The organism is Kitasatospora sp. NPDC056731 (genome assembly GCF_040687675.1).
Taxonomy (GTDB): Bacteria; Actinomycetota; Actinomycetes; order Streptomycetales; family Streptomycetaceae; genus Kitasatospora.
This window is the reverse complement of the sequence record NZ_JBFBNR010000049.1, coordinates 1-52,481: the sequence shown is the minus strand read 5'-3', so window position 1 is coordinate 52,481 and position 52,481 is coordinate 1. Positions and strand designations below refer to the sequence as shown.

General features: G+C 74.2%; 46 protein-coding genes. 24 read left to right on the top strand and 22 right to left on the bottom strand.

The window, feature by feature from the left end:
* Positions 1-502: 502 nt before the first annotated feature.
* Together AB0R04_RS33075 and ptsP are read left to right on the top strand one after the other, a co-directional pair.
* Positions 503-952: a PTS glucose transporter subunit IIA gene (locus tag AB0R04_RS33075; protein WP_363377294.1), complete on the top strand. Its 450-nt coding sequence runs from the start codon at positions 503-505 to the stop codon at positions 950-952.
* A gap of 99 nt (positions 953-1,051) precedes the next feature.
* Entirely contained in the window at positions 1,052-2,722 is a 1,671-nt protein-coding gene (ptsP, locus tag AB0R04_RS33070) for a phosphoenolpyruvate--protein phosphotransferase (protein ID WP_363377293.1), read from the top strand.
* Between the two features lie 66 nt (positions 2,723-2,788).
* On the opposite strand, the gene AB0R04_RS33065 is transcribed toward ptsP, so the two are convergent.
* From AB0R04_RS33065 to AB0R04_RS33055, 3 genes are all read right to left on the bottom strand, one after another.
* Positions 2,789-4,813: an acetoacetate--CoA ligase gene (locus AB0R04_RS33065; RefSeq protein ID WP_363377292.1), complete on the bottom strand. Its 2,025-nt coding sequence runs from the start codon at positions 4,811-4,813 to the stop codon at positions 2,789-2,791.
* A 130-nt stretch (positions 4,814-4,943) separates the two neighbouring features.
* Entirely contained in the window at positions 4,944-5,516 is a 573-nt protein-coding gene (locus AB0R04_RS33060; protein WP_363377291.1) for an NUDIX domain-containing protein, read from the bottom strand.
* A gap of 33 nt (positions 5,517-5,549) precedes the next feature.
* On the bottom strand, positions 5,550-6,461 hold the full coding sequence (locus AB0R04_RS33055) for an NUDIX domain-containing protein (RefSeq protein ID WP_363377290.1): 912 nt from the start codon (positions 6,459-6,461) through the stop codon (positions 5,550-5,552).
* A 161-nt stretch (positions 6,462-6,622) separates the two neighbouring features.
* Here AB0R04_RS33055 and mmuM point away from each other — a divergent pair, with 161 nt between their 5' ends.
* From mmuM to AB0R04_RS33025, 6 genes are all read left to right on the top strand, one after another.
* Positions 6,623-7,567, top strand: a complete 945-nt coding sequence (mmuM, locus tag AB0R04_RS33050) for a homocysteine S-methyltransferase (protein WP_363377289.1) — start codon at positions 6,623-6,625, stop codon at positions 7,565-7,567.
* Positions 7,568-7,732: 165 nt separating this feature from the next.
* Entirely contained in the window at positions 7,733-8,497 is a 765-nt protein-coding gene (locus tag AB0R04_RS33045) for an IclR family transcriptional regulator (RefSeq protein WP_063350192.1), read from the top strand.
* 298 nt (positions 8,498-8,795) lie between these two features.
* A complete protein-coding gene (locus tag AB0R04_RS33040; protein WP_347878553.1) occupies positions 8,796-9,515 on the top strand; it encodes an MIP/aquaporin family protein in 720 nt (239 codons plus the stop codon).
* 93 nt (positions 9,516-9,608) lie between these two features.
* Positions 9,609-11,129 (top strand): glycerol kinase GlpK, encoded by a 1,521-nt coding sequence (gene glpK, locus AB0R04_RS33035; protein ID WP_363377288.1) that lies wholly within the window; start codon positions 9,609-9,611, stop codon positions 11,127-11,129.
* A gap of 173 nt (positions 11,130-11,302) precedes the next feature.
* Positions 11,303-12,898, top strand: coding sequence for a glycerol-3-phosphate dehydrogenase/oxidase (locus AB0R04_RS33030; protein ID WP_363377287.1), 1,596 nt, complete (start codon positions 11,303-11,305; stop codon positions 12,896-12,898).
* Positions 12,899-12,966: 68 nt separating this feature from the next.
* A complete protein-coding gene (locus AB0R04_RS33025) occupies positions 12,967-13,440 on the top strand; it encodes a hypothetical protein (protein ID WP_363377286.1) in 474 nt (157 codons plus the stop codon).
* Positions 13,441-13,556: 116 nt separating this feature from the next.
* Here the strand turns inward: AB0R04_RS33025 and AB0R04_RS33020 are convergent, their stop codons facing one another.
* Positions 13,557-14,945 carry a gluconate:H+ symporter gene (locus AB0R04_RS33020; protein ID WP_363377298.1) on the bottom strand — a complete coding sequence of 463 codons (1,389 nt, stop codon included), beginning with the start codon at positions 14,943-14,945 and terminating at the stop codon, positions 13,557-13,559.
* 2 nt (positions 14,946-14,947) lie between these two features.
* Positions 14,948-15,514: a gluconokinase gene (locus tag AB0R04_RS33015; protein ID WP_363377285.1), complete on the bottom strand. Its 567-nt coding sequence runs from the start codon at positions 15,512-15,514 to the stop codon at positions 14,948-14,950.
* Positions 15,515-15,680: 166 nt separating this feature from the next.
* Here AB0R04_RS33015 and AB0R04_RS33010 point away from each other — a divergent pair, with 166 nt between their 5' ends.
* Together AB0R04_RS33010 and AB0R04_RS33005 are read left to right on the top strand one after the other, a co-directional pair.
* Positions 15,681-16,376, top strand: coding sequence for an FCD domain-containing protein (locus AB0R04_RS33010; protein ID WP_363377284.1), 696 nt, complete (start codon positions 15,681-15,683; stop codon positions 16,374-16,376).
* Positions 16,377-16,550: 174 nt separating this feature from the next.
* Entirely contained in the window at positions 16,551-16,901 is a 351-nt protein-coding gene (locus tag AB0R04_RS33005) for a hypothetical protein (protein ID WP_350884255.1), read from the top strand.
* A 24-nt stretch (positions 16,902-16,925) separates the two neighbouring features.
* On the opposite strand, the gene AB0R04_RS33000 is transcribed toward AB0R04_RS33005, so the two are convergent.
* From AB0R04_RS33000 to AB0R04_RS32985, 4 genes are all read right to left on the bottom strand, one after another.
* Entirely contained in the window at positions 16,926-17,690 is a 765-nt protein-coding gene (locus AB0R04_RS33000) for a metallophosphoesterase (RefSeq protein ID WP_363377283.1), read from the bottom strand.
* A 10-nt stretch (positions 17,691-17,700) separates the two neighbouring features.
* Positions 17,701-22,293: a hypothetical protein gene (locus AB0R04_RS32995; RefSeq protein ID WP_363377282.1), complete on the bottom strand. Its 4,593-nt coding sequence runs from the start codon at positions 22,291-22,293 to the stop codon at positions 17,701-17,703.
* Between the two features lie 37 nt (positions 22,294-22,330).
* Positions 22,331-23,206 carry a hypothetical protein gene (locus AB0R04_RS32990; protein ID WP_063350182.1) on the bottom strand — a complete coding sequence of 292 codons (876 nt, stop codon included), beginning with the start codon at positions 23,204-23,206 and terminating at the stop codon, positions 22,331-22,333.
* Between the two features lie 66 nt (positions 23,207-23,272).
* Positions 23,273-24,817, bottom strand: a complete 1,545-nt coding sequence (locus tag AB0R04_RS32985; protein WP_244293721.1) for a hypothetical protein — start codon at positions 24,815-24,817, stop codon at positions 23,273-23,275.
* A 194-nt stretch (positions 24,818-25,011) separates the two neighbouring features.
* Between AB0R04_RS32985 and AB0R04_RS32980 the strand changes: the two genes are divergently transcribed.
* The 5 genes from AB0R04_RS32980 (at position 25,012) to AB0R04_RS32960 (ending at position 29,348) form a co-directional block, all read left to right on the top strand.
* On the top strand, positions 25,012-26,052 hold the full coding sequence (locus tag AB0R04_RS32980) for an IPT/TIG domain-containing protein (protein ID WP_363377281.1): 1,041 nt from the start codon (positions 25,012-25,014) through the stop codon (positions 26,050-26,052).
* A gap of 261 nt (positions 26,053-26,313) precedes the next feature.
* The gene (locus tag AB0R04_RS32975) at positions 26,314-26,850 is read left to right on the top strand and encodes a hypothetical protein (RefSeq protein ID WP_063350180.1); all 537 of its coding nucleotides are present in this window, start codon (positions 26,314-26,316) and stop codon (positions 26,848-26,850) included.
* 140 nt (positions 26,851-26,990) lie between these two features.
* Positions 26,991-27,767, top strand: a complete 777-nt coding sequence (locus AB0R04_RS32970) for a 5-oxoprolinase subunit PxpA (RefSeq protein ID WP_244293516.1) — start codon at positions 26,991-26,993, stop codon at positions 27,765-27,767.
* Positions 27,764-28,390: a 5-oxoprolinase subunit PxpB gene (gene pxpB / locus AB0R04_RS32965; RefSeq protein ID WP_363377280.1), complete on the top strand. Its 627-nt coding sequence runs from the start codon at positions 27,764-27,766 to the stop codon at positions 28,388-28,390. The genes AB0R04_RS32970 and pxpB overlap by 4 nt, the downstream gene beginning before the upstream one ends.
* Before the next feature lie 94 nt (positions 28,391-28,484).
* The gene (locus AB0R04_RS32960; RefSeq protein WP_363377279.1) at positions 28,485-29,348 is read left to right on the top strand and encodes a biotin-dependent carboxyltransferase family protein; all 864 of its coding nucleotides are present in this window, start codon (positions 28,485-28,487) and stop codon (positions 29,346-29,348) included.
* Between the two features lie 71 nt (positions 29,349-29,419).
* On the opposite strand, the gene rox is transcribed toward AB0R04_RS32960, so the two are convergent.
* From rox to AB0R04_RS32945, 3 genes are all read right to left on the bottom strand, one after another.
* Positions 29,420-30,844, bottom strand: a complete 1,425-nt coding sequence (gene rox / locus AB0R04_RS32955) for a rifampin monooxygenase (RefSeq protein ID WP_363377278.1) — start codon at positions 30,842-30,844, stop codon at positions 29,420-29,422.
* A 217-nt stretch (positions 30,845-31,061) separates the two neighbouring features.
* Positions 31,062-31,988 carry an aminoglycoside phosphotransferase family protein gene (locus AB0R04_RS32950; RefSeq protein WP_363377277.1) on the bottom strand — a complete coding sequence of 309 codons (927 nt, stop codon included), beginning with the start codon at positions 31,986-31,988 and terminating at the stop codon, positions 31,062-31,064.
* Positions 31,989-32,016: 28 nt separating this feature from the next.
* Positions 32,017-32,781 (bottom strand): alpha/beta hydrolase, encoded by a 765-nt coding sequence (locus tag AB0R04_RS32945; protein WP_363377297.1) that lies wholly within the window; start codon positions 32,779-32,781, stop codon positions 32,017-32,019.
* 115 nt (positions 32,782-32,896) lie between these two features.
* Between AB0R04_RS32945 and AB0R04_RS32940 the strand changes: the two genes are divergently transcribed.
* The 3 genes from AB0R04_RS32940 (at position 32,897) to AB0R04_RS32930 (ending at position 35,343) form a co-directional block, all read left to right on the top strand.
* Positions 32,897-33,439, top strand: coding sequence for a PadR family transcriptional regulator (locus tag AB0R04_RS32940; RefSeq protein ID WP_363377276.1), 543 nt, complete (start codon positions 32,897-32,899; stop codon positions 33,437-33,439).
* A gap of 73 nt (positions 33,440-33,512) precedes the next feature.
* Positions 33,513-34,226, top strand: a complete 714-nt coding sequence (locus AB0R04_RS32935; protein WP_363377275.1) for a class I SAM-dependent methyltransferase — start codon at positions 33,513-33,515, stop codon at positions 34,224-34,226.
* A 271-nt stretch (positions 34,227-34,497) separates the two neighbouring features.
* The gene (locus AB0R04_RS32930) at positions 34,498-35,343 is read left to right on the top strand and encodes an undecaprenyl-diphosphate phosphatase (protein WP_363377274.1); all 846 of its coding nucleotides are present in this window, start codon (positions 34,498-34,500) and stop codon (positions 35,341-35,343) included.
* A 125-nt stretch (positions 35,344-35,468) separates the two neighbouring features.
* On the opposite strand, the gene AB0R04_RS32925 is transcribed toward AB0R04_RS32930, so the two are convergent.
* Positions 35,469-36,980 (bottom strand): HEAT repeat domain-containing protein, encoded by a 1,512-nt coding sequence (locus AB0R04_RS32925; protein WP_363377273.1) that lies wholly within the window; start codon positions 36,978-36,980, stop codon positions 35,469-35,471.
* Positions 36,981-37,266: 286 nt separating this feature from the next.
* Between AB0R04_RS32925 and AB0R04_RS32920 the strand changes: the two genes are divergently transcribed.
* Entirely contained in the window at positions 37,267-37,797 is a 531-nt protein-coding gene (locus AB0R04_RS32920) for a hypothetical protein (RefSeq protein WP_063350172.1), read from the top strand.
* Positions 37,798-37,894: 97 nt separating this feature from the next.
* Here AB0R04_RS32920 and AB0R04_RS32915 read toward each other — a convergent pair whose 3' ends face one another.
* Positions 37,895-39,376, bottom strand: a complete 1,482-nt coding sequence (locus tag AB0R04_RS32915) for a hypothetical protein (protein WP_363377272.1) — start codon at positions 39,374-39,376, stop codon at positions 37,895-37,897.
* A 473-nt stretch (positions 39,377-39,849) separates the two neighbouring features.
* Between AB0R04_RS32915 and AB0R04_RS32910 the strand changes: the two genes are divergently transcribed.
* Entirely contained in the window at positions 39,850-41,064 is a 1,215-nt protein-coding gene (locus AB0R04_RS32910) for an aminoglycoside phosphotransferase family protein (protein ID WP_107452966.1), read from the top strand.
* 35 nt (positions 41,065-41,099) lie between these two features.
* On the opposite strand, the gene AB0R04_RS32905 is transcribed toward AB0R04_RS32910, so the two are convergent.
* From AB0R04_RS32905 to AB0R04_RS32895, 3 genes are all read right to left on the bottom strand, one after another.
* Positions 41,100-42,371, bottom strand: coding sequence for an acyl-CoA dehydrogenase family protein (locus tag AB0R04_RS32905; protein ID WP_363377271.1), 1,272 nt, complete (start codon positions 42,369-42,371; stop codon positions 41,100-41,102).
* 317 nt (positions 42,372-42,688) lie between these two features.
* Complete coding sequence (locus AB0R04_RS32900; protein ID WP_063350170.1) at positions 42,689-43,183, bottom strand: hypothetical protein; 495 nt, start codon at positions 43,181-43,183, stop codon at positions 42,689-42,691.
* A 718-nt stretch (positions 43,184-43,901) separates the two neighbouring features.
* Complete coding sequence (locus tag AB0R04_RS32895; RefSeq protein ID WP_063351581.1) at positions 43,902-44,141, bottom strand: DUF397 domain-containing protein; 240 nt, start codon at positions 44,139-44,141, stop codon at positions 43,902-43,904.
* 446 nt (positions 44,142-44,587) lie between these two features.
* Between AB0R04_RS32895 and AB0R04_RS32890 the strand changes: the two genes are divergently transcribed.
* Positions 44,588-45,025 carry a PTS fructose transporter subunit IIA gene (locus AB0R04_RS32890; protein WP_363377296.1) on the top strand — a complete coding sequence of 146 codons (438 nt, stop codon included), beginning with the start codon at positions 44,588-44,590 and terminating at the stop codon, positions 45,023-45,025.
* A gap of 119 nt (positions 45,026-45,144) precedes the next feature.
* Here the strand turns inward: AB0R04_RS32890 and AB0R04_RS32885 are convergent, their stop codons facing one another.
* The 3 genes from AB0R04_RS32885 to AB0R04_RS32875 all read right to left on the bottom strand — a co-directional run bounded on the left by AB0R04_RS32885 (position 45,145) and on the right by AB0R04_RS32875 (position 46,829).
* The gene (locus AB0R04_RS32885; RefSeq protein ID WP_063350169.1) at positions 45,145-45,633 is read right to left on the bottom strand and encodes an NUDIX domain-containing protein; all 489 of its coding nucleotides are present in this window, start codon (positions 45,631-45,633) and stop codon (positions 45,145-45,147) included.
* Between the two features lie 73 nt (positions 45,634-45,706).
* Positions 45,707-46,216 carry a sugar transferase gene (locus AB0R04_RS32880; protein ID WP_063350168.1) on the bottom strand — a complete coding sequence of 170 codons (510 nt, stop codon included), beginning with the start codon at positions 46,214-46,216 and terminating at the stop codon, positions 45,707-45,709.
* Between the two features lie 340 nt (positions 46,217-46,556).
* The gene (locus tag AB0R04_RS32875; RefSeq protein ID WP_363377270.1) at positions 46,557-46,829 is read right to left on the bottom strand and encodes a hypothetical protein; all 273 of its coding nucleotides are present in this window, start codon (positions 46,827-46,829) and stop codon (positions 46,557-46,559) included.
* A 372-nt stretch (positions 46,830-47,201) separates the two neighbouring features.
* Between AB0R04_RS32875 and AB0R04_RS32870 the strand changes: the two genes are divergently transcribed.
* Positions 47,202-48,227, top strand: a complete 1,026-nt coding sequence (locus AB0R04_RS32870) for a polysaccharide deacetylase family protein (RefSeq protein ID WP_363377268.1) — start codon at positions 47,202-47,204, stop codon at positions 48,225-48,227.
* A gap of 469 nt (positions 48,228-48,696) precedes the next feature.
* Here the strand turns inward: AB0R04_RS32870 and AB0R04_RS32865 are convergent, their stop codons facing one another.
* Positions 48,697-49,482 carry an aspartate/glutamate racemase family protein gene (locus AB0R04_RS32865; protein WP_363377267.1) on the bottom strand — a complete coding sequence of 262 codons (786 nt, stop codon included), beginning with the start codon at positions 49,480-49,482 and terminating at the stop codon, positions 48,697-48,699.
* 66 nt (positions 49,483-49,548) lie between these two features.
* On the opposite strand from AB0R04_RS32865, the gene AB0R04_RS32860 reads away from it, so the two are divergent.
* The gene (locus AB0R04_RS32860; RefSeq protein WP_363377295.1) at positions 49,549-50,688 is read left to right on the top strand and encodes a glycosyltransferase; all 1,140 of its coding nucleotides are present in this window, start codon (positions 49,549-49,551) and stop codon (positions 50,686-50,688) included.
* A gap of 57 nt (positions 50,689-50,745) precedes the next feature.
* The gene (locus tag AB0R04_RS32855; protein WP_363377266.1) at positions 50,746-51,492 is read left to right on the top strand and encodes a class I SAM-dependent methyltransferase; all 747 of its coding nucleotides are present in this window, start codon (positions 50,746-50,748) and stop codon (positions 51,490-51,492) included.
* A 55-nt stretch (positions 51,493-51,547) separates the two neighbouring features.
* Here AB0R04_RS32855 and AB0R04_RS32850 read toward each other — a convergent pair whose 3' ends face one another.
* A complete protein-coding gene (locus AB0R04_RS32850) occupies positions 51,548-52,222 on the bottom strand; it encodes a thiol:disulfide interchange protein DsbA/DsbL (protein WP_363377265.1) in 675 nt (224 codons plus the stop codon).
* Positions 52,223-52,481 lie beyond the last annotated feature (259 nt).

Genomic DNA, 52,481 nt, shown 5'->3' with positions numbered 1-52,481 from the left:
GTTGACTTTTGGCACGCTGTTGAGTTCTCAAGGAACGGACACTTCCTTCGGACCGCCTTCCAGCGGGCCCTCCGGGCGCTTCGTTCTTTCGTGTTCCCAGCTTACCAGATGTTTTCCGCTCCGTTTACCGGAGGTTTTCGCATCTGAAATCTGGTGTTAACCGCCAAGTCGCGGCGACTCGCCCAACCATAGCGGGTCGCCCACCGGAGTGCGAATCGAGGCGCTCCCGGTGTCACCCGGTCGGCGGCATGATTTGTTGCTCTCGCGAGCATATACAGCAATGGTCCCGATTCGCCAAGATGCCTGTAGAGTGCGGCGCATCGACTAAGAGGACTAGACCACTAAACGGTCGGTGAGCCGCCGGACGACGAGCCGGGCTGGGCGTGGGTCTTCGCTCGGGAATGTCGGCAGATGTCCGAAGTTGACATGATTTAGGCTTCAGTCGATCGTCCTGCCGCTGCTCGCGGCCGCTCGCTGTACCGCTCACTTGGGAGGCACAACCATGACCACTGTGACGTCGCCGCTGACCGGCAAGGTCGTCGGGCTCGCCGGCGTGCCCGACCCGGTGTTCTCCGGCGCGATGGTCGGCCCCGGCACCGCGATCGACCCGGAGCGCCGGCCGACCGAGGCGGTCGCTCCGGTGGACGGCGTCGTCGTCTCCATGCACCCGCACGCGTTCGTCGTGGTGGACGCCGAGGGCCACGGTGTACTGACCCACCTGGGGATCGACACCGTGCAGCTGAACGGCGAGGGCTTCGAGCTGCTGGTCAACAAGGGCGACACGGTGACCCGCGGTCAGGCCGTCATCAAGTGGGACCCGGCCGCCGTCGAGGCCGCGGGCAAGTCGCCCATCTCGCCGATCGTGGCGCTGGAGGCGAGCGCCGACTCGCTCGGCGGCCTGCGGGAGGACGGCGAGGCCGTCTCTGGCGAGCCCCTGTTCAGCTGGAACTGACCTCTTACTTTGCACACACCCGCCCCGCAGGAGTTGTCGGGGCGGCCCGGCACACAGCGGTTCCCGGCGGGGCCGCTCCTCTCAGCGGAGACAGGTGACATGAAGAAGACGCTGCGCGGCGTGGGTGTCAGCCACGGGGTCGCGATCGGCCAGGTGCGGCACATGGGGACGGCGGTGCTGGAGCCCCCGGCCACCCAGATCCCGACCGAGGACGCCCCGCGCGAGCAGGCCCGCGCCCAGGCCGCCGTCGAGGCGGTCGCCGCGGACCTGATCGCCCGCGGCAACCTGGCCGGTGGCGAGGCGCAGGCCGTCCTGGAGGCCCAGGCGCTGATGGCGCAGGACCCGGAGCTGATGGCCGACGTGTCCCGCCGGATCGCCGTCGGCAGCAGCGCCGAGCGCGGTGTGTACGACGCCTTCGCCGCCTACCGGGCGCTGCTCGCCTCCGCCGGCGACTACCTGGCCGGGCGGGTCGCCGACCTGGACGACGTCCGCAACCGCATCGTGGCCCGGCTGCTGGGCGTGCCGATGCCGGGCGTGCCGGACAGCGACGAGCCGTACGTGCTGTTCGCGCGGGACCTGGCGCCGGCCGACACCGCGCTGCTCGACCCGACGCTGGTGCTCGGCTTCGTGACCGAGGAGGGCGGGCCGACCAGCCACAGCGCCATCCTGGCGCGGGCGTTGGGCGTGCCGGCCGTGGTCGCGCTGCCCGCTGCGACGGACGTCGCCGAGGGCACCGTCGTCGCCGTGGACGGCAGCTCCGGTGACGTGCTGCTGGAGCCCTCGCAGGAGAAGCAGGACGAGCTGCGGGCGGTCGCCGCCCAGCGCAAGGCCGCGCTGGCCGCGTCCTCCGGCCCGGGGCAGACCTCGGACGGCCACCGCGTGCCGCTGCTGGCCAACGTGGGCGGCCCGGCGGACGTGCCGGCCGCGCTGGAGAACGGCGCCGAGGGCGTCGGCCTGTTCCGGACCGAGTTCCTCTTCCTGGACGACTCCGCGAAGGCGCCCACCGAGGAGAAGCAGGTCGAGGCGTACCGCAAGGTGCTGGAGGCGTTCCCGGAGGGCCGGGTCGTGGTCCGGGCGCTGGACGCGGGCGCGGACAAGCCGCTGGACTTCCTCACCCCGGCCGACGAGCCGAACCCGGCGCTCGGCGTGCGCGGTCTGCGCACCCTGCTGGAGCACCCGGAGGTGCTGCGGACGCAGCTGCGGGCGCTGGCCAGGGCCGCCGAGGGCCTGCCGGTGCACCTTGAGGTGATGGCCCCGATGGTGGCCGACCGCAAGGACGCCAAGGACTTCGCCCAGGCGTGTCGCGAGGCGGGGTTGGAGGCCAAGTTCGGCGCGATGGTGGAGATCCCGTCGGCCGCGCTGCGGGCCCGGTCGATCCTCCAGGAGGTCGAGTTCCTGTCGCTGGGGACCAACGACCTCGCGCAGTACACCTTCGCCGCCGACCGTCAGGTGGGCGCGCTGGCCCGGCTGCAGGACCCGTGGCAGCCGGCGCTGCTGGACCTGATCGCCGCGGCCGCCGAGGCGGCGCAGGCGACCGGCAAGAGCTGCGGCGTCTGCGGTGAGGCGGCCGCCGACCCGCTGCTGGCCGTGGTGCTGACCGGTCTGGGCGTCACCAGCCTCTCGATGGGCTCGGCCTCGATCCCCTACGTGCGGTCCACGCTGGCCAAGTACACGCTGGCGCAGTGCCGCCGGGCGGCCGAGGCGGCCCGGGCGACGGACAGCGCCGAGGAGGCGCGGGCCGCCGTGCAGCAGGTGCTGTCGGGCGAGTAGGACAGGCGAACAGCAGGAAGGGGTGCTCCCACCGGGCCGGTGGGAGCACCCCTTCGGCGTTTCCGGTCAGGCGGGGCTCTGCCGGTCGCGGCGGAGCTGCTCGAAGAAGCGCAGGTGGTCGATGTCGTCGACGGAGCCGGGGTTGACGGCCTGCTCCAGCGGGGTGCCGGAGAGGATCCGCTTGACCGGGACCTCGATGCGCTTGCCGGTGAGGGTGTGCGGGAGGCCGCGCACCGCGATGACCTCGTCGGGGACGTGGCGCGGGGAGAGTTCGGTGCGCAGCGAGGTGCGGATGCGACCGATCAGCCCCTCGTCGAGCTCGGCACCGGGGGCGAGGACGACGAACAGCGGCATCCAGTAGCCGCCGTCGGGCTCCTCCAGGCCGATGACCAGGGATTCGGCGATCTCGGGGAGGCGTTCGACGACCTCGTAGATGTCCGAGGAGCCCATCCGGACGCCCTGGCGGTTGAGCGTGGAGTCTGAGCGGCCGTGGATGACGACGGTGCCGCGGGAGGTGACGGTGATCCAGTCGCCGTGGCGCCAGACGCCGGGGTACATGTCGAAGTAGCTGTCGTGGTACCGGGTGCCCTCGGGGTCGTTCCAGAAGCCGGTGGGCATGGACGGGATGGGCTTGGTGACGACGAGTTCGCCGACGGTGTCGGTGTGCGGGTGGCCCTGGACGTCCCAGGACTCGACGGCGGCGCCGAGGCAGGGTGCCTGGATCTCGCCGAGGTGGACGGGCAGGGTGGGGACGCCGCCGACGAAGCAGGAGCAGACGTCGGTGCCGCCGCTGACGGAGGCGAGCCAGACGTCCTCCTTGACCTCCTCGTAGATCCAGCGGAAGCCGTCGGGCGGGAGCGGGGAGCCGGTGGTGCCGATGCAGCGGACGGCGGAGAGGTCGAGGTCGCGGCCGGGGTGCAGCTCGGCCTTGCGGCTGGCGATCACGTAGGCGGCGGAGGTGCCGAGGACGGTGGCGCGGGTGCGGGCAGCGACCGACCAGAGGGCGCCGGTGTCGGGGTGGCCGGGGCTGCCGTCGTAGGTGACGATCGTGGCCCCGACCAGGAGGCCGGCCAGCAGGAAGTTCCACATCATCCAGCCGGTGGAGGTGTACCAGAGGAAGCGGTCCCGGGGGCCGAGGTCGAGGTGGAGGCCGGCCTGCTTGAGGTGTTCGAGCAGGATGCCGCCCTGGCTCTGGACGATGGCCTTGGGCAGGCCGGTGGTGCCGGAGGAGTAGAGCACCCAGAGCGGGTGGTCGAAGGGGACGGCCTCGTAGACCGGCTCGACGTCGTCGGCGACCAGGTCGTCCCAGTGCAGGGCGCCCTCGGGGGCGGGGGCGCCGAGCAGCGGGACGTGGACGACGGTGCGCAGGGTGGGGAGTTCGCGGCGCAGTTCGGCGACGACCTCGGTGCGGTCGTGGTCCTTGCCGCCGTAGTGGTAGCCGTCGACGGCGAAGAGGACGGCGGGTTCGATCTGCTGGAGGCGGTCCAGGACGCTGCGGGCGCCGAAGTCGGGGGCGCAGCTGGTCCAGATCGCGCCGACGGCGGCGGTGGCGAGGAGGGCGACGGCGGCCTGCGGGATGTTGGGCAGGTAGGCGCTGACGCGGTCGCCGGGGCCGATGCCCCGGGCGCGCAGGGCGGCGGCCAACGAGCCGACCTGGCGGCGCAGTTCGGACCAGGTGAGGACGGCCGGCTGCTCGGTGGTCTCGTCGAGGTGCAGGACGGCCGGGCGGTCGGCGTTGGCCGGGTCCTCGGCGGCGCGCAGGGCGTGTTCGGCGTAGTTGAGGCGGGCGCCGGGGAACCAGCGGGCGCCGGGCATGGCGGGGTCGGCGAGGACGGCCTCGGGGGCCTGGGTGAAGCGGACGTCGAACCACTGGGTGATCGCGGTCCAGAAGCGGTCGAGGTCGGCGGTGGACCAGGCGTGCAGGTCGGCGTAGCGCTGGGCGGCCTGCTGGTCGTCGGCGGCCGGGGCGAGCGGGGCGGCCGGGGCGCCGTGGTGTTCGGCGGCCCAGGCCTGGAAGGCCACCAGGCTGGTGGCTGCGGCGCGAGCGGGGTTGGGGCGCCAGAGCGGCTGATCCTGGGGTGGGGTGCTCACGGTGGTGGTCTCCCGGCCGGTGGTGGGGACGGGAGTGCTTGTGGCAGGCCCGTCCGGTTGGGCTGTCGGTGCAGACCATGCCATGCGAGCGGCCGCTGCGCCAGGGTCCGCCCAGTGGGTGCCGGGCCGGTCAGCGGCCGGAGATCCCGCCGCTGGACTCACCACTGAACTCGCCGCCGAACCAGGAGCGGGAGACCCGGGTGTGGAAGGGGAAGGCGAGCGGGGTGTCGGGGGCGGCGAGCTGCCAGCCGTCGGTCTCGTCGGTGGGGCGCGAGGGCGGGAGTTCGGCGAGCGGGCGGGCCGGGAGCAGGCCGAAGAGGCAGAGGAAGCCGCCCCTGGCGTCGGAGTCGGTGGCGACCAGGGTGATGTCGGCGGAGTCGGCCATGATGCCGGTCTCCTCGCACAGTTCGCGCACGCACGCCTGCTGCCAGCTCTCGCCGTAGTCCACGTAGCCGCCGGGGAAGGCGAGTTCGCCGTAGCCGGGCTCGATGGTGCGGCGGATGACGACGAGGGTGGGGTCGGCGTCGGGGCGGGTGACCGGGAGGAGGGTGACCACGACGGGCAGCGGGTTGCGGTAGCTGATCTCGGCGCAGCCGGGGCAGGTGCGGGGCCAGCGGTCGGTGCCGGCCGGGTAGGAGGTGCCGCAGAAGTGGCAGTGGGAGAACGGCTGGTTGACCGCGCGTGTCGGGTCGTCAGTGGTCATGGCCGGATGGTAGCCGGGTGCGCGCCGCGGCCGTCAGCGGAGCTCGCCGTCGCGGGTGGGGCGGAGCAGGGCGGGGTGCAGGAGGCTGGCGTCTCCGGCGTGGTAGGTGCGGGCCCGGGGGCCGCCGCGGGCGCCGCCGCGGGCGGTGGTGGCGCCGGTGCTCTCGACGAAGCCGGGGACGGAGAGGACCTTGCGGTGGAAGTTGCCGGGGTGGAGCTTCTCGTCCCAGACGGCCTCGTAGACGGCGCGCAGGTCGGGGATGGTGAAGTCGTAGGGCAGGAAGGCGGTGGCGAGCGGGCTGTACTCGAGTTTGGCCCGGACGCGGTCGAGGCCGTCGGCGAGAATGCGCGCGTGGTCGAAGGCGAGCGTGCGGGAGGACTGGCCGGTGGGCCCGCCGACACCACCCCCGTGGGTGTCGGCGGGCGCACCGGCGGCTCGGGGTCGGCCGCCGGGCCGGGTGCCCAGGTCGAGGTCGGCGACAGGGTGCCAGGTGGCGGCTGCGGCGTCCGTGCCGGCCTGCGGGTCGGGCAGGTCGGGGGCGAAGGCGAGGTAGGCGACGGAGACGACGTGCATGCGCGGGTCGCGCTCGGGGGCGCCATAGGTGCCGAGCTGTTCGAGGTGGACGCGGCAGAGCGCGGCCTCGACTTCGGAGCCGCCGAGCAGGCCGGTCTCCTCGGCGAGTTCGCGGGCGGCGGCCTCGTCCAGGCTCTCCTCGCCGGCACGCAGGAAGCCGCCGGGCAGGGCCCAGCAGCCCTGGTAGGGCGGGGCGCCGCGCTGGACGAGCAGGACGTGCAGGCCGCCGTGGCGCAAGGTCAGGGCGACCACGTCGACGGTGACGGCGATCGGGGCATAGGCGCGCGGGTCGTAGGCGGCGAGCCACTCCTGCTCGTCCTGCTCGCTCGCGGGCGTGGTCGGGGGAGGGGTGGACGGGTCGTCCGCTTCCATCACCGGCTCCTCTCCGCGCTCGCCGCCGTACGGGGTGTTGTCGTTCTCTGGCTGAGCACAACGTAGCGATTCCGTTCCCCAGCGGCAAATGGTTTTCCGGGTCCGCGGGGATGCCCGGCTTCTAGGCTGTGACCAGGAACGACCGCGCCCGAGGAGGCCCCATGCCCACTGCTCCCCCGCCGGACTTCGCCGCGACGCTGGCGGCCGGTCCGCTGGTGCTGGACGGCGGGATGTCGAACCAGCTGGCGGCGGCCGGGCACGACCTCCTCGACGAGCTGTGGTCGGCGCGGCTGCTGGCGGACGCGCCGGAGGCGGTGGTGGCGGCGCACCGGGCGTACTTCGCGGCCGGGGCGGACGTCGCCATCACGGCGAGCTACCAGGCGAGCTTCGAGGGCTTCGCCCGGCGCGGAGTGGGCCGGGCCCAGGCCGCACGGCTGCTGGCGCGCAGCGTGGAGCTGGCCCGGGAGGCGGCGCGGGCCGAGCCGGGCGGGCGGCGGCGCTGGGTCGCGGCGTCGGTGGGGCCGTACGGGGCGGTGCTGGCGGACGGTTCGGAGTACCGGGGCCGGTACGGGCTGAGCACCGCGGAGCTGGTGGCCTTCCACCGGCCGCGGCTGGAGGCGCTGGCGGCGGCCGGGCCGGACGTGCTGGCGCTGGAGACGGTGCCGGACGCGGACGAGGCGCGGGCACTGCTGGAGCTGGTGCGCGGGCTGGGCGTGCCGGCCTGGCTGTCGTTCAGCGTGGCGGGCGGCCGGACCAGGGCGGGCCAGCCGCTGGCGGAGGCGTTCGCGCTGGCGGCCGGGGTGGACGAGGTGCTGGCGGTGGGCGTGAACTGCTGCACCCCGCAGGACGCGGACCGGGCGGTGGCGCTGGCGGCCGAGGTGACCGGCAAGCCGGTAGTGGTGTACCCGAACAGCGGGGAGGAGTGGGACGCCGCGCGCCGGGACTGGCGCGGCGAGCCGACGTTCCGCTCGGCCCGGGTGGGCGGCTGGCTGGCGGGCGGCGCACGGCTGGTGGGCGGCTGCTGCCGGGTGGGGCCGGACGGGATCGCCGCGCTGGCGGCGGAGGTCGCGGTGCGACGGGGGCGCTCGAGCGACGTCGGGGGGTGAGCGGCGCGGCGGGTCGGCGGGTCGGCGGGCGGCGGAGGTTAGTTAACGGACGGCCGAGCGCGGGTTACCGAGGGGGAAGGTGCACGGACCGCCGACGGCCTGGCAGACTCGTCCCGTTACCACTGCGGTCGACAATGTCGACCGCCTGTCAGCGCGGAGGTCCCCATGCCCGGCCCGATCCAGTCGCTCTCCCGGGCCGCCGCGATCTTGCGCCTGCTGGCCGGCGGTGAGCGCCGCCTGGGCCTGTCCGAGGTCGCGACGGCGCTGGAACTCGCCAAGGGCACCGCGCACGGCATCCTGCGCACGCTCCAGCAGGAGGGGTTCGTCGAGCAGGACCCGGAGAGCGGCAAGTACCAGCTGGGCGCCGAACTGCTGCGGCTGGGGCAGAGCTACCTGGACGTGCACGAGCTGCGGGCACGGGCGCTGGTCTGGGCGGACGACCTGGCCCGGGCGGCCGGCGAGACCGTCTACCTGGGGGTGCTGCACCAGCAGGGCGTACTGGTCGTGCACCACGTCTTCCGGCCGGACGACACCCGGCAGGTGCTGGAGGTCGGCTCGATGCAGCCGCTGCACAGCACCGCGCTGGGCAAGGTGCTGCTGGCCTACGACCCGGTCGCGCGCGGCGAGTTGGGCGACGGGCCGTACGAGTCGTACACCCTGCGGACACTGACCGAGGCGGCCGACGTGGACGCCGAGTGCGCGCTGATCCGTGAGCGCGGCTGGACGGACTCGATCGAGGAGACCTGGGAGGGCGTGGCCTCGATCGGCGCGCTGATCCAGGACCGGCGGCGCAACCCGGTGGGCGCGGTGTGCATCAGCGGCCCGGTGGAGCGGGTCTGCGAGGACGGCTTCGTGAAGCCGTCGCTGGTGGCCTCGGTGCGCAGCGCGGCACGGGCGATCTCCCGCGATCTGGGCGCCGGGCGCTTCTGAAACCCGAGGCCGCACCGGCGGCCACATCGTCACGCTGAGGCGCGGACGGGCATCGGCCTGTCCGCGCCTTGGCGTTTTGCCCCGGTTTGGCCCGCTCCGCTGGGTAACTTCGGGGGAAGGGTCACAGCTCCGTAACCCTGCCTTGACGTGAGGGCAACCAGGGGAGGAAGCTTCCGCATAACGGTCGACATTGTCGAACGATGGCCGGGAAGATCAATCCCCCGATGCGCTCACCCGCACAACGATCGGCCGACCGCCCCCACCCACACCTCCGGGCCATATGGACAAGGGAGTCTTTGTGTCCGCGTTCTCCAACGGCGACGTCTTCGTCGGCGAAACCCTCGGCACCGCCGCCCTGATACTTCTCGGTGGCGGCGTCTGCGCCGCCGTGACCCTCAAGAAGTCGAAGGCCCTCAATGCCGGCTGGCTGGCGATCACCTTCGGCTGGGGCTTCGCGGTCCTGATCGCCGCCTACATCTCGGCTCCGAAGTCCGGCGCCCACCTCAACCCGGCCGTCACCATCGCGCTCGCCATCAAGAGCGGCGACTGGAACCAGGTGCCGCTCTACCTCGGCTCCCAGTTCCTCGGCGCGATGATCGGCGCCGTGCTGGTCTGGCTCACCTACCTCGGCCAGTTCCAGGCCAACGAGGAGCCCACCCTCGGCATCTTCTCGACCGGGCCCGAGATCCGGAACCCGATCCAGAACGTCGTCACCGAGGTCATCGGCACCTTCATCCTCTGCATGGCGATCCTCACCCTCGGCAAGAACGACGGTCTGGCCGCCGGCGGCCTCAGCACCCTGATCGTGGCCCTCACGGTCGTCGGCATCGGCCTCTCGCTGGGCGGCCCCACCGGCTACGCGATCAACCCGGTCCGCGACCTCGGCCCGCGCATCGTGCACTCGCTGCTGCCCATCCCGAACAAGGGCGGCTCCGACTGGTCGTACGCCTGGGTTCCGGTCGTCGGCCCGCTGATCGGCGGCGCGCTGGCCGGCGGTCTGTACAACGCGATGTTCTAAAGGGCCGGGTTCGAACCCGCCGAGCACGGGGACCGACCACTACGTCGGGCCCACCCACCCCGAACCCCCGAATCCTGAGCCGAGGACCCTCTGATGACCTCCACTGGCAACTACATCGCCGCGATCGACCAGGGCACCACCTCCAGCCGCTGCATCATCTTCGGCGCCGACGGCCGGATCGTCGCCGTCGACCAGCAGGAGCACCGGCAGATCTTCCCCCAGCCCGGCTACGTCGAGCACGACGCCGCCGAGATCTGGACCCGGGTGCAGTCGGTCGTCCGCGGCGCGCTGGAGAAGGCCGGCCTGACCAAGGACGACATCCGCGCGATCGGCATCACCAACCAGCGCGAGACCACCGTCCTGTGGGACAAGAACACCGGCGAGCCGGTCCACAACGCGCTGGTGTGGCAGGACACCCGCACCGAGGGCCTCTGCCGCGAGCTCGGCCGCAACGTCGGCCAGGACCGCTTCCGCCGCGAGACCGGCCTCCCGCTCGCCAGCTACTTCGCCGGCCCGAAGATCCGCTGGCTGCTGGACAACGTCGAGGGCCTGCGCGAGCGCGCCGAGGCCGGCGACATCCTGTTCGGCACCATGGACACCTGGGTGATCTGGAACCTCACCGGTGGTGTCAACGGCGGCAAGCACGTCACCGACGTCACCAACGCCAGCCGCACCATGCTGATGAACCTGCACACCCTGCAGTGGGACGACAAGATCGCCGAGTCGATCGGCGTGCCGATGGCCGTCCTGCCGGAGATCCGCTCCTCCGCCGAGGTCTACGGCGAGGCCGTCGGCGACCTGGCCGGCGTCCCGGTCGCCTCCGCGCTCGGCGACCAGCAGGCCGCGCTGTTCGGCCAGACCTGCTTCGACGAGGGCGAGGCCAAGTCCACCTACGGCACCGGCACCTTCCTGCTGCTCAACACCGGCGAGAAGATCGTCAACTCGTACCACGGCCTGCTGACCACCGTCGGCTACCGGATCGGCGACCAGGCCCCGGTCTACGCCCTGGAAGGCTCGATCGCCGTCACCGGCTCGCTCGTCCAGTGGCTGCGCGACCAGCTCGGCATCATCTCCACCGCCGCCGAGATCGAGACCCTCGCCAACACCGTCGAGGACAACGGCGGCGCCTACTTCGTCCCGGCCTTCTCCGGCCTGTTCGCCCCGTACTGGCGCTCCGACGCCCGCGGTGTGATCGCCGGCCTGACCCGGTACGTCACCAAGGGCCACCTGGCCCGGGCCGTCCTGGAGGCCACCGCCTGGCAGACCCGCGAGGTCGTCGACGCCATGCAGAAGGACTCCGGCGTCGAGCTCACCGCCCTCAAGGTCGACGGCGGCATGACCAGCAACAACCTGCTCATGCAGAACATCGCCGACGTCCTGGACGTCCCGGTCGAGCGCCCGTACGTGGCCGAGACCACCGCCCTCGGCGCCGCCTACGCGGCCGGGCTCGCCGTCGGCTTCTGGACCGACCTCGACACCCTGCGGGCCAACTGGCACCGCGCCGCCGAATGGACCCCGCGCATGGACGAGGCCACTCGGGAGCGCGAGTACAAGAAGTGGCTCAAGGCCGTGGAGCGCACCATGGGCTGGGTGGAGGAAGAAGAGACCGACTGACCGACAAGCCGGTCGGGGCCCCGAGCCCCGACCGGCCGCCCGCCGTTCCGGCAGCGGGTGTCACCGCGTTTCACCGGCCCGCCGCACCGGGCCGACCGGCCTCTCAGCAGAGGCCGCACCGCACACGAGAGGAGTAACGGCGCCGCCTGACCCGCGCGCCGTACACAACCACCATGGCAACCATCCCGACCCTGGGCGCCGAGCGCACCGCCGGCCGCACCGCCTCCCGCGCCGAGACCCGTGAGCTGCTCGGCAAGGCCACCTACGACCTGCTGGTGATCGGGGGCGGCATCCTCGGCACGGCCGTCGCCTGGACCGCCTCCCAGGCCGGACTCAAGGTCGCCATGGTCGACGGCGGCGACTTCGCCGGCGCCACCTCCAGTGCCTCCTCCAAGCTCGTCCACGGCGGTCTGCGCTACCTGCAGACCGGCGCGGTCAAGCTCGTCGCCGAGAACCACAAGGAGCGCCGCGCGCTCGCCACCGACGTCGCGCCGCACCTGGTCAACCCGCTGACCTTCTTCGTACCGGTCTACAAGGGCGGCCCGCACAGCGCGCCCAAGCTCGGCGCCGGCGTCTTCCTGTACTCCGCGCTGTCCGCCTTCCGCGACGGCATGGGCCGGGTCTCCACCGCCGCGCACGCCGCCCAGCAGGTGCCCGCGCTGCGCACCGAGGGCCTGCGCTCGGTGGCCGTCTACGGCGACCACCAGATGAACGACTCGCGCGTCGCCGTGATGACCGTGCGCGCCGCCGTCGACGCCGGCGCCGTGGTGCTCAACCACGCCGAGGTCACCGGCCTGCGCTTCACCGGCGGCCGGGTCACCGGCGCCGAGCTGCGCGACCGCCTGGACGGCACCGAGTTCGGCATCGACGCCCGCCTGGTGCTCAACGCCACCGGCCCGTGGGTGGACCACCTGCGCAAGATGGAGGACGCCGGCGCCGCGCCGTCGATCCGCCTCTCCAAGGGCGCCCACGTCGTCGTCAAGCGCCGCTCGCCGTGGCGCGCCGCGCTGACCATCCCGATCGACAAGTACCGCGTCTCCTTCGCCATCCCGTGGGAGGACCACGTCCTGCTCGGCACCACCGACGAGGAGTACACCGGCGACCCGAAGGACGTCCGGGCCACCGAGGCGGACATCGACCAGATCATGGGCGAGGCCGCGCACGCCATCCGCGACGAGCACCTCGACCGCGACCTGATCACCTACTCCTTCGCCGGCCTGCGAGTGCTGCCCGGCGGCCCGGGCGACACCGCCGCCGCCAAGCGCGAGACGGTCGTCACCGAGGGCAAGGGCGGCATGCTGTCGGTCGCCGGCGGCAAGTGGACCACCTACCGCCACATCGGCCGCACCGTGCTGGAGAAGCTGGCGCACGTGCCCGGCACCAGCCTCGGCGAGGACATGTCCCCGATCGCGGCGACCGTGCCGCTGCCGGGTGTCGGCGCGCCGAACGCCGTCGCGCACCGGCTGCTGATCGACCGCGACCCGGGCTCCCGGATGGAGCCGCTGGTGGCCAAGCACCTGGCCAGCCACTACGGCACGCTGTCCTTCGAGATCGCCCGCATGATCGACGAGAACCCGGAGCTGGGCCGGCCGATCCACGAGGACGGCCCGGACGTCTGGGCGCAGGTCGCCTACGCGGCCGACAGCGAGTGGGCGTACACGGCGGACGACGTGCTGCGGCGCCGCACCACGATGACCGTGCGCGGGCTGGACACGCCGGAGATCCGGGACGAGGTCGAGGCCTTCCTCGCGAAGCGCGGAACCAAGTAGGCGCAGCCTCGCGAAGGGCGGGCACCCGGGTTTTCCGGGTGCCCGCCCTTCGCGCATGATTCTCCCTGATGATGATCTTGTCTGGATTTCGGACCGCCCGCCGCGCCGCAGGTCTGCCTGCGGCGGGCCTCGCGGTCGCGCTGCTCACCGGGTGCTCCGGCGGGGCCTCGGAGGCCGAGCTGGCGTACAAGGCCGACTACGCCGCCCATCCGCACCTGCGGGTGACGGGGTACCCGTCCACCGGCACGCTCGGCGTGGTCCAGCAGCTGGTGTGGCGGCTCGCCGAAGGGGCCGAGGGGCGGCTGGCGGAGCTCGGCGCCTCGGACGGCGGGGACAGCGGGGACAGCGGGGACGCTTCGGCGGCCTGGGTCCGCGAGTACGGACGGGGGGCCCAGGGGGCCGTCACGGCTGACTTCCAGGACGACCCGGCCGAGCGGCAGACCGTGGTGCTGACCTTCCACGACACCGGACAGGTGAAGGAGCTGGTGCTCCGGCCCGGCGGCCGCGCCGGCGGCGACGGTTGGCGGGTCGTGCTGCGTTAGCTGTCGGGGCCGCTGGGCTGAGCCCCGGCCGTCGGGCACGCCCGAGGGGCGGCACCCGTGCGGTACGGGTGCCGCCCCTCGGCGGATGTCGGCGGCGGCGCCGGGCGCTGTCCGGCCTAGATGATCAGGCTGAGCGGCATGATCAGGGCGATGGCGACGACCGAGATCACCGTCTCCATCACCGACCAGGACTTCAGCGTCTGCCCGACGCTCATCCCGAAGTACTCCTTCACCAGCCAGAAGCCGGCGTCGTTGACGTGCGACAGGAAGAGCGAGCCGGCGCCGATCGCCAGGACCAGCAGGGCCGCGTGGGTGGGGGACATGTCGGCGGCGAGCGGGGCGACGATGCCGGCGGCGGTGATGGTGGCGACCGTCGCCGAGCCGGTGGCCAGGCGGATCAGCACCGCGATCAGCCAGCCGAGCAGCAGCGCCGAGATGTGCCACTTGCCGGACAACTCGCTCACCGCGTTGCCGACGCCCACGTCGATCAGGGTCTGCTTGAAGCCACCGCCGGCGCCGACGATGAACACGATGCCGGCGATCGGGCCGAGCGACTTGCCGACGGTGTCGGAGATCCGCGCCTTGTCGAAGCCGGCCGCCTTGCCGAGGGTCAGCATGCCGAGCAGGGTGGCGGCGAGCAACGCGATCAGCGGCGAGCCGATGAAGTCGAACACCCGCTGGCCCAACGCCTTCGGGTTGTCGATCACCACGTCGGTCAGGGCCTTGCCGAGCATCAGCACGACCGGCAGCAGGATGGTCGCCAGCACCGCGCCGAAGGACGGGGTGTGCTCGGGCTTGGCGCTCTCCTCGGGGGCGGTGGCCTTCGGGATCTCCAGCGGGCCGACCCAGCGCTCGGCCAGGCGGGAGAACAGCGGGCCGGCCACGATCAGGGTGGGCACGGCGATCAGCAGGCCGAGCGCCAGGGTGATGCCGAGGTCCGCCTTCAGGGCGTCGACGGCGACCAGCGGGCCGGGGTGCGGGGGCACCAGGCCGTGCAGCACGGACAGGCCGGCCAGCGCGGGGATGCCGATCCGCATCAGCGGCACGTTGCCGCGGCGGGCGACCAGCAGCACGATCGGGATCAGCAGGACGACGCCGACCTCGAAGAACAGCGGCAGGCCGAGGACGGCGGCGATCAGCGCCATCGCCCAGGGCAGCGCCTTGTTGCCCGACCGGGCCAGCACGGTGTCCGCGATGATGTTGGCGCCGCCGGAGTCGGCGAGCAGCTTGCCGAGCATCGCGCCCAGCCCGATCAGCAGGCCGACGCCGGCCACGGTGGAGCCGAAGCCCGTGGAGAAGCTGTTGAGCAGCTTGTCGAACGGGGCGCCCGCGACGGCGGCCAGCAGGCCGGAGCCGAGCGTGAGGGCGAGGAAGGGGTGCAGCTTCAGCTTGGTGATCAGTAGGACGATCACACCGATGCTGAGCAGGACCGCGATCAGCAGCTGGGAGTCGCTGCTGGTGTGCGGCAGGGCCGGTGGGGCGGCCGCGAGCAGAGTGGGGGACATACTCACGCGAGGTCTCCATTGACCGGCCGCAGCAGCGCCACGGCCATCTCGACGAGTTCTTCGGGGGACGGACCGACGTCCAGGACGGCGCCGCGCTCGTGCGCGCCCAGGGGTTCCAGGGCGGCGTACTGGGAGTCGAGCAGCGACGGCGGCATGAAATGGCCGGTGCGGTGGGCGAGCCGGTCCTCGACCAGCTCGTGACCGCCGCTGAGGTGCAGGAAGTAGGCACCCGGGCAGGCCGCGCGCAGGGTGTCGCGGTAGCGGTGCTTCAGCGCCGAACAGGTGACCACGCCGCCGGTGCCGTCCTCGGCCCGCTCCTTGAGCCAGGCGCCGAGGGCGCGCAGCCAGGGCGCGCGGTCCTCGTCGTCCAGCGGGATGCCGGCCGACATCTTGGCGATGTTGGCCGCCGGGTGGAAGTCGTCCGCCTCCGCGTAGGGGAGGCCGAGTCGTTCGGCCAGCAGGCGGGCCAGGGTGGTCTTGCCGACACCGGAGACGCCCATCACCACGATGGTGAGAGGGCCCGCCGGTGTCACTGCCGGGAGGTCGTGGTTCTCGACGCTGAGAGCCATGGGTGGTGCTCCTTCGTTGCCTGGCCGCCACTATCGCCTCAAAGATATGACGTATTCAAGTGGTGGAAACCAAATCGTCATACTTTTGAGCTGTGGGGTAGATCGCAGGGCGCGGGACCCGGTACGCGCCGGTGGTGGCGGCGGGGTGGGCGTCTACGCTGGGCGGATGGAGATCCAGGGGCTGCCCGGTCGGCTGCTTGACGAGCTCGGGCCCGCGATCGCGTCGGGGGAGATTCCCGAGGGTGCGGTGCTGCGCGGCGAGGAACTGGAGGAGCGGTTCGGGGTGTCCCGGACGGTCGTCCGGGAGGCGGTGCGGATCCTGGAGGGGATGCGCCTGGTGGCGTCCCGGCGGCGGGTCGGGATCACCGTGCAGCCCAGGTCGCTCTGGGACGTCTTCGACCCGCTGGTGATCCGCTGGCGGCTGGCCGGCGCGGACCGCTCGGCCCAGCTGCGCTCGCTCGGCTCGCTGCGGGTGGCCGTCGAACCGGCCGCGGCCGCGCTCGCCGCGGTACACGCGAGCGACGACGACCGGCGCCAACTCGGCGCGCTGGCCGTGGAGTTGACCGTCTCGGCGCGGGCCGCCGACCTCACCACCTTCCTCCGGCACGACATCGACTTCCACGCCACCGTGCTGCGCGCCTCCGGCAACGAGATGTTCGCCCACCTCGGCGACACCGTGGGGGCGGTGCTCACCGGGCGGACCGAGTACCATCTGATGCCCCATCAGCCGGAGCCGTATGCGATCCGGTTGCACCGCGAAGTCGCCGACGCGATCTGCGCGGGGGACGCCGTCCAGGCCGAGCAGGCCATGCGGACGATCGTGGCGGGCGCCCTGGAGGAGCTCAACCAGCAGTTGGGCTGACCTCCCCCGGCGGCGGGCCGCCCGCTGCCGGCTGCCCGGATCACGCGCTTTGACGGCAGTTCGGTGGATTCGGACGCATAGTCCTGGTTCGGCGGGGCAGAGTGAGGCAAGGGGGCGCGTATCGCGTGCGCCCGTCCCGTGTCCGCCGCCGAGTCCGCGCCTGGGGGTCGATCGATGTCCGTGCCACGCCGCCGTCGCCGCCTGCCCGACGAGGTGCGCGCCGCCGCCGTGCGGGCGGTGCTCTGCCTGTCCTTCACCCTGGTCGGCGTGGTCGTCGCCACGCTCGCCTCGTACGCGGACAGTTGGCTGATGACGCCGGCGCTGATGGCGATGGGGCTCGGGGTGTTCGGCACGATGTGGTGCCTGCTGGAGATCCTGATCTCGCGCCAGGTCGCCGCCCAGCGGCAGCGCGCGCCCGGCTCCGCGCACCCGATGGCGGGCAGCCGGGCGCCCGACCCGCTGGCCGCCCGGCCGCTCCCCCGCCCCGGCGGGCCGCAGCGCCAGCCGCGACTGCCGGCCGCGTAGGACACCCGCGGCCGGCAGTCGCGGTCAGTCCTTCGGGACGGCCCGGTAGTGGGTGGTGAGCCGGCCCGTGTCGTCCAGGACGTGGAAGGCGAGCATCGGCGGCTGGGTGAAGGAGATGCCGGGCCCGCCCTCGCAGGGCAGCGTGACGGTGGAGACCACACCCGGGGCGACCAGCAGGGGCAGTCCGGCGAAGGTGGTGGCGGCGCCGGTGTGGGAGTGGCCGCAGAGCAGGCCGGCCACCCGGGGGTGCCGGGCCAGCACCGCGCCCAGCGCCTCCTCGCCGAACTGGCGGATCGGGTCGACGTTCGGCAGGTGCAGGACGGCCGGCGGGTGGTGGAAGGCCACCAGCGCCGGCAAGTCGGCGCGGCCGGCCGCCAGTTCGGCGTCCAGCCAGGCCAGCGTCTCCTCGTCCAGCAGGCCGTCGTCGCGGCCGGGGATCGAGGAGTCCAGCATCAGCACGTCGGCGCCGGGCAGTCGGTGCAGCCGGTTGACCGGGCCGTCCGCGGGGGCCTCGCCGAGCAGCACCTCCCGGTAGGGCGCCCGGCGGTCGTGGTTGCCGGGGCAAATGAGCACCGGGTACCGGGAGTCCAGCACCTTGGCCACCTGCTCGTACTCGGCGGGCAGGCCGTGATCGGCGAGGTCCCCGGTGACGAGCACGGCGTCCAGCGGGCCGGGCAGGGCGTCGAGGTACGCCATCACCTGCCCGGCCCGCCGCCGGGCGCGCCTGCCGCCGTCCCGGCGGTGCTCCTGCCCGAGGTGGATGTCACTGAAGTGCGCGATCGTCAGCATGCACGCCACGCTAGTCAGTTGAGGACTGCGCCGGAACCTCGGCCGGGCGCTTGAACATCCGGGTGGCGGTGATCTCGCCGTGGATGGCCGGGCCGTCCGGGTCCTGCGGGGCGGGCAGACCGGGGCGCAGGTGCTCCTCGACCGAGATGTACTTGAGGCCCGCCCGCAGGTCGGCATCGTTGCGCAGCCGGATGACCAGCGGGAACTCGGCGAGCGCGGTGGTGTCGAACAGGCCGGTGGTGTAGATCAGTTGGACGCCGAGCGCATCGGCCACGGCCCGCTGGAGCTCCAGCAGGTAGGTGGCGTTCGCGCGGCCGATCGGGTTGTCCAGGAACAGCGTGCCGGCGTGCCGCAGCTGGGACTGGCCGCGGTCGTTGGCGCGCAGCGCGGCCATCGTGCAGTACAGCGCGATGGCGGCGGTGAGCAGCTGTCCGCCGGAGAAGACGTCGGACATCTGGCCGACGCCGACCCGCTCGGCGCGCAGCACCGCGTCCGGCTTGAGGATCTCGACGCTGACGCCCTTCGGGCCCATCGCGGCGGCGACCCCGCGCAGCAGCAGGGACATGCCGTCGCGGCGCAGGTCGCTGTTCTTGCGGACGGCGGCGCGGGTGGCCTCGTCGATGACCTCGCCGAGGCGCTCGACCAGGGTGGCGTGGTCCGGGTCCTCGAAGCGGATCCGCAGGAACTCCTGGCCGGACCACTCCCCCAGGCCCTCGGGCAGCCGGGAGAGCCGCTGGGCGGCGCGCAGGGTGGTGAGCGAGGACTCGACCAGGCCGCGCAGGCGGTCGACGATCGAGCCGCGGTTGCGCTCCAGCTGGGCGAGTTCGTCGGTCAGCACGCGCAGCCGGGGCGCGAAGGCGGCGGCCCAGGCGGCGGCGTGCTCGGGCAGCGCGGCGGCGGGCAGTTCGCGGATCTGCTGGCGGGCGGGGGTGCGGACGGCCTCGTAGCGGGCGGCGTTGGCGTGCCGGACGAGGGCGTCGGAGGCGTCGCGGACGGCGAGTTCGGCGGAGGACAGCTCGCCGGCGGCGGTGCGCAGGGTGCGGCGGGCCTCGGCGGCGGTGCCGCGCGCCTCCGGCAGCGAGCCGAGGTAGGGCTCGGCGGACTGGCCGTCGTCCTCCTGCTGCTCGCGCAGGCCGTCGCGCAGCTGGCCGGCGAGTTCGTCGAAGTCGGCGGCGGCCGACTGGGCGGCGTCGAAGGTGCGTAGCAGGTCGGCGTGCGCGGTGCGGGCGGCGTCCAGGGCCTCCCGGCGTTCGGCGAGCCGGCTGGTGGCGGTGCGCAGCAGGACCTGGGCGTGCTCGGGGTCGGCGGGGACGAGGTCCTCGGGCAGTTCGGTGTGCGCCTCGCCGTCGGCGGGGGCGGAGCGCTCGGCCTCGCCGCGCAGGCGCCCGAGCTGCTCGCTGGCGGCGGCGGAGCGGGCCTCGATGGCGGCGACCAGGTCCTCGGCGCGGGCGGCCGCGGCCTGGCGGGCCGGGCCGTCGGCGCCGTCGGGGCTGCCGAGGAGTTCCTCGGCGCGGGTGCGGACCTTGTTGGTGAGGCGGTCGAGTTCGGTCGCGGCGGCGGCCTCGTCGCCCTCGGCGCGGGCCTGCTCGGCGCGCAGGTCGGCGCCGACGCCGACCTTCTCGTACAGCTGGGAGGCGGCGCGGTAGGCCTCGCGCAGGGCGGGCAGTGCGGCGGGGGCCGTCTCGGAGGGCTCGTCGGCCTGCTCGGCGGCGGGGATCTCGGCGCGTTCGGCGCGCACGGTACGGGCGGTGCGGCGGGCGTCGTCGGCGGCGCGCTGGGCGGCGCGGCGGTCCTCGTCGCAGGTGCGGGCGCGTTCGGCGCAGACGGCCTGGCGGCGGTCGCACTCGGCGGCGTCCTCGGCGAGTTCGCGCTGGCGGCGGGCCCAGTTGGCGCGCTCGCGCAGCCGGAAGGCGAGGCCGGAGAGGGCGTCGGCGCGGCGGCGGGCGCGCTGGGCGGCCTCGCGGTGCTCCTCGTGGGCGGCGGCCGCGGCGGCGTGGTCGGTCTCGGCCTCGTCGTGGTCGGCGCGCAGGGTGGCCAGGGCGGCGGCGGCCTGCTCGGCGTGCTCGCGGGCGGCCTCGGCGGCGGCGGCGAGTTCGGCGAGGGTGCCGGGCGGGCAGCTGGCGTGCCAGGAGGCGAGGCGGGCGGCGAGGGCGCGGTCGGCACCGAGGCGGGCGGCGAGTTCGCGGATGTGCTCCTCGCGGGCGCTCGCCCGGGCGCGCAGTTCGCGGCGCTCGTCGTCGGCGGCGGACTCGTCGTGCATGGCCGGGTTCGGCGGCACCAGGAAGAACGCGGGCTGGTCGGTGATCGGGGCGATCAGGGAGGCGGCGGCGCCGACGGCGACGGTGGAGCGGGGCAGCAGGGCGGCGGCCTGCAGGGCCTCGCGGGCCCGCTCCAGCGAGGCCGGGTCGGTGACGACGACGCCGTCGACGAGTTCGGGGCGGGCGGCGAGGATCGCCTCGTGGTCGGCCGGGTCGACGGACTGGGCGAGGTAGCGCCAGCCCGGCAGGGCGGGGATGCCGTGCTCAGCGAGGTACTCGACGGTGGCCAGGACGTCCGGGCCGGGCGGCAGCAGTCCGCCGTCACCGAGGGCGGCGAGGATGCGGGAGTCGTCGGCGGCGGCGGTGCGCAGGTCGAACAGGGTGCGTTCGGCGGTGGCGATGGACTCGTCGAGGAGTTCGCGCAGGTACTCGGCGTTGCGGTCGAGGACGGCGGGGGTGAGGAAGCCGGCGTCCTCCTCGGCCCCTGACCCGTCTTCGCTCCAGTCGGTGGGTGCGGGGGTCAGGGAGAGCAGGTCGGAGAGGCGCGGCTCGGTGGCGAGCAGGGCGGCGGTGCGCTGCTCGGCGGCGAGCGCCCGGGCGGCGGCCGTGCGGGCGTCGCCGGCGCGTTCGGCGGCGAGTTCGGCGCGGCCGGTGGCGGCGGCGGCCTCGCGCAGCCGGGCGGCGCAGGCCTCGGCGGCCGTACGGGCCTGGGCGAGGGCGGCGCCGGCCGCCTGCTCGACGTCGGCGGCGTGCAGGGCGGCGCGGGCCGGATCGACGTCGCCGTCGGCGTCGATGAAGCCGGCCTCGACGGCGGCGGCGGTCTCCTGCTCGACCTCGGCGAGGCGCTGGCGCAGGTGGTCGACCTCGCTGCGGGCCTTCTGGGCGGCGGTGGCGGCCTCGGTGGCGTCGGACTGGGCCTTGGCGCCGTCGTCCTGGAGCTCGCCGGCGCGCTGCTCCTCGGTGTCGGCACGGGCCTCGGCGGCCGCGGCGGCGCCTTCCAGGGCGCGGGCCAGGGCGGTGGCGGCGCGGGCTCGGGCGGCGAGCGCGGGGGCGGCGTCGAGTTCGGCCTCGCGGATGGCGGCGGCGACCCGGGTGATCCGGTCGGCGGCGGCGCGCTGGCGCAGGACGGCCTCGGCGGCCTGCCAGGCGGAGTGCAGGGTGCGGGCGTCGATGAGTTCGCGGCGCAGTGCGGCGGCCTCGGCGGTGGCCGCGGCGAGGCCCAGGGTGGCGTGCCGGTGGGTGAGTTCGGCGGTGATGAGGGTGTGCCGGGTGCGGTCGGCCTCGGCGGCGGTGACGGCGCCCGCGGCGGCGGCGACCTCGATGGCGAGGTCCTGGGCGCGGTCGCGTTCGGCGGCGGCGCGGGAGGTGAGGGCGTGGGCGAGGCGGCGGGTGCGGCGTTCGGCGGTGCGGTGGGCCTCGCGGACGCTCTCGCGGGCGCCGGTGGCCTCGACGATGCGTTCCAGCAGGTCGAGGGAGCCGGCGGTGAAGTCGCGTTCGGCGGTGAGTTCGGCGCGGCGGCCGAGCTTGGCGGCGAAGCCGTGGACGAGGTCGGCGAGGCCGTCGGTGTCCCGGGTGTCGGTGACGGCGCGCAGCAGCAGGTCGGTGAAGTCGCTGTCGTGCTTGACCGCGAAGAGGCCGGCGGCCTCGCCCTCGTCGGCGTTCATCTCGCGCTGGTAGCGGAAGAGTTCGGGGTCGAGGCCGAGTTCGCCGAGGTGCTCGGTCCAGCGGTCGTGGCCGTCCTCGAAGACCAGGTCGAGGTGCGGGTGGGCCTTGCCGGCCTCGGTGAGGGCGTCGCGGAAGCCCTTCATGGTGCGGCGGCGGCCGCGGGCCTTCTGGTCGCCGGCCAGGCCGATGCGTTCGGCGACCGGCAGCGAGTCCAGGGTGAGGCCGGGGCCGGGGCGGAAGGAGTACCAGGTCTCGGCGAACTTGCGCGGGTCGGAGGAGACCTGGCGGCCGCGCCACTCGCTGACCTTGCCGACCACGATCAGCTCGCCGGTGACGGTGTGCTGCCACTCCAGCGCGACGTGGCCGCAGTCGTCGGCGAGCAGGAACTTGCGCAGCACGCCGGAGCTGGCGCCGCCGAGGGTGTTGCGGTGGCCGGGGAGCATCACCGAGAAGATCAGCTTGAGCAGGACGGACTTGCCGCCGCCGTTCTCCAGGAAGAGCACGCCGGCCGGGGCGGGGCGGCGGACCGGGCCCTCGGTGTCCTCGCCGAACAGGCCGATCTGCTGCGGGGCCGGGTCGGCGACGGGCTCGCCGACGCCGCGCAGGTCGAGCATCGTGTCGGCGTAGCGGGCGCCGGCCGGTCCGATCGAGTAGAGGCGGACCCGGTTGAGCTCGTACATGTGCGGCGGTTCTCCGTGGGCGAGTCGGGTAGGGGTGTCAGAGCGAGTGGAACGGCAGGCCTGCGTCGGCCACCAGTTCGTCGCCGGTGTCCGGCGGCAGCAGGCTGGCAGTGCCGTCGGAGACCGGGACGATGCCGAGGTCGAGCAGTTCGGCCATGGCCGCGCTGCCGGCCAGGTCGCGGACCTGGAGCTGGTAGCGGGCGGTGGTGCGGTAGGTGCCGCCGGAGTCGTCGGAGACCTTCTGCAGGAAGCCGGAGTCGACCAGGAACAGCACGGCCTTGGCGACGATGCCGATGGTGGAACCGGAGAGCCGGCGGGCGTCCTTGGTGGCGCCGGTGGCGGTGCGCCGGGCCCAGACCCGCCAGGCGGCCTCCAGGCCGGGGGCGTCGGACTGCGGGTCGGTGTTGTCGCCCTCGGTCGCGGCCTGCTCCTCCAGGCGGCGGCAGGCCTGGCGGACGAAGGCGTCGACGCCGTTGACGGTGATCCGGCCGAGGTAGCCGTCGTCGGCGAGGTCCTCGGGCCGGGGGAAGGCCATCGCGGCGACGGCGAGGTGGGCCAGGCCGTGCAGGAAGCGGTCGGTGGACTCGGTGGCGGCGCGGCGCGAGTAGTCGCCCATCCGGACGGCGAACAGCGAGTCCTCGGCGGCGGCGACGGCCATGCCGGCGCGCGGCGAGACCTCCAGGACGACCAGCCCCATGCCGGTGGCGACGGCGTCGGCGAGCCGGGCGAACGGCGGGTCCTCGCGGTGGCGGCGGACGAGTTCGGCGTACTCGGCGTCGCGGGCGGGGAGCAGCTTGGCCTGGAGGCCGAAGGAGACCAGCCGGGCGGCGTCGGCGACGTCGCCCGGGGTGATCGGGGCGGGGGCCGCGGGTTCGGTCTCGGCCGCCCAGGACGTGTCGTGGTGGGTCGTCACGGGCGGTGCTCCTCGGGGCTGTTGCTAGTACGGGTGATCTGGTGGTGCGTCGAGACGGCGGCTTCGTCAGCCGGCGTCCTTGCGGTCGGCGGCCATGCCGGCCGCGTCGAGCAGGGCGCTGCCGACGATCAGGTCGGCGCCGCCGAACTGCGGGTCGCGCAGCGGGGTGCCGTCGTCCACGGCGAACAGCAGCCGCTCCTCGCCCTGCCGGTAGGCGGTGCCGACCGGCGGGCTGGCCGCGTGGACGGCCAGCAGGGCGACCAGGTACGGCAGCTCCGGGTCCTGCCCGCGGGCCTCGGCGAGCAGGCCGGAGAGCCGGCGGGGGGCGTCGGCGGGCAGGTCGAGCAGGAGCAGTGCGGCCTCCAGCTGGGCTTCGGAGAAGCGGCTGTCGTCCGGGGTGGCGACCAGGTCCGGGTCGGGCAGTTCGGCGCCGAGGTGCTCGCGCTCGACCGGCGGGGTGAGCAGCAGGTCGACCAGGTCGGCGACCCGGACGGAGACGGGGGTGCGCAGGCCGGCGCCGCGGGCGAAGAAGGCACCGGTGGGGCGGACGGCCTGCTCGACCGGCAGCCGCAGCACGGGGGCGAGCAGCTGGCCGTAGAGGTCGATGCCGCTGCGGGCGCCGGGGGTGGCGAAGGCCTGCCGGTCCTGCTCGGCGCGGAACAGCGGGCCGGCCTCCAGCAGGCGGGTCTGCAGCTTGGTGTGGCGGCGGATGCAGTCCTTGACGATGTCGAGCAGCTCGGCGGCGCGGCGCTTGTTCTCGGCCCCTTCGGGAGTGTTCGGCTCGGCCTCGTCGCGGGCCTTGCGGATGTTGGTGAGAATCGCGTTCTCGTGCCGGTAGCGGTCGGCGATGTGGTCCAGCGCCTCGTCGATGAGGTCCGGGATGGCGCGCATCCAGTCGACGGCGCGGACGTTGCGCCGGGTCGCGTCGAGGGCGCGGCGCAGCGTCTCGGCGTACTGCACGGTGCGGTAGCGGGCCTGCTCGGCGGCGAGCTGGGCGTCGGCCAGGCGGCCGCGACGGATCAGCACCTCCAGCTTGACCTCGGCGGCGATCTGGGCCGAGGTGACGTCGGTGTCGAGCGCGCCGACCAGGACGTTGACCGCCTCGTCGGTGGTGCGCAGGTAGACGCCGCCGTCGGGGCCGGGGACCTCCTCGATCAGCTTGAAGTCGTAGTCGCGCCGGACGTACGCGCCGTCCGCGCCGAAGGTGCCGTAGACGGCGCGGAAGCCCCGGTCGACGCTGCCGACGTTGATCAGCGACTCCAGCACCCAGCGGGCGACCCGCTCGTGCTCGGCGGCGGGGCGGCCGGCGGCCTGGGCGGCGACCCGGGGCAGCAGGCGGGCGAGCACTATGTCGCGGTCGGCGCCGGTGTCGAAGTCCATGTGCAGGGTGACCAGGTCGATCGCGGCGAGACCGACCTCGGCCATCGCGTAGCCGCCGTACTCGCCCGCCAGGTTGACCTTGCGGTTGTCCAGGTCGTGCAGGGGGGCGGTGCAGGCCAGCGCCTTGAGCCGGCGGGCCAGGCCCTCGTCGGCGGCGGGGCCGGGCGCGGGCCTCGCCGCGACGGACCCGGCGGGCGGCCGGGGGCCGGGCAGGGTGGGCGGGTCAGCGATGGCGGTCACGGTGCACAAGATTAGAGGTTCGCACCGACATCGACCGAAACGGGCCTTGTGGGCGGGCTGCGCGGCAGGCCGGAGGGCGTGTCGGGGGTGAATTCAGAACGGGATTTCGACGGGATTCCGCCAATTCCGAACCGATATTCGGCAAACCCGTGAAGACTGCGCGTCGCTACCGTGATGATCAGCCTATGATCACTCGACTGGTCAAAGCAGGCTTCGCCGCCGCGCTGTCCGTGACCACCCTCGCCACCGGTGCCGCCGCCTCGTCAGCCGCCCCCGCCGACGCCCCCGCCGTTCAGGGGCAGCACGTGACCGCAGCCCTGAACGGCTTCCTGCCGGGCACCACCCCTCCCGGACCGGGCAAGCTCTCGGTCGGCTGGACCTCCGCCGGCACCCAGGACCTCACCGGGCCGACCCACATCACCGTCGACCTGCCGCCCGGGCTCACCACCGAGCTCGGCATGTTCTACTCCACCCCGTACGACTACACCTTCACCGAGTCCGTCTCGCCCGACGGGCGCCACCTGGACGCCGTCCTCATCGGCACCCGCAGGCCCGGGCGCTACGAGTTCATGAAGCTGAACGTGGGCCGCGACTACACCCAGCAGCTGACCGGCCAGATCGTCGTGACCGTGTCCAATCCGAACGACACCGACCCGACCGGCCACGTGACGGCCCTGTCGGTCGACGGGACCACCCCGGCGCCGGTCGTCCAGGCGCCGCCCACGGTCGACGGCCTCGACACCACCACCGGCCCCGGCGCGGGCGGCACCGCGGTGACCGTCAGCGGCAGCAACCTGGCGCACGGCATGGTGCTGGTCGGCGGCGTCCCGGCGACCGGCACCTGCACCGACACCGCCTGCACGGTGACCACGCCCGGCGGCACGGGCAGCGCACCCGTCTCCGTGGTGACGCCCGGCGGCACGGTCGCGGCGCCGGCCGCCTTCGACTACACGGGCGCCCCGCCCCCGCCCCCGCCCGCGCCGACGGTCGGCAACCTGACCTACCCCAGCGGCCCGGCCGCCGGCGGCACCCAGGTGTACCTCCAGGGCACCAACCTGACGTACGGGACGGTCGCGTTCGGCGGGGTGCCGGCCGCGCACGTCTCCTGCGGCCCGTCCTTCTGCTCGGCCACCTCCCCGGCGGCGGCGGGCCCCGGCCCGGTGGGCGTCACGGTGACCACGGCGGGCGGCACCAGCGCCCCGGTGACCTTCACGTACACCGCGTAGTCCCGACGTACACCGCGTAGTCCCGGCGGTTCCGATGCCCGGGTGCTCCGGCACCCGGGCATCGGCGTGTCCGGGGGCGCGTACCGGCCCGGCGTCCGGGGGTGCGCGCCCGCACGGCGCCCGGGGGCGCGTACCGGCCCGGCGTCCGGGGCGTGCCCGCACGTCAGGGGCTAGTTGAACACGTTCAAATCAAGGGTCTAGAGTCGGTTCCGCACAGACGGGACAAGGCCCCGCCTGCTCTTCGGCATGGAGGTTCGCACCATGGACACCAATCCGGGCACCGATCCCGCGGCGGTACTGCGCAGAGTCCGGCGCTGGCTCTGGATCTTCGTGGTCTGCCTGGTGCTGAGCGGCCTGACGGCCTTCCCGCTGGAGACCGAGACCCGCTGGCTGGCCGATCTCGCGACCGGGCCGGCCGCGCCGCTGGCCGACCGCTTCCCGGCCGCACTGGACTGGATCGAACGCGTCCGCACCGGCGTCGCGGAGACCAATGACCGCTACCCCTTCCTGGCCTACGGCACCGACTGGCTCGCCTTCGCCCACCTGGTGATCGCCGCCGCCTTCTGGGGCCCGATCAAGGACCCGGTCCGCAACATCTGGGTGATCCGCTGGGCGGTGCTCGCCTGCGGCGCCGTCATCCCCCTGGCCCTGGTCTGCGGGCCGCTGCGGGGGATCCCCCTGGGCTGGCGATTCATCGACATGTCGTTCGGAATCGTCGGCGTCGTCCCGCTGCTGATCGTGCTGCGGGCGCTGCGCCCGCTGGAACGTTCCTTCCAGGGGCCGGTGGCCGCGAGCTGAGTCGGAGCCGCCCAGCGCCGCCCCAGGGCGTGTGACCAGGGGTCGCACGCCGGTGGGCCCCCTGGGCCCGGGTCACGGGCAACGGCCTTCATCCGCAGGCCCTACCATCTGGCTCAACAGCTGCTGGAAGGCGGACGGGCGTGGCCGATGCGGTGATCGATCTCAATGCGGACCTCGGTGAGGGGTTCGGACGCTGGACGCTGACCGACGACGAGGCCCTGCTGTCCGTGGTGACCAGTGCCAACGTCGCCTGCGGCTTCCACGCGGGAGATCCGTCGACGATGCGCCGGGTCTGCGCGCTGGCCGCCGAACGCGGCGTCCGGATCGGCGCCCAGGTCTCCTACCGCGACCTGGCCGGCTTCGGCCGCCGGGCCATGGACGTCCCCCCGGAGGAGCTCGCCGACGAGATCGCCTACCAGATCGGCGCCCTCCAGGTCTTCGCCCGCGCGGCCGGCTCCCGGGTCTCCTACGTCAAACCACACGGCGCCCTCTACAACCGGGTGGTCACCGACTCCGAACAGGCCGAGGCCGTGGTGGCCGGCGTGCTGCGGGCCGGGGCGGTCTGCGACGGACCGCTGCCGGTGCTCGGACTGCCCGGCTCCCGGCTGCTCGCCGTCGCCGAGGGCGTCGGCCTCGCGGTCGTCGCCGAGGCCTTCGCCGACCGCGCGTACACCTGGGCCGGCACCCTCGTCCCGCGCCGCGACCCGGACGCCGTGGTGCACGACCCCGAATCGGTGATCACCCGAGCCGTCGGCATCGCCCGGGACGCCTCGGTGGAGGCCGTCGGCGGCGAACGGATCGCCGTCGAGGCCCGCTCCCTCTGCGTCCACGGCGACACCCCCGGCGCCGCCCAGCTCGCCTGGCGGATCCGCGGCGCCCTCGCCTCCGCCGGGGTCCGGGTGGAGGCGTTCACGTGACGCCCGCCGCCGTCCGGCGCGTCGGCGAGCGGGCGCTGCTGGTCGAACTCGACGACACGGCGCAGGTCGCCGCGCTGTACGGATGGCTGCGCGAGCGGCAGGAGAGCCGGGCGCTCGGCGCGGTCGAGGAGATCGTGCCGGCCGCGCGCACGGTGCTGCTGGACGGCGTCGCGGACGTCGACGCGCTGGCGGCCCTGCTGCGCACGGCCCGTCCGTCGGCGGCCGCGGCGGCGACCGGGCCGCTGGTGGAGGTGCCGACGGTGTACGACGGCGCCGACCTCGCCGAGGTCGCCGCGCTGTGGGGGGTGTCCGAGGAGGCCGCCGTACGGATCCACACCGGGCCCGAGTACGTGGTCGCCTTCTGCGGGTTCGCGCCCGGCTTCGGCTACCTGACCGGACTGCCGCCCCGGTACGAGGTCCCGCGCCGGGCCACCCCGCGCAGCAGCGTCCCGGTCGGATCGGTCGCCCTGGCCGGCCCGTACACCGGCGTCTACCCGGGCTCCTCCCCCGGCGGCTGGCAGCTGATCGGGTGCACCGGGCTCGCGCTCTGGGACACCGGGCGCGAGCCGGCGGCGCTGCTGGCGCCCGGGGTGCGGGTGCGGTTCACGGCGGAACGGGCGTAGCGGGGGTGCGGGCCGACGGCGGGCGGCGCGCGGGCCCCGGACGACGGCGGACGGGGCGGCCGGGGGCGGGACGGCGGCGGACGGGGTGGGGGCGTTGAGCGGTTTGCTGGTGGTGCGGCCCGGGCCGTTGACCACCGTCCAGGACCTCGGACGGCGCGGCGTCGCCCACCTCGGGGTGCCCAGGGCCGGGGCGCTGGACGAGCCCGCGCTGCGGGCGGCGAACCGGCTGGTCGGCAACGAGCCGGGCGCCGCCGGGCTGGAGACCACGCTCGGCGGGGTCGCCCTGCGCGCCCTCGGGCCGGTGGTCGTGGCCGTCACCGGCGCACCCTCGCCCGTCCGGGTGGACGGGCGGGCGGCCGCGTGGGGTGCGCCGGTCGCGGTGCCGGCCGGGGCGGTGCTGGAGGTGGGGGCGGCGACCGCCGGGGTGCGCGGCTACCTGGCGGTCGCGGGCGCGATCGCCGTCCCGCCGGTCCTGGGCAGCCGCTCGACGGACCTGCTCTCCGGCCTCGGACCGGCCCCGCTCGCCGCCGGCGACCGGCTGCCGGTCGGCCCGCCTCCGCCCGACCGCCCCCGGCCCGACCTGGTGCCGCTGCCCGCTCCCCCGGCCGAACTGGTGCTGCGGCTGCGGCTCGGCCCGCGCGCGGACTGGTTCGAGCCTGCGGCGCTGACCCGGCTGGCCCGCGACGGGTACCTGGTCTCCCCGGCCGGCAACCGGATCGGGCTGCGCACCGAGGGCCCGCCGGTCACCCGCGCCCGGGCGGGTGAACTACCCAGTGAGGGCATGGTGTTGGGCGCGGTGCAGATCCCGCCGGACGGGCGGCCGGTGGTCTTCCTGGCCGACCACCCGACCACCGGCGGCTACCCGGTGATCGGCGTCGTCCCCGCCGCCGACCTCGCGGCGGCCGCCCAGGCACGCCCGGGCACGCCGGTGCGCTTCGTACTGCTGCGGGAGCGCTGAGCGGCCGCGACAGCACGCCTCCCGGCGCGATCGCGGTTCCTGCACCACCGAAGCCAGCCGCGGCGGTGCATTCAGGCGGGGGCGCCGAACCACCTGGACAGGTGGCCGCGCAGGCCCTGCTGGTCCTCGCCGACCCAGGCCACGTGGCCGTCCGGGCGCAGCAGCACCGCGGGCACGTCCAACTCGTCGCTGACGTCGACGACATGGTCGACCCGGTCCGCCCAGCCCGCCACCGAGAGCCCGCCGGTCTGGTCGAGCAGCAGCCCGCGGCCGCCGTGCATCAGCCCGTAGAGACGGCCGCGCTTCAGCTGCACGTCGCGCAGCCGGCGGCCGAGCAGTTCATGCCCTTCGCCGAGGTCGTAGCGGACCCCGATCGCGATGATCTTCTCGATCAGGTACCGGTTCACCTCCTCGAACTCCATCAGCTCCGCCAGCAGCCGGCGCACCGCCTGGGCGCCGGGCTCCAGGGACATCAACTGGATCTGCGCGCGGGTGTTGTCCAGCACGTCGGCGGCCACCGGGTGCCGTTCGGCGTGGTAGCTGTCCAGCAGCCCCTCCGGCGCCCAGCCGTCGACCTCGGCGGCCAGCTTCCAGCCCAGGTTGAACGCGTCCTGGACGCCGAGGTTGAGCCCCTGCCCGCCGGTCGGCGGGTGGATGTGCGCCGCGTCGCCGGCCAGCAGCACCCGGCCGACCCGGTAGCGCTCGGCCAGCCGGGTGGCGTCGCCGAAGCGCGAGAGCCAGCGTGGCGAGTGCGCCCCGAAGTCGGTGCCCGCGACGGCCCGCAGCTGACGCTTGAACTCCTCGAAGGTCGGAGCAGCCGTACGATCCTCGGCCACCCCCTCGGCTGGCACCACGACGCGGTACACCCCGTCCCCCTCGGGGATGGCGCCGAACCGCAGCTGGGTCTTGCGGACCTCCGCGATGACGGCGGCGATCGTCTCCGGCTCCTCCGCCAGCCCCATGTCGCCCAGCAGCGTCTCCACCCTGGAGGGCTCGCCGGGGAAGCCGACGCCGAGCAGCTTGCGCACCGCACTGCGGCCTCCGTCGCAGCCGACGAGGTAGCGCGAGCGCAGCCGCGTGCCGTCGGCCAGTTCGACACTCACCCCGCCCTCGTCCTGGCTCAGCCCCACCAGTTCGCAGCCGCGCCGGAGCTCGGCGCCGAGTTCGGTCGCGTGCTCGGTCAACAGCCGCTCGGTGACCGCCTGCGGGATGGCCAGGACGTACGCCTGGGTGGTGTCCAGCCGCTCCGGCCACTCCTTGCCGATGCCGGCGAAGAAGCCGCCGACCTCGAACTTCCGGCCGAGCGGGAGGAACCGCTCCAGCAGCCCGCGCTGGTCCATCACCTCAAGACTGCGCGCGTGCAGACCGCGCGCCCGGGCCGGCAGGGGCCGCTCCGCCTCCTTCTCCAGCACGAGTACCTGCACGCCGTGCAACCGCAACTCGCCGGCCAGCATCAAACCGGTCGGCCCGGCACCGACCACGATCACGTCAATCATCACAAACCCCCAGATATGCCCGCAGATCCCGGCTTCGGCCGGTCATTCTGCGGCACGACCGGGGCCTTGCCGCAAGCCCCCCGGCGCGCTATACCTTGAGAGTGGCAAGGAGAGTCGGTGACCTCCTTGCCTTCGTTGTTTCCGCTCGCTATTTCCGCCCGCTGTTTCCGCTCGCGGTTTGCAGGCCGCTGTTTTCCGCCCGCTGCGCGCGCTCCGCTCAACGCCCCGACAGCAGCTCCGCCACCACCCGCTGCGCCGGGTCGAGCGCCGAATCCCCGTCCTCCACCGCCCATACGGCGTTCTGCAGTACCCGGGCGAGCGTCCAGCCGACCGCCGCCTCGCGGTCCAGTTCCAGTGCCTCCACCAGGACGTCGAACCGCCACCGCAGCGCCCGGGCGACGTCGCCGGTGGCCAGTACGTCGGCCCAGCGGTTGCGCAGCGCCGGGAGGAGTTCGAAGCCGGGGTGCCCGACGAGCGGTTTGGGGTCGATGGCGAGCCAGGGGGCGCGGCCGCCGCCCTCGGGCGGGGCGAGGACGTTGCCGTAGTGCAGGTCCCAGTGCAGCAGCCGGTCGCCGGGCTCGGTGCGGACCTCGCGCAGGGCGGCGGCGCAGTCGGTGAGCAAGCGCCGCTCGGCCGGGTCGGCGAGGGCTGCGGCGGCCGCCGGGGCCCGCGCGAGCAGACCGTCGGCGAGGTCCGCCAGCCGCCGCAGGTCCGGGACTTTGATCTGACGTCCAGCCAATTCCCGCAGCAGGCCCGCGATGACGTGCAGCGCCTCCCGGTCGTCCGCGACATCCAGCAGTGAACGCCCCGGGTCGAGGCGTTCCAACAGCATCGAGCCCGAGGCCGGTTCGTGGCCGAGGAGTCGAACGGCCCCTCGCCCGCCCCAGGCCCGGAGGGCTGCCGGCTCGCCCTCCGTCTCCTCGTCCACCGGCTGGAGCTTGAGCGCCGCGGACGTGCCGTCGGCGCGCCGCACAGGCAGCACCAACGCGTGAATGCCGTGCGCGGGCGGGCCGTCCGGGCGCAGCTCCCAGCGGTCGAGCAACTCGCCTGCCAACGCGGGGAGTCGGGCCGCCCAGGCGCAACCTTCGGGGCCGAGGGAATTCTCCAGGGACGCGGTCAGAGCGGGCGGGACGTCAACAGGCATCAGGTGGGCTCCTCTCCAACTTCCCAGCCTACGGTCGAGGTTCGAGGCCGGCCGCAGAAACGAAGCCGTCGATGTTGTCGAGCATGATGTTGTGCCCGCAGTCCGGGACGGCCGCCAACCGTACGCCCGCCTCCCGGAGTTGGTCGGCGCCGCGCGGCTCGCCGTCCGCCTCCGGGTACAGGAAGGTGCGCGGGAGGTCGAGGCCGAGCAGCAGTTCGCGCATCGTCGGCACCGTCGCCCGGGCCAGGTGGACGGCGCTGCGGTACAGCGCCTCGGGCCCGGCGAGGCGCATCGTGGACCACCAGAACGGGCCGACCCACGCGGCGACCTCGTCCCGGCCGCCGGCCAGGAACTCCTCCTCGGTGAAGCTCGCGATGCCGCTGCTGCCGGGCCGGCGGCCGGGGGTGACCGGGTCCAGGTTGGCGTCGACCAGGACGAGCCGGGAGACCGACTCCGGATGCCGGTGGGCGAGGACGACGGCGATCGCGCCTCCCATGCTGTGGCCGATCACCTCGACTCCGGCGAGCCCGGCCTCCGCCAGGGCCGCGGCGACGGCGTCGGCGTGCTCCTCCAGGGTGTATCCGAAGTCGGCGGGCCGGTCGCTGAGGCCGAAGCCGAGCAGGTCGAGCAGCAGCGAGCGGCGCCCGGCGAGCCCCGGGTGGGCGGCAGCGGCCGCGAAGTAGGCGGGCGAGCTGGCGCCGAGGCCGTGCAGGTAGAGCCGGGCGGGCTCGGCTCCGGGCAGCTCGACCCATCGGATCCGGTCGCCGTTCGGGGTGACGGGGGCATGGCGCAGCACGGGGACTCCTCCTCCATCGGGGGCTGGGAACGCCCAGACCATACCTCGCCATCGAGGTATCACGGAACCGATATACCGAGGCTTCGAGGGACGAATCTGCGAGAGTGGCCCCATGCTGAAGCTCGCGATCCTCGGATTCCTCTACGACCGCCCGCTGCACGGCTACCAGCTGCGCCGCCACCTCGCCGCACTCACCGGGCACGTCCGCCCGATCAGCGACGGCACGCTCTACCCGGCGATCAAGCGCCTGGAGGCCGACGGCCTGCTGGTCCGCGAGACCGAGCCCGGCAGCGCCGCCGCACCCCGGCACACCCTCCACCTCACCGAGGCCGGCCGCACCGCACTGCTCGACCAGCTGCGCGAGCCCGAGCCGCTGGACATCAGCGACGAGAACCGCTGGTTCACCCTGCTCTCCTTCCTGCGCCACCTCGACGATCCCGCCGCCCAGGCCGCCGTGCTCCGCCGCCGCCTAGCCTTCCTCTCCGAGCCCGCGAGCTTCTTCTACGACGGCGACCGCCCGGTCGGCGCCGAGGAGTTCGCCGACCCGTTCCGCCGCGGCCTGCTGCTGATCGCCCGCGCCACCAGCGAGGCCGAACTCGCCTGGCTGCACGCCACCCTGGCCGAACTGGAGGACGTACCGACAGGCCGACGGTGACGGACTGACGGACTGACCGAAAACCCGCTGCGGCGCCTTCCCTCCCCGCCCTGCCCGTGTTCCGATGACGCCCATGGCCAACGACACGCACACCGGCAACGTACGACGCGAGGGGCACGACGGAACGGGCCCGGGCGCGATCACCCCGGACGGCTGCGCCGTCGAGCTCTGGGCCCGGCTCCCCGTCGGCGACGCCCCGGACGTGATCGAGGCCGCGGTGCCGGCCGGCGCCACCATCCTCGAACTGGGCTGCGGCGTCGGCCGGATGACGCACCCGCTGACCGATCGCGGCTTCACCGTGACGGCGGTGGACGAGTCTCCCGAGATGCTGGCCAGGGTGCGCGCGGGCATCCGCGCCGTGCGCAGCCCGATCGAGCGGCTGGACCTCGGCGAGCGCTTCGACGTCGTCCTGCTCGCCTCCTTCCTGATCCACGCGGGCGACGGGGCGGTCCGCCAGGGCCTGCTGGAGACCTGTCGCCGCCACGTCGCCGCGGACGGCTGCGTGCTGATGCAGCGGGAGGGCGAGGACTGGCACCTCAACGTGCCGCGCGAGGGCAGGCTCGGCACCGACGGCGTGTCGCGCATCGTCTCCTCGACGCCGGTCGGGGACGGCGTGAACTCCGTCCACGCCGAGTACGAGTTCCCGGACGGCCGTTGGACGCACACCTTCCGCTCCCGGCCGCTCACCACCGCCGCGTTCGACCGGGCGCTGGCGGACGCCGGTCTGACGGTCGAGAGCTACCTGACCAAGGACCGCACCTGGGTCCGCGTCCGGCCCGCCGGCTGAGCGGCGGAAGGCCAGGGAGAAGGGCAGGCGGAAGGGTCAGCGGAGGAGTCAGCGGAGGAGTCAGCGGGTCACGGAAGGACCGACGGGCAAAGCCGGGTCAAAGGGTGAACAAAGAATAGTCATCTTCACCCCGTACCATCAGCCGCGCGCCCGCCCGTGCGCGGCCCGATGGCCGTGCGGGTCGCGGCCTGTCCGCCTGCCCGCACGCCCGCTCCGACCTGCGAGGACCGCACATGTACGACGACTCACAGATACCCCCGGTGGGTGTCTGGTGATCGACTGGTTCCACGGGGCCGTTCTCGGTCTGATCCAGGGGCTCACCGAGTTCCTGCCCGTCTCCTCCAGTGCCCACCTGCGGGTCTTCTCCGCCCTGCTGGGCTGGGACGACCCGGGCGCGGCCTTCACCGCCGTGACCCAGCTCGGCACCGAGACCGCGGTGCTGATCTACTTCCGCCGGGACATCGTCTCGATCGTGCGGACCTGGACGCTGTCGCTGTTCCGCCCGGCGCTGCGCTCGGACCCGGACGCCCGGATGGGCTGGTTCGTGATCATCGGCACGCTGCCGATCGGCATCCTCGGCAAGCTGTTCCAGGACACCATCGAGACCCACCTGCGCGATCTGCGGATCATCGGCACCACGTTGATCGTCTTCGGCCTGCTGCTGGCCTTCGCCGACCGCACCCGCGCGGTCCGGCACGCCCGGCCGATCACCGACCTCACCCTGCCGCACGCGGGTGTCTACGGCCTCGCCCAGGCGCTCGCACTGATCCCGGGGGTGTCCCGCTCCGGCGGCACGATCAGCGCGGGCCTGCTGCTCGGCTACAGCCGGGAGGCGGCGGCCCGCTACTCCTTCCTGCTGGCGATCCCGGCGGTGCTCGCCTCGGGGGCGCTGGAGCTGTTCAAGATCGGCGAGGGCCCGGCACCGGCCTGGGGGCCGACCATCCTGGCCACCTCGATCGCCTTCGCGGTCGGCTACGCGGCGATCGCCTGGTTCCTCAAGTACATCTCGCACCACAGCTTCCTGCCGTTCGTGGTCTACCGGGTGCTGCTCGGCGTCCTGATCATCGGACTGGTGGCCGGCGGTGTGCTGGCCCCGGACGCGGGCGTCGTGAAGTAGAACCGCGTTCCACCAGGACCGCGTTCCAGCAGGACCCCGGAACAGCAGTGGGCCGGGACACCCGAGGGGGTGTCCCGGCCCGTCGTTCGCCAGGATCGGGGAGGCAGCCACCGGCCTGCGGGGCCCTACCGCCCGAACTCCCGGGCGGCGGTCAGCCGGCCGCGGACGGCGGCGTGGACCTCGGCCTCCTCGGCCGGATCGGCGGCGAGCCGGCGCAGGCGCTCCAGCACGCGCGCGTCACCCGTGGTGGCGACATGGCGCGCGGCGAGCTCCCGCGTGGACTCCTCGCAGTCCCAGAGGCACTCGACGGCGGGGCCCTCGGGGAAGTGCACATCGGTCACGGCGAGCGCCCTGGCGGCGCGGCCGCGCAGTTCGGAGGAGGCGGCCTCCCCGTAGATGTGGCGCAGCACGGGGACGGCGTCGGCGGCGACCAGCCGCCCCGCACCGTCGACCAGCGAGCCGAGCCCGGTACCGCTGACCCCGCGGACGGATACCCAGCGGCGCAGCCCGTCGACGACGAGCGGTGCGTCGGCCGGCTCCCCGGCGTCGGCGAGCAGTTTGACGGCGGCCTCGCCGAGCGCGCTGTCCGCGCCCCCGGTGGCCGGGTCGGCCCAGCGGCGGGCCTGCGCCAGGACCTCGGGGCCGCGCATCCGGCCGACCAGTTCCAGGGCAGCGCGCACGATCCGGTCGTCGACGTCGACGGCGGCGGCCTCGATCAGCTCGACGGCGGCCGGGTCGCGCTGGTCGACCAGGTAGCGCAGTGCGGCCCGGCGGGCGCCGGGCAGGCCACCGCGGGCGGCCTCCAGCACGGCGGGGCGGTCCTCGGGCCGGACGACGGCGGTCAGGCAGCGGGCGGCCGCGGCGGCCCGGCGGTCCACGGCGTCGGGGGCGGCCGGATCGGCGGCGTCGGGCGCGGGATCGGGCCGGCTGTCGGCCCCACCGAGGAAGGCGCCGGCCCCGAGGGCGCCCAGGCTCCCTTGGTCGGCCCAGGCCAGGACGTCGGCGGTGGACCAGCCCGGGGTGACGCCGCCGCGGTTGAGCTGGCGCTGCCAGAGGTCGAAGGGTGACTGCTCGCTGGCCGCCGCCACTCTCGGGTGGTAGGCCGCCCACAGCCGCCAGGGCCGGGGCTCGTAGGCGTTGCGGATGAACTCGCGCAGCTCGGCGTCGCCCTCGGCGCCCGGGGCGAAGCGGTCCAGGACGGCGGTGCCGAGCAGCAGCAGGCCGCGGTCGTCGTCGCGCAGGGCGAGCTCGTCGAGGGCCCAGGCCCAGTTGGCGCCGGTGGCGGTGTACTCGCGCAGCATCAGCAGCGCGTCGCGCCGGCCGTACGCGGCGAGGTGGCCCAGGACGGAGAGGGCGAGGCCGGTGCGGTTCTCGTCGTCGCTGACGAGGTCCTCGGCGGAGTGGAGGTGGTCCTCGATGCCGTCGAGGGGGGCTTCCAGCTCCATGTAGAGGCGGGCGTAGTAGAGGGAGCGGTTCTCGACCTGCCAGTCGGCTCGCGGATCCCTGGTGACGCACTCCTCCAGCGCGGCGATGGCCTCGGTACGGTCGGCGGCCAGCGCGTGGAGCTGCCCGTCACCGCGGCCTCGCTGCAGGAGGCCGAGGAGGCTGGCACTGGGTGCTATCACTGGCTCGAACATGAGGTCAGCATCCGTTGCGGCGGTCGTAGTGGCAACGGGATTTCCGTCGCCGGGGTCTCTGGTCGGTACTGCGGTGGGCGCCCGGGCGCCGGAATCACCGAAGGTTACCGCCTCGCGCCACCTTCCGCACACAGGGCGACGAAGGCTGCTGCCACAGTGGCATATGCCAGGGGAATTTTGCCTGCGTTATGTCCAAATCGCCCGCAGGGGCGAGGGCGCTGTGCCACAGTCTTCTCACCACCGACGGCCCGCACGCGGCGGGCCACCCCCGAGCCATGGACCCGCCATGAAGATGCCCATAGGCGCCGCCCGCCCGCCGGACACCGCCACGGTGGACGGCGCCCCGGCAGGCGCGACGGACGACGGCGCGCGCGGCGAACCGAGCGGCGACGCCGACAGCGGAACGGACGGCAGAGTGGACGGCACGGCGCAGGAGCCGTCCAAGAACCCCGACCTCGGCGACGGACCCGACGCCGACGGCGGCCGCGACCACCTCATCGGCTCAGCCGAATGGGACCTCCTCACCGACCGCGTCCACTGGAACGCGGACACCTACCAGCTCCTCGGCTGCGACCCGGGCAACGGCCCGCTCAGCCTGGACCGGCTGCCCGACCGCCTCCCCGAGGCCGACCGGCCCGTGCTGCGCCGGATGATGACCGACGCCCTGATCCACGGCCGTATCTCCGCCGGCACCCTGCGGATCCGCCGCGACGGCGCCCCGCACGCCAGCGTCGAGTGCGCGGGCGAGCCCGTCCTCGGCACGGACGGCACCGTCACCGCCCTGCGCATGCTGCTGCGGCCGGCACCCCCGAACTGACCGGGGCCCGCCGGGGCCTCAGAACCTCCGGGCCGCAGAAGCTCCGGGCCTCACAACCTCCACGTCTCAGGACCCCCAAGCCTCAGGACCCCGGGCCTCAGGACCGCTTCGGCCGCTTCTTCGCGTCCGCCGCCCGCAACTCCCGCCCCAGCTCGGCCCGCAGCTCGTCCACCACCGGCAGGCCCCGGTAGCGCGCGGTCAGCCGGTACATCTCGCGCAGCCGGTCCCAGGTCCGGTGCGAGGAGTTCTGGCCGATCAGGTTCATCACCATCTTGGCCTGGAACTCCGCCGCGTCCGGCTCGCCGCTCAGCCAGTGCACCGAGGCCAGGGTGATCCGGTCGAACAGCGCCGAGCGCAGCTGCCCGGTGCCCTCCCGCAGGGTGATCACCCGTTCCGCGTGCCGCTGCGCCTGCGCCGCCGCCGAGGGGTCGTGCTCCGCCAACGTGCGCAGCACCAGCGCCTGCATGCCGCGCAGTTCGGCCTCGTCGAACACCTGCATCCAGGACGGCGGCGGCTCCGGCGCCCCCTCGGCGAACAGGTCCTCGGCCTCGCCGAGCAACCGCCAGGTGTCCTGGGAGTGCCCGATCGAGGCGTGCGCCCAGGCCTCGACGGTGTTCAGCATCGCGCGCGTTCTCGGCAGCACCCGGCCGCCGGCCGCCTTGGCCGCCGACATCAGGTCGATCGCGTCGTCGGCCCGGCCCAGGTGGACCATCTGCCGCGCGGCCCGGGAGATCGCCTCGCCGGCCCGCGGCCGGTCGCCGGCCTCCTTGGCCGACTCCGCCGCGATCATGAAGTACCGCTGGGCGGTGGGCTCCAGGCCCACGTCGTGCGACATCCAGCCCGCCAGCACCGCCAGGTTGGCCGCGACCAGCCACAGCCGCTGCTCCACCACCGGGGGGTGCCGGTGCGTCAGCAGGCCTCCCACCTCGTTCAGTTGACCGACCACCGCCTTGCGCTGGAGCCCGCCGCCGCGCGCCGCGTCCCAGGCGCGGAACACCTGGACCGAGCGCTCCAGCGACTCCACCTCGTCGAGCCCGACCGGGCCCGCGTCGTACACGTCCACCGCGGGGCGCGCCCCGCCCTGGGTGATCACCTGGCGCGGCCCGGGGACCGAGGCCGCGTACGCGACCGCGTCCCCCCCGAGCCAGCCCTTCAACGAATCGGCGATGACCGTTCCGGCCGTGAGCGCGGCACCCGCGCCCACCAATCCACGTCGGTTCAGCATGAGGTCCATTCCCGTGAACTCGGTGAGGACCGCGGCCGTTCGATCCGGCGACCATGGCACTGCTGCGGACTGCGCCGCTCCGGACCTGGTGGGCCGGTGTCGTTCCAGACCGAGGTCCTCAGTGGTGACGACACGGCCGAGCCGCTCCGTGAACACGGCCGCCAGCACCCTCGGCACCGGATCCCGGGGGATCTCCCCCTGCTCGATCCAGCGCCGTACCCTCGACGTGTCGGTGGACAGCTGCTGCTGCCCCATCGCGGCACCCCGACGGTTGACCAGCCGCGCGAGCTCGCCCTTCGACCAACCGGTCAGGACGAACAAGTCAGCGAGTCGGGTGTTGGGTTCCCTGCTCAACGAAGCCCCCAGGTTCCTCGGCTGATTCGAGGCTAGAGGCTCCGGCAAGTGCCAGGCGAGCATTCGCCACCGTTCGCCAGGGCCCGCCAGACTACTAAGCCAGTGCGCCGCGGGTGTGTTGTAGGGGTGCGCCACCTCGCCCCCGGGTCGGGCGGCGTCCCACCGGCGTCGGGGCAGTCCCCCGACCGTGGCACGGGACGCTCCCGGTCCTCACCCGAGGGGGTGGCGCGGCCGGGTGGCGCGGGGGCGCCGGGCACGGCCACGGCAGTCCGGCCGACCGTACTCCCCAGGGTGCGGACGGCCGGAGCACCGCCGTCGTCCGGGTCTTCCGACCCCGCGTCCGTGCCCGGCGCCCGCGCACCACCCACCGCACCGAGTCAGGGCCGCCGTCACGCCAGGAAGCACGCGGCACCGGCCCTCCCCGCACCGCGGGGCGCACCTGCCGACGGACAGAAAGGGACCACCCTCACCCCATGTACTCCTCAGCGACGACCCCCTCGCCGACCGCGACCCGCACCGCGCTGCGCCCCCCTACCGCGGCCGCCGGGCGCCCCGGGCCGAAGCAGGTGCCCCCGTCGAGCCGCCCGGTGGCCCCGCACGGCACCGACGGCCGGTCCACGGACGCCCGGGTCCCGTCCGGCCGTACGGCGCTGGGGCTCCGCGGCCCCGAAGCGGCCCCGCCCGTCGGCGGCCGGCTCCCGCTCGCCCGCCAGGCCGACGGCCGGGTGCTGCGCCCGCCGCACCGTCCCGGCCAGGTCGGCGGCCCCGAGCGGATCGACCCGTCGGCGCTGCAGACCCCGGCGGTGCGGGCCGCGCTGGCGAGCGTCGCGCGGATATGTCCCGCGTTCACCCCGCGCCAGGTGCTGCGCGAGGGCAGCCGCCACATCCTGGTGGCGGGCACCATCGGGCGGGCCCCGGTGGTCGCCAAGTGCCTGGCGCCGCAGGCGGTGCGGAGTGGCTACTTCGAGCAGTTGGTGGCCGACTTCCACCACGAGGTGGCGGTCTACCGGGCGTTCGTCCGGCACCGCCCGCCGGTGCGGCTGCCCCGGCTGGTCGCCGCCGACCACGACCGCTGCGTGCTCGTCATGGAGCGCGTTCCCGGGCGCCCGGCCGCGCGGGAGCGCCACCCGGTCAACGCGCCCACCCCGGGCGAGGTGCGGGCGCTGCTGACCGCCGTCCGGACGCTCAACCTGTGGCGGCCGCCGACCGACGTGTTCCAGCCACGCATGGACTACCCGATGGAGATCGCCCGTTACCACTCGGTGGGCCAGCTCACCGACCGGGACGCCGGCGACCTGCGCGGCCTGCTGCACGGCCTCGGCCACACCCCGCTCCAGCTCTGCCACGGCGACGCCCTGCTCAGCAACATGCTGCTGGCGCCGTCCGGCCCGGTGCTGGTGGACTGGGAGCAGGCCGGCTGGTACCTGCCCGGCTACGACCTGGCGGTGCTGTGGAGCGTGCTGTCCGGCGACACGGCGGCGCGCCGCCAGATCAGCCAACTCGCCCAGAGCGGCGGCACGCTGGCCCGGGACGCGTTCCTGGTCAACCTGGTGCTGGTGCTGATGCGGGAGATCCGGCTGTACGACGTGCCGGGCGCCGGCGAGGAGCAGCGGATCATGATCCGCCGGCTCTACGACGACGCCGCGCTCGCCCGCCGGGCCGTCCGGGCCGCGGTCGGCACCCGCTGAGGCTCCGGGCCCCGAGCCCCGGGGCCCGGAATCCGCTACGGCCGGCCGCCGCGCTCCAGGGCGGCCCGGCCAGCGGCCTCCAGGACGGCCTCGTCCGGGGCGAGGTGCACCCGGCTGCTCAGCACGTCCCGCAGGTAGCGCTCCAGCGGGTGACGCCGGCTCAGACCGGGGTTGCCGGTGAGCGAGACCGCCTGCTGGACCGCCGCCGTCGCGGCCCGGGTGGCCAGCAGGTGGGCCGGGCCGGTCCGGGCGACCGCGTCCGGCTCGCCCCGGTCCACCCGGGGGGCCAGCCCCTCGACCAGTTCCTCGGCGCCGATCAGCTGGGCCTCGATCTCGCCGAGGGCGCAGCGGTAGCGGGGCAGGGTGCCGAGCGGCTCGGTCAGATTGGCCGGAGTGCGCTGGTTGAGGAAGCGGATCAGCCAGGACTGGGCGGCGCGAGCCACCCCGATCGCCACTGCGGAGAGCGCCAGATCGTGCCAGGCGAGGGAGAGTTCGGCGGCCCCGGCCGCGTCCGCCGCGCCGCCCTTGGGAGCGGTGAGGCCGAGCGCGAGCTCGGTCGGCACCCGGACCTGCTCCAGCACCACGTCGTGGCTGGCGCTGGCCCGCAGGCCGACCTGGTCCCAGGTCGGGTCGATCTCCAGGCCCTCACTCTCGCCGCGGACCAGGAACGTCCCCAGCCTCGGCTCCGGCTCGTCGGTCCGCGCCGTCACCGCCATCCAGGCCAGCGCCTCGGCGCCGGTGCAGTACGTCTTCCGGCCCGTCAACAACCAGCCCTCGCCGTCCCGCCGGGCCACCGTGTCCGGCAGCGCCTCGGGCCGGCCGCCGGGCTCCGCGCGCAGCGTGTTGACCAGGGCGGGCCCGCGCCGGGACTCGGTGAGCAGCCGCCGGTAGCCCGCCGTCGGCCAGGAGGCACGGCGGGCCTGCTCGGCGTGCTGGAGCAGCGTGAAGGCGGTGACCACGGCCACCGAGGCGTCCCCGCGCCCGAGTTGGGCCAGTACCCGGACGGTGTCGGCGAGCGTGCCGCCCGGCCCGCCGTACCGCTGGGAGACGGTCAGGGTGAGCAGTCCGGCCTCGTGCACCGCCTCGATGCCCTGGTACGGGAAGGTGGCGTCGCGGTCGTGCTCCTCGGCGCGGGCGGAGAGCAGGTCGACCACCCGGGGAAGTCCGGCGAGGGCGGCGACGACGGCCGAGCGGTCGGGCGCGGGATCGGGCGCGGGGTGGCCGGAATCCGACGCTCCCGAGGCGGCGGCGGTCGCGGTGTCGGACGGGCGGTCCGCGGGCGAACGGTCAGCGGCGGTGGTCGTCATGGTGCTGGGGCCTCCGGGCGGCAGCGTGGGCGCGGCAGATGCGGGCGGCACGCCGGACGGGCGCGCGGTACCGGACGGGCGGCCTCGGAGGTCAGTTCACGGCCCGCCCCCGGATTCGGCGCCGGCCACGAACGGCCGGCCGCCCGCCGCCTCGGGGACGAATCCCCCTCAGCGGCCCGGACACACCGCGCTGGCGGTGCGCCGCAGGTCCAGATAGCTGCGACGGGTCAGCAGCGGGAGACGGCACGACATGTTCGCGACTGTACGAACCTGTGATCGAAACCGTCAAGCGGCGTCCGAGCCCCGGTCGAGGCCGGTCAGCCCTGCTGGAACATGTCGGCCGGGAGCGGCTTCAACAGCTGATACAGGTCGTCCGAAATCGGTCGGTCCCAGGACGCGATGGTGACCTGGACGCCGTCGCTGCGCCCGAACTGGGCGCAGAACACCCGCTCCTCGCTGACCTTGACCTTCTTCACGATCAGCAGGTCGTCCCCGAGCATCACCGGGAAGTCCTCGGCCGAGACGAAGTCGACCGGCTCGTCGTTCTCCAGCGCCGCGAGCAGCTGCCGCACCTCGAAGGGCACGCTGTCGCCGGTCTCCCGGGCGGGCGAGCCCTCGGGGAGGTTGCCGATGAACATCGCCGGGCCTCTGCCGCCGAACAGGTCGTAGCGCAGGAAAATCCCCTGGCAGGAGCCGTCCGGGCCGGTCATCATGGCCGCACCGAAGTCGCCGGGCCAGTCACCCGGGTCCATCGCGAGCACGTCGAAGTCCGGGCCGGCGGGCTGTCCGGAGCGACGGCGGAGAAAAGACATGGGAACATCGTACGTGCCCGGCACACCACGCTCGCGAGGTGGGTGGGGCACCGTCGGGAGATCGACGCTCAGAGACCAATGTTGACTCTGAGCAACCGTCCGGGCTACGTTCGGTTCAGCACGACAGCCGTTCCGGGTTTCACCCTCCGGGGGGACGGCATGTCGCAACGCGGCCCTACACGCGTTTCCCTCACTGTGCACATCGTCGTGCCGAACTGCCGAGCACCCAGCTTCGTCGTCGCACACAGCACAGCACACAAGCCAACAGTTCCATCACCACAAGCCAGATCCGCGGGGCCCCGGCCCGTCGCTCCCGCGGATCTTGCTCGGGACGCCGCCGCGTGGGGGCGTGCGGGTCCCGAGCAAACGGTGTCGCCGCCGAGTCGCTCTCGACGTCGACGCCAGCCTCCCGGCGACTGCCGGCCCCTCGTGGGCCGGGACCGGCCGACGCACCCCGGTGCGCAGGGGATGACTGGGAGGATGGCCTGGCAACGCTGCCGGGTCGCACAGCAGGCGCCGTGTCTGGCCGCGTGGGGGCGGTGGGCACGGCGTCTGCCTGTGCTCATACTCTGAGCTGCGTTTGTCTAACAGTCAACAGAAATTCTGACGGGGCACGTTCAATAGATCATCAGTTGTGATGTTCGGGGCCGAAATCGACCGCGGAGCGGGCCCCGTTCCGACGGGACCCGCTCCGCGGTCGTGCGACGGTGGCTCGGGCTCAGGTGAGGTCGAACTCGCCGTCCCGGGCACCGAGCACGAAGGCCCGCCACTCCCCCGGCGTGAACACCAGGACCGGACCGTCCTCCTGGCGGCCGTCCCGCATCCCGATGTAGCCGTCCACGAACGCGATCTGGACATCCCCGACGCCCTGGCTGCTGCACAGCCACTTCGCCCCGCTGAAGTCCACCTTCGGCTTCCCGCTCGGCGCCAGCTGCGGCTCCGCGCCGCCCGCCTCCACGTCGATCCCACTGTTGACTGCCACTACCCGGTCTCCTCCCGACGGCTTTCCCGGCCAGCCTAACCACACCCGCCCGCCCCGGTCAGCGGGTTGACGAGGACTCCACCAGCCGGGCCCGGACGCCGCAGGAGGCCCGCTCAACGCGTGTCCCGCCCGACGGGGGCCACCGGAGCTGCCAGAGTGCTTGGCAGCGCGGGGGACCACCCCCCGCCGGCCGTACACGGGCCCTCGACGGCCCGCCCCGGCCCCGCCCCGGCCCCGCGAACCCGATGCGCACCGGATGCGGCCCGCACCACCTCGCCCAGCACCGCCCACCACCACCCGCCACCGCCCAGAGGGAGCAGCCGATGAGCCGCCGGGACGGCACCCGCGCCGATGTCATCCCCATCTCCGACGCCCCCTCGGCACACCCCCCGGCGCCCCGCACGCCACCCGCGCCCGCCACGCTGCCCCGGCCCGCCTCCGGCCGGCCCCCCACGCACGGCCGGGTCGGGATCGTCCTGGTGTCGCACAGCCAGGAACTGGCCATCGCGGTGCGCGCCCTCGCGCTCACACTGACCGGATCCGACTCCCCCGCCCCGATCGCCGCGACCGGCGGGGACCAGGGCGGTCCCGGCATCAGCGCGGTCCTGGTGGCCGCCGCCACCCGCCGGGTCGACCAGGGCCACGGGGTCGTGGTGCTCGCCGACCTGGGCAGCGCCGTCACCACCGTGCGCGCCCTGCTGTCCGACGCCGACGAGCACGGCCTCCCGTTCCCGGTCCGCTTCGCGAACGCGCCGTTCGTCGAGGGCGCGGTGGCGGCCACCGCCACCGCCACCGCGGGCGGCGACCTCGCCGCCGTCCTGGACGCCGCGGAGGAGGCCTACCGGCAGCGCAAGGGCTGAGCGGCCTCGCGAATTCCCCCCACCCGGGGTGACCGGACGGCTACCATCGGCGAAGGGCCCGAACTCCCGGCCCGCCCGGGGAGGGGAGTCGAGGATGCGGACCATCCGCCGTGCGCCGGTCAGGGGCGCTCCTTGCCCTCCCACACGAAGACCGCCGACCCCTCGCACTCCAGCGCGTGGCGCAGCCGCTCGTGCTCGACCTCGATCATCGGCGGCAGCCCGTCCAGCGGGTACCAGCCGACCTCCAGCGACTCGTCGTCGTTCACCCTCGCCTCGCCGCCGACCGCCCGGCACCGGAAGGTCAGCACCAGGTACTGCGTCACATCGCCGTTCGGGTAGGTGACCTGCGGCGAGACGGTGACCGAGGCGAGCAGCTCGGGCACGGCCACCACCCCGGTCTCCTCCAGGCACTCGCGCACCACGCCGTCGGCGGGCTGCTCGCCGGGGTCGAGGATGCCGCCGACCGGCGCCCACCTCCCGTCGTCGGCCCGTCGGCCCAGCAGCACCCGGCCGTGGTCGTCCAGGACGACGGCGACGACGGCGGTAAGCCAGAGCGGACGGGTGCCCACCAGGGCGCGGAGATCGGCGAGGAACGGGGGAATGGCCATACGCCGCAGCCTAGGCCCTGTCCGGCAGGCTCCCAGGCCGCCGCCACCGACGTGCGACCCGCGACGCGCGGGCTCATCGTGCGAGGCCTCCCTCCGGGCGCAGCAGGGCCAGCACGGTCAGCCCGAGGATCCGCAGGTCGAGCCGGAGCGAGCGGTGCTCCACGTACCAGAGGTCGAGTTCGGCCCAGTCCGGCCGGGCGAGCGGGCGGCGGGCCTGGAGCTGGGCCCAGCCGGTCAGCCCGGGCCGGACGGCGAGCCGGCCGCGCTCGCGGCGGGAGTAGCGGACCACCTGGTCGGGGCGGACGGGCCGGGGGCCGATCACCCCCATCTCGCCGCGGGCGACGTTCCACAGCCGGGGCAGCTCGTCCAGGCCGGTGCGGCGGAGCAGCACGCCGAGCCGTCCTCCCCGGCTGGTCCGGAAGCGGAGGACCTGGAACTCCCGGCCGTGCCGTCCGGCCCGGGTCAGCCGCAGGAGCACCGGGCCGCGCGCCGTGCAGCGGAGCAGGGCGGCGATCACCAGGGCCAACGGGAGCGCGACGATCCCGGCCAGGGCGGCGAGGGCGAGGTCCCCGCCGCGCTTCATCCGGCGGACACGGTGGTGCGCGGTGCGCCGTCCGGCTTCCTGTCGGGTTCTCCACCCGGTTCTCCGCCCGGATCGGACGTGGCGCTGCCGCCCATCTCTTCCCCTCCACGGCACCGTCGAGTCCACGGCACCGTCGAGCCGCAAGAACGCATTCACAGTAAAGGCGCCTTGGAGCCGTCGCCCGGGAATGGTGAAAGAAGTGGGCAGAGGATTGTCCGACAGGCCGAAATTCGGTCGATCTGACCAATATTGCTCGATCTGCTGCTCGATCTGCCGCTCGGAATGCCGAGGGCAATCGAAGTACAGCCGTCCACCGAAGGCCGGCCGGTCGCTGAGGAGGTTAGAGCGCGGCGCCCCGGCGGTAACGCAGCAGCCCGAACGCGATCCGGCCGAGCAGCAGCACTCCCGCGGCCAGACAGCCCGCCACCGCCATCGCCCAGGCCGGACCGTCACTGTCCGGAACGATCACCGCCACCACAATGCCCAGCGCAAGGCAGGCCAAACCCACCATCGCCAGCGGAAGCTGGTGGGTGACCAGCGCGCCACCACTCCACGCACGGGCCATCCTGGTCGCGCCGTGCAGGTGGAAGGGATCACGGTCCGCATCTGCCATGAGCCCAAGGTACCCCCGGCGAACGCCGGAGGCAGCCCGCAGGGAGTGAACGTTCGACCACCCGGTGCGACCGGCCCGCCGACCTCACCCGAGCAGGTCACGGACCGCCCCGGTCGTGCATTCCGGCTCCACATTCAGTTCACATCAGTTCACATCAGTCCACGAAAAATCCTCGTCCCCCCGGTACAACCATCCGCTCGGTGCAGCGGTCTCAATGGCATTGAGCGATCCAGGAGCCGTTCGCGGGAAGGGTGCGAGCCCCCCACCGCGGACCGGAATACCCAGGAGGCGGAGCCGCCGCCGCCTGGAGTCGGAGGCCGGGCTCCGTCCTCCGGCGGTACCGCCACGCCGCTCGGCGACCGAGGGGGAACCGTGCCGCAGTCCCAGTCCACCACGTCGATCTCCATGGCCCCCACCAGGCCCGTCCCGTTCGTGCGCCCGCTGCCGACGGCCACCCGCCGCCACCCGACCGCCGACCGGGGCAGGCCGGACGCGCGGGGCGAATGGCTGCGGTTCGCCCCCGTCCAACCCCTGTTCCGCGCCCGCGCCGCACAACGCCTCGCCGTCCTCGCCTACCACGGCGTCACCGACCACCGGTCCTTCGGCGCCCAGCTCGACCGGCTCCGAAGACTCGCCACCCCGGTCTCGCTCACCGCCGTCCTCCAAGCCGTCACCGAACAGCGACCGCTGCCGCCCCGCAGCGTCCTGGTCACCTTCGACGACGCCGACCGCAGCGTCCTCACCCACGCCCTGCCCGCCCTCGACGCCCGCGGCATCCCCGCCACCGCCTTCGTCATCTCCGAACTCATCGGCACCGAACGCCCCTTCTGGTGGCACGAGGCCGACTTCCTCGCCCGGCACGGCGGCCGTGCCCGCTCGCTCGACTGCGGGCACCCCTCCCAGCTACTCCCCCGGCTCAAGGCCATGCCCGACCCCGACCGGCGGCGCAGCCTGCACGAGCTACGGGTCAGCGCCGACCGCCGCCCGCCCCGCCAGGAGCAGCTCACCCCCGCCGACCTGCTCGCCCTGCGCGACGGCGGCGTCGCCATCGGCAACCACACCCAGGGGCACCCCTGCCTCGGCCGCTGCGACGACGCCACCGTCCGCGCCGAGATCACCGGCGCCCACGAAGCCCTCACCCGCTGGCTCGGCGAACCCCCGACCGCCTTCGCCTACCCGGACGGCGGGCACGACCCGCGCGCCGAAACCGTCCTCCAGGAGCTCGGCTACCGCCTCGGCTTCCTCTCCGACCACCGGCTCGGCCCCCGCATCCCCTCCCACCCGCTCCAGATCAGCCGCCTCCAGGTCGACTCCACCACCAGCACCCGCCGCTTCGACACCATCCTCTCCGGCCTCGAACCCGCCTACCGCCGCTGGCGCCGCCAAGCCGTCGCCTGACCGGCCGGGGCGCGCGAGGGACGCAGAGGCACCCAGGAGCGCTCAGGAGCAAAAATGAGCCCTGTCGGGGAGGGGCAGCGGACCTCTGGGGGGCGAAATTTGGCCCCGCCTCAGCGGCAAACCACCCGCCCGTGGGGCAAGGCCTTGCCCCACGGGCACAGAACGTCGGGCAGGCCGACTTCCCGCATCAGCCGCCCCGGACGGGCAGTCGGGGCGGCGATCCAGGGACAGCCGGCCACTACGGGACTCCTCGACCGACCCCCGGAGGTTGGAGGGCAAAGATTTGCCCCTCAACTCATGACAGAGAGCCTGCCCTCGGCTGCCCCGGATGGGGATCAGCTGCGGTGGCCTTCCGCGCGGGCTGAAGGGTGGACCGCCGGCGGGCGAAAATTGGCCCGGTGGCGGACCGGCGGGGGCCCGTCAGCGGCTCGTCGGGGGAGGGCGAAGTGCTCTGCGAGGGCGGTGGGTGTCACGCCGGCAGCGTGCTGCGCATCAGGGCGGCGAGGGTGCGCCCCTGGGGGTAGAGGAGTGCGGCCGGGGGAAGGGCGGCGGGGGCGCCGGCGTGGAGCACGGTGATGGTGCCGGCGCCGGTGCGGATGGGGTCGGTGACCCGGCGCAGGGCCTGGGCGGCGACGGCGTCGGCGGAGCCGTGCAGGGTGAGCGCCGGGGAGGCGGTGGGGGCGACGGCGGCGCGGATGCGGTCGTCGACCAGTTCGTAGTGCGTGCAACCGAGGACGATCGCGGCGGTGCCGGCGGGGGTGCGGGCGGCGGCGTCGGCGATGGCGGCGGTGATGGCGGCGTCGTCGCCGTGTTCGATGGCGTCGGCGAGGCCGGGGCAGGCGACCTCGATCACGTCCGCGGTGCCGCCGAAGTCGCGGATCAGGCCGCGCTGGTAGGCGCTGCCGGTGGTGGCCGGGGTGGCCCAGATGGCCACGGAGCCGCCGAGGGCGGCGGCGGGCTTGATCGCCGGGACGGTGCCGACGACGGGCAGTCCGGGTTCGAGTTCGGCCCGGAGGGTGGCGAGCGCGTGCACGGAGGCGGTGTTGCAGGCGATGACCAGCGCGTCCGGTTCGAGCTCCGCGGCGGCGAGCGAGCAGCCGCGGGCGAGGTCGGTGACCTCCTCGGAGGTGCGCGGCCCCCAGGGCATCGAGGCCGGGTCGGAGGAGAGCACCAGATCGACGTCCGGGCGCAGCTTCCGAAGGGCGGCGGCGGCGGCCAGCAGGCCGATTCCGGAGTCCATCAGTGCGATCTTCACGGGGCAAGACTTTAGTCGATCCGCCCGATCCGGCCGGTTCTGCGGCAAACTGCGGGAGTGACCGTCCTGTTGTGGATCGCCGCGTTCTCCCTGCTGGTCTGGCTCTGGTTGGCGTGCTGCCACGGGCTGTTCTGGCGCACCGACGTGGGGTTGCCGCCGCGCCGTCCGCCGGTGCGCTGGCCGCAGGCGGCGGTGGTGGTGCCGGCCCGGGACGAGGCGCAGGTGCTGCCGGTGAGCCTGCCGACGCTGCTGGCCCAGAAGTACCCGGGGCGGGCGCGGGTGATCCTGGTGGACGACCACAGTTCGGACGGCACGGGCGCGGTGGCGGCGGAACTGCGGACGATGGACGGGCTGGAGCTGACCGTCACGACTCCTCCCCCGCTGCCCCCGGGGTGGACGGGCAAGTTGTGGGCGCTGCGGCACGGGGTGGAGCTGGCCGGTCCGGACGTCGAGTACCTGCTGCTGACGGACGCGGACATCGCGCACGGGCCGGACTCGCTGGCGGAGCTGGTGGCCGCGGCGGAGAGCAACGGGCTGGACCTGGTGTCGCAGATGGCCCGGCTGCGGGTGGAGACCGGCTGGGAGCGGCTGATCGTGCCGGCCTTCGTCTACTTCTTCGCGCAGTTGTACCCGTTCCGCTGGAGCAACCGGCCCGGTGGGCGGACGGCGGCCGCGGCGGGCGGCTGTTCGCTGGTGCGGCGGGAGGCGCTGGAGCGGGCCGGCGGGGTGGCCGCGATCCGGGGTGCGGTGATCGACGACGTGTCGCTGGCGCGGGCGGTGAAGTCCTCGGGCGGGCGGACCTGGCTGGGGCTGGCCGGGGCGGTGGACAGCGTCCGGCCGTACCCGCGGCTGGAGCAGTTGTGGCGGATGGTGTCGCGCAGCGCGTACGCCCAGTTGCGGCATTCGCCGCTGCTGCTGCTCGGGACGGTGCTGGGGCTGGGGCTGGTGTACCTGGTGCCACCGGTGGCCACGGCGGCCGGGCTGGTCGCGGGGGCGCCGGCGGTGGCGGTGGCGGGCGGGGCGGCCTGGGCGCTGATGGCGGGCACCTATCTGCCGATGGTGCGGTACTACCGGCAGCCGGCGCCAGCCGTGCTGCTGCTGCCCTTCACGGCGGGCCTGTACCTGCTGATGACAGTGGACTCGGCGGTGCAGCACTGGCGGGGCCGGGGCGCGGCGTGGAAGGGCCGGACGTACTCGCGGGCCTGAGCGTTTTGGGCCCCGAATTCGCGGGCACGGCAGGCCGGTTGGCTCCATACTGCTCGAATGGACCGCCAGAGGATCTCCCGTCTCGCCCATGCCCACCACCCGATCGCGGCACCGCTGACGGACGAGTCGGTGGCCCTGCTGCTGGAGCGCGCGACCGCCGGGGCGGCGGACGGCCGGGCGCTGGACCTCGGCTGCGGCGAGGGGGCGTGGCTGGTCCGGGCGCTGGCGGCGCGTCCGCGCTGGCGGGCGGTGGGGGTGGATCTGGACGCGACGGCGCTGACCCGGGCCAGGGAGGCGGCGGCCGTGCTCGGCGTGGCGCGCCGGATCGGCCTGCACCACGTGGACGCGCGGGAGTTCGGCTCGGTCGAGCCCTTCGACCTGGTGCTGTGCGTGGGCGCCACCCACGCCTTCGGCGGGCTGCTGCCGACGCTGGCAGCGGCCCGCGAGCACCTGGCCCCGGGCGGGCGGGTGCTGGTCGGCGAGGGCTTCTGGGAGCGGGAGCCGTCCCGGGCGGCCCTGGACGGGCTGGGCGCGGCCCGGGACGACTACGCGGACCTGGCGACCACCACGGACCGGGTGCTGGCGGACGGCTGGACACCGGTGTCCGGGTACGTGAGCAGCCCGCAGGAGTGGGACGACTACGAGTTCGCGTGGACGGGTGCGCTGGCCGAGTGGGCGCTGGAGCACCCGGACGACCCCGACGCGGCGGCCGCCCGGGAGGCCGCGGACCGGCACCGGCGGGAGTGGCTGCACGGCTACCGGGGGACGTTCGGCTTCGTGACGTACCTGCTGCGCCGGGACTGAACCGCCGGGCGGGGCGGGCCGCCGGAGGGCTGTCCGACCCCGGCCGGCGGCGGGCTCAGTTCCCGCGCAGCTGCTCCTGCTGGACCAGGTAGTCCAGCACCTCGGGCATCGCCTCGACGCCACCGGCCTTGCTCGGCGAAGTCCGGTACTCGCCCTGGACGACCACCGTCGGCAGCTCGTTGACGCCATAGCGGACGAAATCGGCGGCGGCCTCGTCGACCGACCGCGCCACCTCGTCGGAGCGGTACGTCCGGCGGAAGAGCTCGGCGTCCACGCCGTGGCGCACCGCCCAGTCGGTGGCGGTGGCCTCGGTGGTGAGGTCGGTCTGGTCGGTGCGCACCGAGCGGAAGACGCTGCTCTGCAGGCGCTCGACCAGGCCCAGGCGCTCCAGCGTGTAGTACAGGCGCGCGTGACCGCGCTGGGCGCCCTCGTCCGGGCCGCCCGGCCAGATCGCCGGGACGCGCCGCAGGGCGACGTCCGCGCGGTGCTTCTCGGCCCAGGCCTGCAAGGGCTGTTCGAGCTGCTGGGAGTGGACGCAGTCGTACCAGAAGAACTCGGCCGCCTCCGTGCGGACGCTCTCGCGCACCGGCTGCGGATGGTCGAGCTTGACGAACTGGGCGCCCTCGGAGGGGGGTTGGTGACTCACCGCGCCGGCCTGGAGGGGGGATACGGCGATCCCGGCGGCGATGGCGAGCAGGACGGTGGACCGCAGCAGCGACTTCGAGTTCACACCGGGCAGTGTGCTGGCGGCGGTTCGTTACCGTCGAGTTCGGCCGGGCACGCTGGCCCGGATTCGCCCGATCGGCCCAGCCCGACGCCCGGCCCGGCGTGCAACCCGACGCCCGGCCCGGTCCGCCGCCGCGGGTCTGTCACGGACCGGTGCGCACCCCCGGGCCACCCCCCGCCCACACCTCGGCGACCAGCCCCTGCCAGGCGTCCACCACGGCGCCGAGCTCGAAGTGCTCCAACGCGTGCGCCCGGGCGGCCGC

Coding starts and splice junctions, on each gene's coding strand:
- AB0R04_RS33055 (WP_363377290.1), bottom strand. CDS start 6,461: ATGGAAGCGGACGACCCGTCCACCCCTCCCCCGACCACGCCCGCGAGC.
- AB0R04_RS32975 (WP_063350180.1), top strand. CDS start 26,314: ATGGACACCAATCCGGGCACCGATCCCGCGGCGGTACTGCGCAGAGTC.
- AB0R04_RS33015 (WP_363377285.1), bottom strand. CDS start 15,514: ATGGCTCTCAGCGTCGAGAACCACGACCTCCCGGCAGTGACACCGGCG.
- AB0R04_RS32875 (WP_363377270.1), bottom strand. CDS start 46,829: ATGGCAGATGCGGACCGTGATCCCTTCCACCTGCACGGCGCGACCAGG.
- AB0R04_RS33030 (WP_363377287.1), top strand. CDS start 11,303: ATGGCAACCATCCCGACCCTGGGCGCCGAGCGCACCGCCGGCCGCACC.
- ptsP (WP_363377293.1), top strand. CDS start 1,052: ATGAAGAAGACGCTGCGCGGCGTGGGTGTCAGCCACGGGGTCGCGATC.
- AB0R04_RS33045 (WP_063350192.1), top strand. CDS start 7,733: ATGCCCGGCCCGATCCAGTCGCTCTCCCGGGCCGCCGCGATCTTGCGC.
- mmuM (WP_363377289.1), top strand. CDS start 6,623: ATGCCCACTGCTCCCCCGCCGGACTTCGCCGCGACGCTGGCGGCCGGT.
- AB0R04_RS32880 (WP_063350168.1), bottom strand. CDS start 46,216: ATGAAGCGCGGCGGGGACCTCGCCCTCGCCGCCCTGGCCGGGATCGTC.
- AB0R04_RS32900 (WP_063350170.1), bottom strand. CDS start 43,183: ATGTCTTTTCTCCGCCGTCGCTCCGGACAGCCCGCCGGCCCGGACTTC.
- AB0R04_RS32995 (WP_363377282.1), bottom strand. CDS start 22,293: ATGTACGAGCTCAACCGGGTCCGCCTCTACTCGATCGGACCGGCCGGC.
- glpK (WP_363377288.1), top strand. CDS start 9,609: ATGACCTCCACTGGCAACTACATCGCCGCGATCGACCAGGGCACCACC.
- AB0R04_RS33060 (WP_363377291.1), bottom strand. CDS start 5,516: ATGACCACTGACGACCCGACACGCGCGGTCAACCAGCCGTTCTCCCAC.
- AB0R04_RS33020 (WP_363377298.1), bottom strand. CDS start 14,945: ATGTCCCCCACTCTGCTCGCGGCCGCCCCACCGGCCCTGCCGCACACC.
- AB0R04_RS32980 (WP_363377281.1), top strand. CDS start 25,012: ATGATCACTCGACTGGTCAAAGCAGGCTTCGCCGCCGCGCTGTCCGTG.
- AB0R04_RS32855 (WP_363377266.1), top strand. CDS start 50,746: ATGGACCGCCAGAGGATCTCCCGTCTCGCCCATGCCCACCACCCGATC.
- AB0R04_RS33010 (WP_363377284.1), top strand. CDS start 15,681: ATGGAGATCCAGGGGCTGCCCGGTCGGCTGCTTGACGAGCTCGGGCCC.
- AB0R04_RS32885 (WP_063350169.1), bottom strand. CDS start 45,633: ATGGCCATTCCCCCGTTCCTCGCCGATCTCCGCGCCCTGGTGGGCACC.
- rox (WP_363377278.1), bottom strand. CDS start 30,844: ATGATTGACGTGATCGTGGTCGGTGCCGGGCCGACCGGTTTGATGCTG.
- AB0R04_RS32905 (WP_363377271.1), bottom strand. CDS start 42,371: ATGACGACCACCGCCGCTGACCGTTCGCCCGCGGACCGCCCGTCCGAC.
- AB0R04_RS32950 (WP_363377277.1), bottom strand. CDS start 31,988: ATGCCTGTTGACGTCCCGCCCGCTCTGACCGCGTCCCTGGAGAATTCC.
- AB0R04_RS33075 (WP_363377294.1), top strand. CDS start 503: ATGACCACTGTGACGTCGCCGCTGACCGGCAAGGTCGTCGGGCTCGCC.
- AB0R04_RS32940 (WP_363377276.1), top strand. CDS start 32,897: ATGCTGAAGCTCGCGATCCTCGGATTCCTCTACGACCGCCCGCTGCAC.
- AB0R04_RS33005 (WP_350884255.1), top strand. CDS start 16,551: ATGTCCGTGCCACGCCGCCGTCGCCGCCTGCCCGACGAGGTGCGCGCC.
- AB0R04_RS32935 (WP_363377275.1), top strand. CDS start 33,513: ATGGCCAACGACACGCACACCGGCAACGTACGACGCGAGGGGCACGAC.
- AB0R04_RS32920 (WP_063350172.1), top strand. CDS start 37,267: ATGAAGATGCCCATAGGCGCCGCCCGCCCGCCGGACACCGCCACGGTG.
- AB0R04_RS32925 (WP_363377273.1), bottom strand. CDS start 36,980: ATGTTCGAGCCAGTGATAGCACCCAGTGCCAGCCTCCTCGGCCTCCTG.
- AB0R04_RS33025 (WP_363377286.1), top strand. CDS start 12,967: ATGATGATCTTGTCTGGATTTCGGACCGCCCGCCGCGCCGCAGGTCTG.
- AB0R04_RS33000 (WP_363377283.1), bottom strand. CDS start 17,690: ATGCTGACGATCGCGCACTTCAGTGACATCCACCTCGGGCAGGAGCAC.
- AB0R04_RS32910 (WP_107452966.1), top strand. CDS start 39,850: ATGTACTCCTCAGCGACGACCCCCTCGCCGACCGCGACCCGCACCGCG.